This is a genomic window from Blautia wexlerae, assembly GCF_013300825.1.
Classification (GTDB): Bacteria; Bacillota; Clostridia; order Lachnospirales; family Lachnospiraceae; genus Blautia_A; species Blautia_A wexlerae_B.
Map to the genome: position 1 here is coordinate 1 of NZ_JAAIMY010000020.1, position 57,671 is coordinate 57,671.

Annotated in this window: 52 protein-coding genes and 1 tRNA gene (1 of these 53 running past the window's edge); 4 read left to right on the plus strand and 49 right to left on the minus strand. The window is 42.2% G+C overall.

From position 1 onward, the window contains the following. Positions 1-150: 150 nt before the first annotated feature. The 9 genes from G4417_RS10880 to fba form a co-directional block, all read right to left on the minus strand. Positions 151-687 (minus strand): nitroreductase family protein, encoded by a 537-nt coding sequence (locus G4417_RS10880; RefSeq protein ID WP_173683490.1) that lies wholly within the window; start codon positions 685-687, stop codon positions 151-153. Positions 688-726: 39 nt separating this feature from the next. Next, positions 727-2,079, minus strand: a complete 1,353-nt coding sequence (locus G4417_RS10885; RefSeq protein WP_243872126.1) for a L,D-transpeptidase family protein — start codon at positions 2,077-2,079, stop codon at positions 727-729. Positions 2,080-2,310: 231 nt separating this feature from the next. Beyond that, the gene (locus tag G4417_RS10890; protein ID WP_055200842.1) at positions 2,311-4,020 is read right to left on the minus strand and encodes an extracellular solute-binding protein; all 1,710 of its coding nucleotides are present in this window, start codon (positions 4,018-4,020) and stop codon (positions 2,311-2,313) included. Next, entirely contained in the window at positions 4,017-5,789 is a 1,773-nt protein-coding gene (locus G4417_RS10895) for a cache domain-containing sensor histidine kinase (RefSeq protein WP_242859410.1), read from the minus strand. The genes G4417_RS10890 and G4417_RS10895 overlap by 4 nt, the downstream gene beginning before the upstream one ends. Further along, a complete protein-coding gene (locus G4417_RS10900) occupies positions 5,686-7,224 on the minus strand; it encodes a response regulator transcription factor (RefSeq protein WP_022379942.1) in 1,539 nt (512 codons plus the stop codon). The genes G4417_RS10895 and G4417_RS10900 overlap by 104 nt, the downstream gene beginning before the upstream one ends. Before the next feature lie 117 nt (positions 7,225-7,341). Continuing rightward, positions 7,342-8,181 (minus strand): carbohydrate ABC transporter permease, encoded by an 840-nt coding sequence (locus tag G4417_RS10905; protein ID WP_118511254.1) that lies wholly within the window; start codon positions 8,179-8,181, stop codon positions 7,342-7,344. After that, entirely contained in the window at positions 8,181-9,035 is an 855-nt protein-coding gene (locus tag G4417_RS10910) for a carbohydrate ABC transporter permease (RefSeq protein WP_019160913.1), read from the minus strand. Before G4417_RS10910 ends, G4417_RS10905 begins: the two co-directional genes overlap by 1 nt. Before the next feature lie 86 nt (positions 9,036-9,121). Continuing rightward, on the minus strand, positions 9,122-10,396 hold the full coding sequence (locus tag G4417_RS10915) for an ABC transporter substrate-binding protein (RefSeq protein WP_019160912.1): 1,275 nt from the start codon (positions 10,394-10,396) through the stop codon (positions 9,122-9,124). 244 nt (positions 10,397-10,640) lie between these two features. Continuing rightward, positions 10,641-11,504: a class II fructose-1,6-bisphosphate aldolase gene (gene fba / locus G4417_RS10920; protein WP_055054072.1), complete on the minus strand. Its 864-nt coding sequence runs from the start codon at positions 11,502-11,504 to the stop codon at positions 10,641-10,643. 267 nt (positions 11,505-11,771) lie between these two features. On the opposite strand from fba, the gene G4417_RS10925 reads away from it, so the two are divergent. Further along, positions 11,772-11,853, plus strand: a tRNA-Tyr gene (locus G4417_RS10925). A 133-nt stretch (positions 11,854-11,986) separates the two neighbouring features. Here the strand turns inward: G4417_RS10925 and G4417_RS10930 are convergent. The 21 genes from G4417_RS10930 to G4417_RS11030 form a co-directional block, all read right to left on the minus strand. After that, positions 11,987-14,122 (minus strand): glycoside hydrolase family 13 protein, encoded by a 2,136-nt coding sequence (locus G4417_RS10930; RefSeq protein WP_243872127.1) that lies wholly within the window; start codon positions 14,120-14,122, stop codon positions 11,987-11,989. A gap of 351 nt (positions 14,123-14,473) precedes the next feature. Continuing rightward, complete coding sequence (gene ftsH, locus G4417_RS10935; RefSeq protein ID WP_173683456.1) at positions 14,474-16,327, minus strand: ATP-dependent zinc metalloprotease FtsH; 1,854 nt, start codon at positions 16,325-16,327, stop codon at positions 14,474-14,476. 16 nt (positions 16,328-16,343) lie between these two features. Next, on the minus strand, positions 16,344-16,874 hold the full coding sequence (gene hpt / locus G4417_RS10940; protein ID WP_173683457.1) for a hypoxanthine phosphoribosyltransferase: 531 nt from the start codon (positions 16,872-16,874) through the stop codon (positions 16,344-16,346). Next, positions 16,867-18,315, minus strand: coding sequence for a tRNA lysidine(34) synthetase TilS (tilS, locus tag G4417_RS10945; RefSeq protein ID WP_173683458.1), 1,449 nt, complete (start codon positions 18,313-18,315; stop codon positions 16,867-16,869). Before tilS ends, hpt begins: the two co-directional genes overlap by 8 nt. 42 nt (positions 18,316-18,357) lie before the next feature. Continuing rightward, positions 18,358-19,851, minus strand: coding sequence for a SpoIIE family protein phosphatase (locus G4417_RS10950; RefSeq protein WP_173683459.1), 1,494 nt, complete (start codon positions 19,849-19,851; stop codon positions 18,358-18,360). 185 nt (positions 19,852-20,036) lie between these two features. After that, positions 20,037-20,351 (minus strand): FtsB family cell division protein, encoded by a 315-nt coding sequence (locus G4417_RS10955; RefSeq protein WP_022380528.1) that lies wholly within the window; start codon positions 20,349-20,351, stop codon positions 20,037-20,039. After that, the gene (gene yabQ, locus G4417_RS17555) at positions 20,312-20,770 is read right to left on the minus strand and encodes a spore cortex biosynthesis protein YabQ (RefSeq protein ID WP_173683460.1); all 459 of its coding nucleotides are present in this window, start codon (positions 20,768-20,770) and stop codon (positions 20,312-20,314) included. Before yabQ ends, G4417_RS10955 begins: the two co-directional genes overlap by 40 nt. 3 nt (positions 20,771-20,773) lie before the next feature. Next, positions 20,774-21,055: a sporulation protein YabP gene (gene yabP, locus G4417_RS10965; RefSeq protein WP_173683461.1), complete on the minus strand. Its 282-nt coding sequence runs from the start codon at positions 21,053-21,055 to the stop codon at positions 20,774-20,776. A 158-nt stretch (positions 21,056-21,213) separates the two neighbouring features. Continuing rightward, a complete protein-coding gene (locus tag G4417_RS10970) occupies positions 21,214-21,453 on the minus strand; it encodes an RNA-binding S4 domain-containing protein (RefSeq protein ID WP_008707948.1) in 240 nt (79 codons plus the stop codon). A 98-nt stretch (positions 21,454-21,551) separates the two neighbouring features. After that, on the minus strand, positions 21,552-21,830 hold the full coding sequence (locus G4417_RS10975; RefSeq protein WP_008707945.1) for an HU family DNA-binding protein: 279 nt from the start codon (positions 21,828-21,830) through the stop codon (positions 21,552-21,554). Positions 21,831-21,969: 139 nt separating this feature from the next. Continuing rightward, a complete protein-coding gene (locus tag G4417_RS10980; protein WP_173683462.1) occupies positions 21,970-22,968 on the minus strand; it encodes a phosphotransferase in 999 nt (332 codons plus the stop codon). A gap of 128 nt (positions 22,969-23,096) precedes the next feature. Continuing rightward, positions 23,097-24,422 carry a CCA tRNA nucleotidyltransferase gene (locus tag G4417_RS10985; RefSeq protein ID WP_173683463.1) on the minus strand — a complete coding sequence of 442 codons (1,326 nt, stop codon included), beginning with the start codon at positions 24,420-24,422 and terminating at the stop codon, positions 23,097-23,099. Between the two features lie 91 nt (positions 24,423-24,513). Continuing rightward, complete coding sequence (proS, locus tag G4417_RS10990; protein WP_022380532.1) at positions 24,514-25,953, minus strand: proline--tRNA ligase; 1,440 nt, start codon at positions 25,951-25,953, stop codon at positions 24,514-24,516. A gap of 583 nt (positions 25,954-26,536) precedes the next feature. Next, the gene (locus G4417_RS10995) at positions 26,537-27,028 is read right to left on the minus strand and encodes a deoxycytidylate deaminase (RefSeq protein ID WP_008707937.1); all 492 of its coding nucleotides are present in this window, start codon (positions 27,026-27,028) and stop codon (positions 26,537-26,539) included. 224 nt (positions 27,029-27,252) lie between these two features. Then, positions 27,253-27,684, minus strand: a complete 432-nt coding sequence (gene rpiB, locus G4417_RS11000) for a ribose 5-phosphate isomerase B (protein ID WP_173683464.1) — start codon at positions 27,682-27,684, stop codon at positions 27,253-27,255. A gap of 137 nt (positions 27,685-27,821) precedes the next feature. Then, positions 27,822-28,874: an L-threonylcarbamoyladenylate synthase gene (locus G4417_RS11005; protein ID WP_118759354.1), complete on the minus strand. Its 1,053-nt coding sequence runs from the start codon at positions 28,872-28,874 to the stop codon at positions 27,822-27,824. Between the two features lie 391 nt (positions 28,875-29,265). After that, entirely contained in the window at positions 29,266-31,503 is a 2,238-nt protein-coding gene (locus G4417_RS11010) for a DUF2298 domain-containing protein (RefSeq protein WP_243872128.1), read from the minus strand. A gap of 139 nt (positions 31,504-31,642) precedes the next feature. Next, positions 31,643-33,655 carry a hypothetical protein gene (locus G4417_RS11015; protein ID WP_173683466.1) on the minus strand — a complete coding sequence of 671 codons (2,013 nt, stop codon included), beginning with the start codon at positions 33,653-33,655 and terminating at the stop codon, positions 31,643-31,645. Positions 33,656-33,779: 124 nt separating this feature from the next. Beyond that, positions 33,780-34,475, minus strand: a complete 696-nt coding sequence (locus G4417_RS11020) for an N-acetylmuramoyl-L-alanine amidase (protein ID WP_274603789.1) — start codon at positions 34,473-34,475, stop codon at positions 33,780-33,782. Between the two features lie 164 nt (positions 34,476-34,639). After that, on the minus strand, positions 34,640-36,289 hold the full coding sequence (locus G4417_RS11025; protein ID WP_173683467.1) for a glycosyl hydrolase family 18 protein: 1,650 nt from the start codon (positions 36,287-36,289) through the stop codon (positions 34,640-34,642). A 314-nt stretch (positions 36,290-36,603) separates the two neighbouring features. Beyond that, a complete protein-coding gene (locus G4417_RS11030) occupies positions 36,604-36,804 on the minus strand; it encodes a hypothetical protein (protein WP_173683468.1) in 201 nt (66 codons plus the stop codon). Between the two features lie 567 nt (positions 36,805-37,371). Here G4417_RS11030 and G4417_RS11035 point away from each other — a divergent pair. Continuing rightward, the gene (locus G4417_RS11035; RefSeq protein WP_173683469.1) at positions 37,372-38,118 is read left to right on the plus strand and encodes an adaptor protein MecA; all 747 of its coding nucleotides are present in this window, start codon (positions 37,372-37,374) and stop codon (positions 38,116-38,118) included. 126 nt (positions 38,119-38,244) lie between these two features. On the opposite strand, the gene G4417_RS11040 is transcribed toward G4417_RS11035, so the two are convergent. From G4417_RS11040 to G4417_RS11060, 5 genes are all read right to left on the minus strand, one after another. Next, entirely contained in the window at positions 38,245-38,445 is a 201-nt protein-coding gene (locus G4417_RS11040; RefSeq protein ID WP_008707923.1) for a DUF1858 domain-containing protein, read from the minus strand. Between the two features lie 100 nt (positions 38,446-38,545). Then, on the minus strand, positions 38,546-39,526 hold the full coding sequence (locus G4417_RS11045; RefSeq protein ID WP_008707922.1) for an ABC transporter permease: 981 nt from the start codon (positions 39,524-39,526) through the stop codon (positions 38,546-38,548). 12 nt (positions 39,527-39,538) lie between these two features. Continuing rightward, the gene (locus tag G4417_RS11050; RefSeq protein ID WP_055054058.1) at positions 39,539-40,618 is read right to left on the minus strand and encodes an ABC transporter permease; all 1,080 of its coding nucleotides are present in this window, start codon (positions 40,616-40,618) and stop codon (positions 39,539-39,541) included. Further along, on the minus strand, positions 40,615-42,150 hold the full coding sequence (locus G4417_RS11055) for an ABC transporter ATP-binding protein (protein ID WP_173683470.1): 1,536 nt from the start codon (positions 42,148-42,150) through the stop codon (positions 40,615-40,617). The genes G4417_RS11050 and G4417_RS11055 overlap by 4 nt, the downstream gene beginning before the upstream one ends. 255 nt (positions 42,151-42,405) lie before the next feature. Beyond that, on the minus strand, positions 42,406-43,536 hold the full coding sequence (locus tag G4417_RS11060) for a BMP family ABC transporter substrate-binding protein (protein WP_420314195.1): 1,131 nt from the start codon (positions 43,534-43,536) through the stop codon (positions 42,406-42,408). 663 nt (positions 43,537-44,199) lie between these two features. On the opposite strand from G4417_RS11060, the gene G4417_RS11065 reads away from it, so the two are divergent. Further along, the gene (locus G4417_RS11065; protein ID WP_008707918.1) at positions 44,200-44,373 is read left to right on the plus strand and encodes a DUF362 domain-containing protein; all 174 of its coding nucleotides are present in this window, start codon (positions 44,200-44,202) and stop codon (positions 44,371-44,373) included. A gap of 70 nt (positions 44,374-44,443) precedes the next feature. On the opposite strand, the gene G4417_RS11070 is transcribed toward G4417_RS11065, so the two are convergent. The 13 genes from G4417_RS11070 to G4417_RS11130 all read right to left on the minus strand — a co-directional run bounded on the left by G4417_RS11070 (position 44,444) and on the right by G4417_RS11130 (position 55,627). Further along, on the minus strand, positions 44,444-44,914 hold the full coding sequence (locus G4417_RS11070) for a MerR family transcriptional regulator (RefSeq protein WP_173683472.1): 471 nt from the start codon (positions 44,912-44,914) through the stop codon (positions 44,444-44,446). Between the two features lie 287 nt (positions 44,915-45,201). Further along, positions 45,202-46,530 (minus strand): replicative DNA helicase, encoded by a 1,329-nt coding sequence (dnaB, locus tag G4417_RS11075; RefSeq protein ID WP_173683473.1) that lies wholly within the window; start codon positions 46,528-46,530, stop codon positions 45,202-45,204. Between the two features lie 20 nt (positions 46,531-46,550). Beyond that, entirely contained in the window at positions 46,551-46,997 is a 447-nt protein-coding gene (gene rplI / locus G4417_RS11080) for a 50S ribosomal protein L9 (protein ID WP_008707912.1), read from the minus strand. Further along, positions 46,994-49,045, minus strand: a complete 2,052-nt coding sequence (locus G4417_RS11085; protein ID WP_173683493.1) for a DHH family phosphoesterase — start codon at positions 49,043-49,045, stop codon at positions 46,994-46,996. Before G4417_RS11085 ends, rplI begins: the two co-directional genes overlap by 4 nt. 234 nt (positions 49,046-49,279) lie before the next feature. Beyond that, positions 49,280-49,543 (minus strand): 30S ribosomal protein S18, encoded by a 264-nt coding sequence (gene rpsR / locus G4417_RS11090; RefSeq protein WP_008707906.1) that lies wholly within the window; start codon positions 49,541-49,543, stop codon positions 49,280-49,282. 43 nt (positions 49,544-49,586) lie between these two features. Next, positions 49,587-50,048 (minus strand): single-stranded DNA-binding protein, encoded by a 462-nt coding sequence (locus G4417_RS11095; protein WP_173683474.1) that lies wholly within the window; start codon positions 50,046-50,048, stop codon positions 49,587-49,589. A gap of 83 nt (positions 50,049-50,131) precedes the next feature. Further along, the gene (gene rpsF / locus G4417_RS11100; protein ID WP_020993443.1) at positions 50,132-50,419 is read right to left on the minus strand and encodes a 30S ribosomal protein S6; all 288 of its coding nucleotides are present in this window, start codon (positions 50,417-50,419) and stop codon (positions 50,132-50,134) included. 110 nt (positions 50,420-50,529) lie between these two features. Continuing rightward, a complete protein-coding gene (locus G4417_RS11105; protein WP_173683475.1) occupies positions 50,530-50,721 on the minus strand; it encodes a DUF951 domain-containing protein in 192 nt (63 codons plus the stop codon). Between the two features lie 96 nt (positions 50,722-50,817). Next, entirely contained in the window at positions 50,818-51,540 is a 723-nt protein-coding gene (locus G4417_RS11110) for an NAD-dependent protein deacylase (RefSeq protein ID WP_119243342.1), read from the minus strand. Between the two features lie 59 nt (positions 51,541-51,599). Beyond that, complete coding sequence (gene srtB / locus G4417_RS11115; protein ID WP_173683476.1) at positions 51,600-52,412, minus strand: class B sortase; 813 nt, start codon at positions 52,410-52,412, stop codon at positions 51,600-51,602. 107 nt (positions 52,413-52,519) lie between these two features. Then, positions 52,520-54,085: an AAA family ATPase gene (locus tag G4417_RS11120; protein WP_173683477.1), complete on the minus strand. Its 1,566-nt coding sequence runs from the start codon at positions 54,083-54,085 to the stop codon at positions 52,520-52,522. 47 nt (positions 54,086-54,132) lie between these two features. Beyond that, a complete protein-coding gene (locus G4417_RS11125) occupies positions 54,133-55,350 on the minus strand; it encodes a VWA-like domain-containing protein (protein ID WP_173683478.1) in 1,218 nt (405 codons plus the stop codon). Beyond that, on the minus strand, positions 55,319-55,627 hold the full coding sequence (locus tag G4417_RS11130) for a hypothetical protein (protein WP_022380547.1): 309 nt from the start codon (positions 55,625-55,627) through the stop codon (positions 55,319-55,321). Before G4417_RS11130 ends, G4417_RS11125 begins: the two co-directional genes overlap by 32 nt. A 123-nt stretch (positions 55,628-55,750) precedes the next feature. Between G4417_RS11130 and G4417_RS11135 the strand changes: the two genes are divergently transcribed. Next, positions 55,751-57,472, plus strand: coding sequence for an ABC transporter ATP-binding protein (locus tag G4417_RS11135; RefSeq protein WP_173683479.1), 1,722 nt, complete (start codon positions 55,751-55,753; stop codon positions 57,470-57,472). 53 nt (positions 57,473-57,525) lie between these two features. On the opposite strand, the gene G4417_RS11140 is transcribed toward G4417_RS11135, so the two are convergent. After that, positions 57,526-57,671 carry the final stretch of a 6-phosphofructokinase gene (locus G4417_RS11140; protein ID WP_173683480.1) on the minus strand. 1,087 nt of this gene lie beyond the right edge of the window, so 146 of the gene's 1,233 nt are visible here — the last part of the coding sequence; its start codon lies off the right edge, out of view; the stop codon is at positions 57,526-57,528.

Consider the following 57,671-nt stretch of genomic DNA (forward strand, 5'->3'; position numbering starts at 1 on the left):
TATAAAACTCAACATATACTTATATGATTTTATAATTTATATTTAACTGTTAATTTCCTCCATCCATAAAAACATATCATTAATAATGTAATCCAAAGAAATCAGAGGAAAATAACTTCACCTCTGATTCCGTTCTGTCAATCCTATATATTAATACACCTTCACAATCTCATCCAATTCTTTACGTCTAGGCCTCTTTGGCTCCTCTGCTGCCACACCCACAGCAATCACTGCCACTACCGTTTCCTCTTCCGGAATATCCAGCACCTTCCGAAGCTTCTCTCCATCCCTCAGCCCCATGATCAAAGTTCCATACCCCAGTTCTGCTGCCTTCAAAACAAAATTTTCATTCTGCAATCCCAGGTCATAGCATCCCCAGCCATTGCCCAATTCATTATCCGCAGTTTTGTCATTCTGGAAACCAGCTTTATCTTTTACAAAAGTAGTTACAACCAGTACTGCATTTTCAGCCTTACGGGCATTTCCCTCAGGCAGACATTCCCTGCGTACTCTCTCTGTCATCTCCTCAGACAATACACAATAATATCTCCCTGTCTCAGTATTCTTCCAGGAAGGAGCCTCCTGTGCAGCGCCAATCATCTCCATCAGTTCTTCTTTTGTGACCTTTTTGTCTGTTGCATATTTTCGAACACTTCTTCTTACTTCTATCAATTTCTGAAATTCCATCATCCAGTTCCTCCTGTTGTATTTTGGATTAAGCTGTTTTTAATATATAATAATGGGATATCCACCGTCAATATTTTCATAAATAATTGCAGCCTCTTCTTCCGGCAGATTGATACATCCATGACTTCCGTTTCCTATCTTATAACGATTTCCTCCAAAAGCCGACTGCCAGGGCGCATCATGCAGCCCCTGCCCGTAGACAAAGGGCATCCAGTATTTTACCTTGGTATCATATCCGTATGCATCGCTGGTAAGCGTAAAAGGACTTGCTTTATAGGCAATGGGCCAGGCTCCCGTATAGGTATGTCTTTCCTCTGTAGGTGCTCCGCTGACAATATCCGTTTCCGTCACCAGCCCTCCATCTTTGTACAGCCAAAGGTGCTGTGCATCCAGGCTTACTTCTATATAACTGCCCGCCAGATCATCCGTTCCGTTTCTCTGCATCCCCTTGCTGCTGTATACCGGTTCACGGACCACATCCTTGCCGCTTTTCAGATCAGAAAGCAGCTGGCTTAGCTCTCCGCTCTGATCAATCCTGTAACCATATTCATTATCCTCCACAGTCACATCCGTACCCATAGAGGTATGAAAGGTTCTGGGAACATAAATGGTATTGTATTTATTGGCAAGCTGTGAAATAAAGGTACCTGCCTGCTCCTGATCAATTATGATCTTTGTTCCCTGAATACTGATCCAGGAATTTACAGTTTTGGAATCCAGAGTCTCTGTCGTATTTCCAAAGGTATAGGTTATGGTAGCCTTGCGGTATTTTTTCAATTGTCCGTTTAGGCTTTTCAATTCCTTTTTCAATTCTTTTGAAGCCTTTACAGAAGGCTGCTTATATGCCTGCTGGTTCAGATCTATCTTGACTTCACCGGTGAGCAGCTTATCCTGAAACTCTGCTTCCAGCGTCTTGTCCACGTAATTTCGAAGACGTTCTTCATCAATCTGTGTCCCTGCCACCTGCTTTACTATAACAAATTTCTTGTTCTTCTTGCTGTATCTGATCTCAGCATTTTGGGCTTCCGTTCTTTCTTTCTCTCCAAAATGATCTTCTGTCAAAGCAGCTTGTTCTGCTGTCTCATCTTTGTTTACCTGATATTCTATTTTGTAATTTTTCCAGGAGGCCAGAAACGTCCTTGTCTGGTCACGCTGCTGTTTCAAAGCTGTAAGTGCAGACTGAAGTGTTCCCTCATCCAGAGAATATCCCAGTTCCCCTACAGTTGTCTGATATACCTGACTGCCATCCTCCCGGAAAACAACCTTTTTATCCTGAAATGCTTTCCGGATGGTCTGTCCGGCCTTCTCCACATTCTGACCTGATACATCCAGACCATATATGGTAATTTTTCTCCCCAGTGTGTCCGTATCCACTTTATGTATATAAGCCAACAATCCTCCTCCCAGAAATAAAAATACTGAAATACATATCCCCAGGATAACTTTTATCTTTTTCTTTCTGTTTTTTTCTTTATTATCCATTTCCCGCCCCTGTTCTTTTGTACTCTTTTTAAGCCTAATAAGTTTCAGGCAGGCTATAAAAAATGTTTTACAGTCTGCCTGAAAAATTATACCAGAAAAATATATGATTTTGTAATTTTTATTTATACCAAAATATTTGCATTACCTGGAATCCTCCCGGATTGCTTTTACCAGTTGATCCCCTCCCTGTTCATACCATTTGCTTACGAATTCATCAAAATAGGATATGGGGCGCTTCCCCATGATAATCTGGATAAAAGTATTCTTCTCCAGAGTACCAAGAGTCTGAGGAATTTCCAGATTTGAAGTTTGCAGATAGATTTTCTCAGGAGTCCTGTAATCCGATTTCACCAGAAGACCTACTGCAGAAATGCGGGACTTGTAAGCTGCCCAGTCCTCCACTGTCACATTCTGCCCCTCCATATAATTTCTGCAGGCCTGATAGTAGGATTTCTCAATAGCACTGAGTTTCTCTTCTTCCATATCTCCTGCAATTACCTTCTGAATATGCTCTGTCACACGATAAGTGGCTTCATTGTAATCCACATTGATCACCAACGGCCTTGCTGTAGGATCCACATTCAGGGCAAAATAGCTGTTCATTTCATCTGCATCCTTTGCTTCATACCTGGTATAATCAAAAAGTACACTCAAAATCTTCATTACAATTTCAGGATGCTCATAACCTTTTCGCACCACTACATATTTGTTGTCTCTGAATGTAGAATAGGTTTCTGCCGTTTTCTGTATTTCTGCCGGAAAATAATATGGCTCCCAGTCAGAGTCCGGATCTTCTTCATACTCATCCATAAGAGGATTATTAGGCGTCCACCACAATCCGAAAAACGCCCCGCACTTTCCGCTGACTACCAGATCCCTTAGATTATTCTGGGCCCGCAGTGCAAAATTCTCATCCAGAATTCCCCTTTCATAAAGCTGGTTCAAATATTCCAGTGCATTCTTCGTCTCTTCTGTAAGAGAACCATATACCACTTCTCCATTCTCACCCTTTTGCCATCTCTGGGGATTGGCTCCGAATTTCTGAAAAATAGGGTCAACAGAATAACTACTACTCGTAGTTCCCACCAGTGAAGTATCACATACCAGTCCGATAGAATCTTCTCCAGGTGCTGCACCCATTCTGTTTTTCTGAAAAGCTTCAATAACATCAAAAGCTTCTTCCAGAGTCTGCGGTTCTTCTAATCCCAGCTTATCCATCCAGTCCTTACGAAGCCAGAGCAGGCAGGGACCATGATCAATAACAGTCTCAGGCATTGCCATCAGCTTCCCGTCATATTTCACAGAATCCAGAAGCTCGGTTCCATAACTGGAATACATAGCTTTGATTCTGTCTGTAGTACAGGATTCATACACCTCTGTCAAATCTTCTATCAGATCGTTTTCCACCATTTCATCCAGCATTTTCTTGTCCGAGATCACCATGACATCAGGGAGCATCCGATCTTTCACAATCACATTGACAAATTCATCATATCTGTCTTCACTTTCCATGTATGTGTTCTCATTCTGGATATTCAGCATCTTTTTCAGATAACGGGTATATTCATTATTTTCATAAGTCTGTCCCTGGGGCAGATTAGAATTATTGGCACCATTCATCTGGGCAAGAGTATAGGTCACAGTTTCAGGATACTTTCCATAGGGAGTTGTCCGGGCTTCTTCCCAGTCCCCGGATTCAGTTTTTTTCTTTTCCTCAACCCCATCCGCTTTTTCTGCTTTCTGCTGTGTCTCCTTTGTTGCTTTATTACATCCGCTTTGAAGCAAAGTTATTCCCAGAATCAGAATTACAAAAAGCTTTTTTCCTGCCTTTGTCACACTCTGTATCATCATGATGTTTCTCCCTTTGGAATCCGCATTTCTACTACTGTTCCCTTACCTACACTGCTGGTGATACGAATTTTATATTCCTCTCCGTAAAGCAGACAGATTCGATCGTTCACATTTTTCAGCCCATACCCTTCTGCCTGGTAAGTAACCAACGATTCTGCCACTGACTGTTCCATTCCCATTCCATTATCTTCTACCCGGAGAAGTACTGCATCCCCGGCATCCAGAAAGGACAGCTGCAGGATTTTATCTCCTTCTTCTTTTACATCCAGTCCATGCTCTAATGCATTTTCTACCACTGGCTGCAGGATCAGTTTAGGGACTTTTTCTGCTTTTACCTGCGGATCAATCTTCCACTCTACTGTAAAATCATTGTCATGCATCACCAACTGAATAGACAGATAAGCTTCAATATTACGGATACAATTCTCCACAGTTACCATATCCTCTCCCTTGCTCAGAGCTGTACGATAAAAAGTAGATAAATCCAGAGTCACCTTACTGATTTCTTTCTGACCGCTCTTAATAGCCATCCAGTTAATAATGGAAAGAGAATTATACAGAAAATGGGGATTGATCTGTGCAGTAAGCGCTTTCAGCTCAAATTCCTTAAGAGCTATTTTGTTTTCGTAAACTTCACTGATCAGACGGTCAATCTCCCCCATCATCCTGCGGAAGCTTCTGATCAGAACCCCCACCTCATCCTCTGCATCGCTGGTAACCGTAACCTCTCTGCTTCCATGATTTACCTGATCCATATTTTCCGTAAGCATTTCGATCTTGCGGGTAAATAATCTGGAGAAAGCCATACCCAGAATAAAAATGATCAGTACACAACCTGCGATCAGCGGAATCTCAGCAAACAACATCTGATAAACTGATTTTTCTACAGATTTTTTAGTTTTATACAGATAAAACTTCCAGCCCGTATTCTGACTGGTACTATTTACTGCTACATATTCTTTGCTGATCTGCTCTAAAATTTTATCCGATTCCCCTAAATCTGCCAGGTCATTATCCTGAATGTTCTCATCGCGGTACACAATATTCTGGCTCTGATCCAGCACCATAGTTCCAGATTCTTCTGAGATAATATTTTTCAACGGTTTGAATATTTTATTGTAATCCAGAGTAATACACAGAACCGCCGTGCGGTTTCTTCCGTCGTAAATATTTCTCACTGCCGCAATCTCCGGTTTTTCCGTATTTACCAGCCACTGTACCTGCACTTCATCATTCAGCTGGCTGCTCCACCATTCCTGTCCTATCTCATCCATAGGTACAAGAGTATATTCATGTCTCACTTTAATACTGTCTGCAAAAATCTGTATCTGATTGATAGCATCATGATAGGATTTAGGCACTGTGAGAAGAGGATCCACAATCTGGGTATATTTGGCATATGCCACATAATTATCCATGTTTTTCTCATTGATCATTTCTTCAATATCCGGAGAATAGGTAAGATAATTGATCAGTCCTGTATATACTTCGATCTGGCTGTCAATACTTTCTCTGGTCTGTTCCAGGATGGATGAGGTATCCTCCACTTCATTATGGCGCACCAGCCTGCTCATACTGTTATGGCTGTACAGAGCAAGCATCGTCATAGGCACCAGACTGGATGTCACCAGCAGGATTGTAAGCTTATGACGGTATTTCATATCTCTAAATTTCTTTCGGATTCTCTTCATCGTCACCTGTTCCTTTCCTGTAGGACTCAGGGCTGCTTCCGTAATATTCCCGGAAGCTTCGACAAAAATAGGATACATTGGAGAATCCTACTTTTTCACTTACCTGTGCCACCTTCATATTTGTGCTGCACAGAAGCTCCTTTGCCTTCTCCATACGGAATACCCGGATAAAACGGTTCAGGTTCATTCCTGTTTCCTTTTTGAAAATAAAACTCAGATATCCTGAGGACAAATATACCTTTTCTGCCAGCATCTCCAGGCTCAGATCCTCTCCGTAGTGCTGATAGATGTAATTTTTCACTGCAGCCACCTCATTTCTGGATTCACTCATAGAACGTTCCAGAAAATTTTCATACTCCCGGATATTCTCCTCAGTAACCTGAAGAATCTGTGAAATATCACTGCAGTTGTACAGTCTGTCAATCTCCTTATCCAGGCGGCGTTCCTCTGAAAACTGTGTTTCCTCAAACAATGCCTGGATCACATTGGAAAATACAAATTTAATATACATAGCCGAAAACTGGGTACTGCTTTTGTATTTGTCCGTAAGGCACTGAAAATGGACTTTCAGCTGCTGAATGTCCTTTCTGCTGATGTCCTCAGAAATTCTCTGCATCAGCTGGGAATCCTGGACAGCCTTGTCCACATGACTGTACTCTTCCTCCTCATTGGAGAATACATGATTCTCCGGATGATAAAATCGCTCCTCCATCTGCTGTTCCAGCTCTGTCATGATCTCAGGCAATGCTTCACAGCCCTCAAACTTCCTGCTTACTGCCAGATGAAAGCTTCCCGGATACTGGCGCTTCATCACAGTATACAGCTGATTGGCTACCAACAGATAATCGCAATATACATCGTTAAACAAAAACAGAGACTGTCTGGCATTCAGATTCAGATAGAAAAATATTCTCCGCAGTTCCTTGCGCATATCCTCTGCCAGATTCTCATCTGCAGTATCAAAAAAATTCTGGGAGGATTCCACCAGAATGGCACAGTGCCACTGATTCCAGGTATCCAGGTTGATCATTTCTCCGGCTTTTTCCAGAATTTCTTTTTTTCCTGTGTAAATATAATTCTGGAGAAAATACTGCTGGAGAAAATCCTGTTCCTTCTGATCTCTGATCTTGCGGTTTTTATTTTTGTCAATTTCACTGCGTACCTTTTCCAGTGTTTCACTGAAAATATCAGGATCCACCGGTTTTAAAACATACTCCTTCACTCCATAACGGATTGCCTCCTGGGCAAAGGAAAAATCGTTATAGCCACTAAAGATTACGATCTGCAGCTCCTCTTTTTTCTCTTTTGCCTTCTTTGCCAGTTCCAGGCCATCCATATGAGGCATTTTAATATCTGTCAGTAGTATATCTATCTCCTCATTTCTCAGGATTTCCAATGCCTGGCGCCCGTTGGAAGCCTCAGAAATCTCAAATTCTCCCTCTTCCCTGGAAAGCAGAAATTTAATTCCCTCTCTCTCTATTTTTTCATCATCAACCACTAATACACGATACATAGCTTCTAACCTCCTACCCCCTTATATATACAAATAAAGATAGTTCCTGCAATTATGGAACTATCTTTATTTTCAGTCACTTATTATCCATATCAGCCTGCGTCTGATACTATTTTATCATCCTTTTACTGCACCTGCAACAACACCTTCAATAATATATTTCTGGCATACCAGGTAAACAATAACGATCGGGATAATATCGATCATAATACTTGCCATCATCGGTCCCATCTGTACATGACCGAAGCTTCCGCGGAAGTACTGTACTGCCATAGGAATTGTACGATATTTCTTAATATCCAGTACCAGGGTCGGCAGAAGATAGTCATTCCATACCCACATCAGCTGAAGGATTGCAGTGGAGATAATGGTAGGCTTCAGAATCGGGATCAGGATCTTGAAAAATACCTGTAACGGATTACATCCATCGATCAGGGCAGCCTCTTCAATTTCCAGCGGGATTCCCTTTACAAAACCGGTGAACATAAATACTGCCAGTCCTGCACCAAATCCCAGATAAATAATACAGATATTATAAGGAGTGTTCAGTTTCAGTGTATCTGCTGTCTTTGCCAGAGTGAACATAACCATCTGGAAAGGAACTACCATACTAAATATGAACAGATAGTATAAAATCTTGGAAAGCACTCCATTTACACGGACAATATACCATGCACACATAGAGCAGCACAGCAGGATCAGTACTACTGACATAACTGAGATTACAAGGCTGTACCAGAAAGATTTCAGGAAATCCATCTGTGTTACGCTGGCTACATAGTTTGTAAATCCATTCCATATTTCACCCAGAGGAAGTTCAAATACTCCTGTAGTTGTAATGGCTGATTCCTTTTTTAAAGAGTTTAAAAGGATCAGTATAATAGGATAAATCCAGAGAAGGGACAGTATGGTTAATATAATTGTAGGAATAATACTTTTCTTTTTATTGTTTTCCATTACTGCTGCACCTCCTTAGATGATGTTGCTTTAAGCTGAATAAGAGCAATGGCTACAACCAGAATAAAGAATACAACTGCTTTTGCCTGACCGATTCCCTTCCACTGTGGTCCGCTTCGTGCATAGAATGTATCATAGATATTCAAGGCAAGGAGCTGAGACTGCTTGGCAGGATCTCCGCCTGTAAGAGAAAGGTTCTGGTCGAACATTTTAAATCCATTTGTCAGTGTAAGGAAAGTACAGATTGTAACAGACGGCATGATCATCGGTAATTTAATCTTGAACAGAATCTGTCTGGATGTAGCTCCGTCAATCTGTGCCGCTTCGATAAGGTCAGGTGAAACATTATTCAGACCTGCCACATAAATGATCATCATATATCCGATCTGCTGCCAGCACAGAAGGATCAGCATACCGATAAATCCGTTCTTTGCAGACAAAGCCAGCAGCGGCTGTCCCCATTTGGATAACAGACCATTTAATAAGGTCTGCCAGATGTATCCAAGAACAATACCGCCGATCAGGTTTGGCATAAAGAATACTGTTCTGAATGCATTGGTTCCCTTGAATCCTTTTGTCAGCGCCAGTGCAATGGCAAATGCCAGAACATTGATCAGAATACTGGATATAAAGGCAAATGCCACAGTCAGCCAGAACGCATGGCTGAAAGTATTGTCAAGCAATATTTTCTGATAGTTTGAAAATCCTACGAAAGTAACATCCTGCACTGTGGTAAATTTACAAAATGAAAGGTAAATTCCCCAAATAAACGGCCACAAAAATCCGATTATAAATGCAGCCAGTGTAGGCACAACGAAAATCGGCCACCACTTTTTGATTGTTTTTCCTACCATGGTAAATCTCTCCTCTTCTTCCCACTCTCTGCTTAGAATCTATAAAAGGGAGACAGGAATCTCTGCCTCCCTTATTTTTTTATTCATTATTCGGAAAGTGCCTTCTCTGTTGCCCAGTTGTCAACAAACGCACTCTTAACATCATCCCAGGAGCCAGATCCTGCTGCATATGCTGTAAGAGCAGATCCAAGAGTATTTTTCCACTCTTCAGATGGCATTGTTGTAAAGTTCCATGATACAGGTGTCAGACCAGCTTCTGTGTACTCTGCATCCTGTTTTACAAATACATTGCTTGGTGCCTCTGCTGTTTTGAAAGGAATTGTGAATCCCATATCTTCAGCCATGGATTTTGTTCCTGCCTCAGAGGTTACACACCAGTTCATGAAATCAAGTGTTGCTTTTACATCAGCTTCAGATGCATTCTTATTTACACACCAGTAATTCTCTGTACCGGTTGCAAGACCTTCGTTTGCATCATCTACACCAAAGTAGATCGGGATCATAGCCAGCTCGTCATCTTTGAATGTTTTAGAAAGTTCACTATATTCCCAGGAACCATTCTGATAGAATACTGCTTCACCATTTACAAATTCATTTCTGGAGTCATCTGCTGTTTTTGCAGAAAGCTCAGAACCGTCACAAGTAGAATCTGTAATGTAAAGGTCAAATACATTCTTGTAGTTATCAAGGTATGTACCTTTGATCGCATCTGTATCATCGATTCCGTCTTCTTTGTACTCATAGTAGATTGGAAGGTTTGCAAGATGTGTTTTAAATCTCCAGTCAGAGGATCCGTCCATACCTGCAGAAGTAAATGCTCCCTTAATTCCCAGATCATCTTTTTTGCTCTGGATATCATCAGCAACTTTCTTTAAATCATCAAAAGATTTAATATCGTCCAGAGTATATCCTGCTTTTTCAAGTAAGGTCTTATTTACGATCAGGCCATAGGATTCGATTACATATGCGATTCCGTCCACTGCATCTCCATCCTTTAAGCTGTAGGAATCAGATGTCAGCTGTGAGTAAATATCGGAATCTTTCAGATCATAGCAGTAATCTTTCCAGTTTTTCAGTCCAACCGGTCCGTTTACCTGGAATAAAGTAGGTGCATCACTCTTTGCCATTTCTGACTGAAGTGTTGTCTCATACTGTCCGGAAGCTGCTGTAACAACAGTTACCTCTGTACCAGTTTCCTCTGTGTATTCTTTTGCCAAGTTCTGCCAGTCTTCATCCTGCTCCGGTTTGAAGTTTAAGTAATAAACCTTTCCGGCATCATCAGCCATTGCCGGTACTGCCGGAATCATAGTTGCTGCCATAAGTACTGCCATTCCCATTGCTGTTACTTTCTTCATCTTCATAATCCTTTTCTCTCCTTTTCCTATGATGTTTTCTGTTTCTTAACTTAAGTATATTGTAAATTTTTCATCAGGATTTCGCCATGATAAAAAATCAAGAAACATGATAAATTTTTCAGATATTGATTTTTTTATATATACATTTTTTTATATCATAAAAAAGAAGAAAAAAAAACAGACCCCGTCAGGTCAATCCTGTCAGAGTCTGTTCTCTCTTTATGCCTTTATGTCTTTACGTCTTTATGTCTCAGGCTTTGTTAACTGATCCGAATAATTCCATTTTTTCCTTAACAGTAGCTTTGATTGCTTCGAAGCCAGGTGCAAGAAGTTTACGCGGATCGTATCCTTTACCCTGCTGATCTTTTCCTTCTTCGATGTATTTACGTGTAGCTGCTGCGAAAGAAAGCTGGCATTCTGTGTTTACATTGATCTTGGATACGCCAAGGTCGATAGCTTTCTTGATCATATCTGCCGGGATACCTGTGCCACCGTGAAGTACCAGAGGCATCTCTCCTGTCAGTTTCTGGATTGCATCCAGAGTTTCAAAGCTTAAGCCTTTCCAGTTAGCCGGATATTTTCCATGGATGTTACCGATACCTGCTGCAAGGAAATCAATGCCAAGGTCTGCGATCATCTTGCATTCCTGAGGATCTGCGCATTCGCCCATTCCTACAACACCGTCTTCTTCACCACCGATGGAGCCAACTTCTGCTTCCAGAGACATTCCGTGTTCAGCAACGATCTTAACCAGTTCTTTAGTTTTTGCAACGTTTTCTTCGATCGGGTAATGAGATCCGTCGAACATGATGGATGAGAATCCTGCTTCAACGCATTTTAAACATCCTTCATAGCTGCCGTGGTCAAGATGAAGAGCTACAGGAACAGTGATGTTCAGTTCTTCCATCATTCCATTAACCATACCAACAACTGTTTTATAACCGGTCATATATTTACCAGCACCTTCGGATACACCAAGGATTACAGGAGAGTTCAGTTCCTGAGCTGTTAAAAGGATAGCCTTTGTCCACTCAAGGTTGTTGATGTTGAACTGTCCAACTGCATAATGACCAGCTTTTGCTTTTTTCAGCATTTCTGTTGCGCTTACTAACATGATAAATTCCTCCTAATCTGTAGTAACTGTGTTCAGTCTCAGTTACTCTACTCAATCTCCGATATGGAATTACATCTATATCCAGACATGGTTATATTACCAGATTTCTGCTTTTTCGTCTACTCTTTTGCTAAAAAAATGACAAACAAAATTACATCTGATGTATACAAAAGAGCCTGTAATACACAATATACAATATTTTTTTATAATTTACCAAAAAGTGCTTGCATTATTTAAACATTTCATATATAATAAGTTTCGGTTCAAGGATGGATTCCCGAGTGGCCAAAGGGGGCAGACTGTAAATCTGTTAGCAACGCTTTCGAAGGTTCGAATCCTTCTCCATCCATCAAAAGGTTCAGACAAATGTCTGAACCTTTTTTTCATAAACTTTCTTCTATAAAACAGCAGCCTCTTCTTCCAGAAAAGACTGCTGCCCAAGTAAGACTCATATTCACAATTTGCTCCGGTACTTACTATAGTTAATTTTTGTGATGCAAAACCACCCCACCAAATGCCGGCATTGTAATTTTCAGGATTCCTGCAGAGGCTGTGTATTCTTCACGTTCTTCTGTGAATCCTTCTGCTGAGGTCATAACAATCCTCTCCAGTCTCGTATCTTCCAGACGGCTGATCCCAGCCTGACATAACCGAATCTCTACTTCCCGGCTTTCTTCCCGGTTATTTACGATCACAATCATCTGCTCATCATGAGAGAATCTCGCATAACAGAGTCCCTGATAATCATTCCACAGAAATCCCAGTGATCCTGTCTTTAGCACTTCATAGCTCTTATGGATACGGATCATCACCCTATGGAAATCAATCATCTGGTAATCCTCACGCCCCCACGGGTAAGTGCGTCTGTTATCCGGATCTGTAAATCCGCAGAGTCCTGCCTCATCTCCGTAATATACAGTCGGTGCGCCCGGCCAGGTCATCTGGATGGTAACCGCCTCACGCATAACTGCCGGATTTACTCCCTCAGATGCTGCCTCCGGACCTGCATAGGAAATTCGTCCTACCCTGTGATTGGTTCTGGTCAGGAATCTGGAATGGTCATGATTTGACAATTCATTCATGGCTGTCTGAAGTGCAGACATATGAAGCGCTCTCATGTGCGTTTTCATAGCTCCGATAAAAGCCTCACTGTTTCCTAACAAGTCTTCACGATACTCGTCGCTGTGCTTCTCCATACCTGTCAGGAACCAGGTCAGCGGCTCCATAAATGCGTCATAGTTCATGACTGTATCCCATTCATCACCTTTCAGCCAGCCTTCCGGATTACCGTAATGCTCTGCCAGGATAATAGCATTGGGATTGGCAGTTTTCACTGCCTTCCGGAAATCTTTCCAGAACTGATGATTAAATTCATTGCTGTGTCCCAGATCCGCCGCCACATCCAGTCTCCAACCGTCTACATTATAAGGAGCAGATACCCATTTCTGTCCAACACGAAGAATATAATCATAAAGTTCTCTGGAACCCTCATAATTTAATTTAGGCAGTGTATCATGTGCCCACCAGCCATCATAGGAGGTATTATATGGCCACCCATTAGGATCATTAAAAGAGAAGAAGTTCCGATAAGGACTGTCTGCGGAAACATAAGCTCCTTTGGGATATCCTTCCTGATTCTCATAAATACGTTCTCTGTCCATCCACTTATTAAAAGAACCGCAGTGATTGAACACACCATCCAGAATGATCTTCATTCCTCTTCTGTGAATCTCTGCTGTCAGTTTCGCAAAAAGCTCATTACTTGCTTCCAGATTCTTCTTATCTGACACACGCTTGATATATTTCCATGCATGGGAATTATCATCGTCGTCTCCAAGAAGGATTCCCTCATTACAATCTTCTACAATCCTGCCGTAATGTGGATCCACATAATCATAATCCTGACAGTCATACTTATGATTACTTGGAGAAACAAAAATCGGATTTAAATAAATAACCTCGACTCCCAGATCCTGCAGATAATCCAGTTTGTTCATAATTCCCTGCAGGTCACCGCCGTAAAATTCACGCACACCCATCACTGCCGGAATCTTATTCCACTGTTCTACCTGTACACTCTTATCTCCAATATAATGATATTCTCCGGTCACAACATCATTGGTAGGATCTCCGTTAAGAAAACGGTCTACATAAATCTGGTACATTACCGCACCTTTGGCCCACCTTGGAGTATCAAAGCCCGGATAAATCTCAAAATCCATCCTGCCCTCATGTTTCATACAGACTCCCTGATTATTGTAATAACAGGTTACCCATCCATACTGTATCTCAAAATAATAACGAAAGATATCCGCTCCAATCGTCACCTGGGCAGAATAATAATCAAATCCGTTCTCTGTCCCGCAAATCTCCATCTGCACACGCTGCTCCTGGCTTACCAGATATACAGAATCTACATTATTTCTCTGGGTACGGAATTTGATCGTTACTGTATCTCCTGCCTTTGGTTCTGCAGGTGTTCTGTAATATTCTGTTCCGTCACTGAAAAGCGCCTCTTTATTAAACACAGGACGCATATTCAGGATGTACTGCATTCTTTTTTTTATGTCTGCTTTTTCATGTTCCATTTCCGTCCAGTCCTCTCTGTCATTTATCATTTTATTATTTTATCCTAAAATAAACCATCTGACAACCATCTGTTTTTCCCAAAAATACTTATATATTCAGTGATTCTGCACAACCATTCATTCTGTCACAGTATTTTGGACTGCCGGATTCCGGCGAAGCAGATATTTCATTGCTGAAAATAACGTAAACAGTAATGATATTTTAAGACAGTAAAAAAGCCAGCGGGATAAGCTGGCTTTTTTGGAGAAGGTATTTCTTCTTATGGGGTGTAGCAAAAACTATATAATGTATTGGGGGGTTTTTACGGTTTATATAATACCATGAGGCAAGAGAAAAGTGTGCACAAACTTCACAAAATTTGGCACACTTTTTTGTTTATCTTATATATCGTTGTTTTCTGTTTCCAAATTTTGTGTTGTGAAAAGTGCTTCAAATTCGTCTCTGTGCACTTTTTCCTTCTCGAGAAGAAGGCTTGCACACTTGTGCAGAACGTCCTCATGTTCCAGAATAATCTTCTTTGCCTGGTCATGACACTCACTGATAATACGGCGGATTTCTTCATCAATGGCCTTGGCAACATCCTCGCTGTAACTTCTGGTATGAGCCAGGTCTCTGCCGATAAATACCTCGTCATCGTCATCACCATAACAGATAAGACCAAGTTTATCAGACATTCCGTATTTCATAACCATACTTCTGGCTGTCGCAGTTGCACGTTTGATGTCATTGGATGCACCAGTCGTAATATCCCCGAAGATAATTTCCTCTGCTATACGCCCGCCTAACAGTGTCATAATATCCTGAAGCATTTTTCCTTTGGTATTAAACATCTCATCATTATCCGGAAGAGGCATGGTGTAACCTGCTGCCCCCATTCCTGTCGGGATAATGGAAATCGTGTAGACAGGATCCATATCCGGAAGTACATGAAACAGGATCGCATGTCCGGATTCATGATACGCGGTGATCTTTTTCTCTTTCTCAGAGATCACCTTACTCTTCTTCTCTGCACCGATGCCTACTTTGATAAAAGCACCTTTGATATCAGACTGAAGGATAAATCCTCTTCCCTTTCTCGCTGCTTCAATGGCAGCTTCATTCAGAAGATTCTCCAGATCTGCACCTGTAAATCCTGCTGTTGTTCTGGCAATCTGAGCCAGATCTACATCCTCTCCAAGAGGTTTGTCCTTGGCATGAACGCGGAGGATTTCTTCTCTTCCCTTCACATCCGGACGTCCCACTGCAACCTTACGGTCAAAACGTCCCGGACGCAAAATTGCAGGATCCAGGATATCCACGCGGTTAGTCGCTGCCATCACAATGATTCCCTCATTCACACCAAAGCCATCCATCTCTACCAGAAGCTGGTTCAGTGTCTGCTCTCTCTCATCATGTCCGCCGCCCATACCGGTTCCACGCTGTCTTGCAACTGCATCAATCTCATCAATGAAAATAATACATGGTGCATGGCGTTTGCCTTCTTCAAAAAGATCACGCACACGTGATGCACCTACACCGACAAACATTTCCACAAAATCAGAACCGGAAATGGAGAAAAACGGAACTCCCGCTTCTCCTGCCACTGCCTTTGCCAGAAGTGTCTTACCTGTTCCGGGAGGACCCACAAGCAGCACGCCCTTGGGAATCCTTGCACCTACTTTTGTATATTTCTGCGGAGATTTCAGGAAATCCACTACTTCTACCAGATCTTCCTTCTCCTCCTGCAGACCTGCAACTTTGTCAAAGGTAACTTTCTTATTATCATCCGGAGATGACATTCTTGCGCGGCTCTTGCCGAAATTCATCATCTTGGCATTTCCGCCACCACCGCCGCCAGCCATCTGACGGTTCATCATCATGATCAGAAAGATCACAAGGGCACCTGTGAGAATAACTGGAAGTAAGGTTGTCAGAAATACATTGTCTCCAGGTACATCCTGGGTTGTAACATCAATATCATATTTGTTCAGCAGTTCGATTGCCTGATTTACATCTGTCACATAGACTTTCTTCTGACCGGAGTCAGTGGTATCTACGATCACAGAGCCCGTAGGCACTTCTCTGTTCTGCTGAATTGTTGCATCAACCACCTTGTTGTCTTCAAGAGCCTGCTCCAACTGCTTCTGCGTGTAATTGCTCTGGGAAACCACCTGGTTATTCAGATAAAAATAACCGGCTACCAGCGCAATGACCAGCACCAGATACAGACCAATTCTGCTTGGCTGTTTATTCACTTACTTAAATCTCCTTTCAGTCTTCCCCCAGTTCCACTACTCCGATGAATGGAAGATTCCTGTATTTCTGTGCATAGTCCAGACCATAGCCTACTACAAATTCATCCGGGATGTTAAAGCAGCAGTAATCAACTTTTACATCTCTGACTCTTCGCTCCGGTTTGTCCAGCAATGTACACAGACGGATACTGTTTGGATTTCTCTGCTTCAGGATCTCGATAAGATAGCTTAAGGTTCTTCCTGAGTCAATGATATCCTCTACGATCAGAACATCTTTACCCTCCAGTGGCTGGTCAAGGTCTTTGACGATCTTTACAACACCGCTGGATTTGGTGTCATCACCATAGCTGGATACAGACATAAAGTCAAGAGAAACCGGCACTGTGATTCTCTTTGCAAGTTCACAGGTAAAGAATACACCACCTTTTAATACACAGATTAAATGGATTTCCTTGCCTGCATAATCCTTACTGACCTTTGCTGCAATCTGCTTAATACGGGAATCTACTTCCTCTTCGCTGAGTAAAACTTTGATTTTCTCACTCATTTTCGTTTCCTCCTTGGTAATTTAATACTAACACCTTCCTGGTTTGGGGGTTAATTTTATACCTCTCATTCATCCTGCTTCCCACCATCCAGAGGATTTCATTTCCGCATGCGATCAGCGGAATGCTGTCTCTGTATTCCGACGGGATTTTCTCATCGATCATACAGCGGTTCAGCTTCTTGGTATTCCCCTGCGCGTTAATGACCATATAATCTCCTGTACGTCTGGTGCGGATATGCGGATTCTTTTTTATTTTATCATAATCCAGCCATTTCGTATACTTTTTTTCTTCAATCTTCTGACCTTCATACGAAAATATTTCTGCCGTAAAAATTCCCAGCGGACTAGTGACGGTTCCCGGAATCCTGATTTGCCATTCCAGGCCTGCACTCTCTTTTTCGCAGACTGTTTTTCCGGTCCGGATATCTGAACTTTCATGTGCCTGATTGGTCACCCCGGCTGACTTCTCCTCTCCGTACCGGAAAAGCCTTACTCCCTCATAATCTCTTCTGGCTTCCATACGATAGGGAAGGCTGATCCGCCTTCCAGTCTGCATTTCATAGAGTTCCAGAACCTTGTCATAATGGACGGCTGTCAGATCCTTCCGCCTGCCTGCCAGTTGTTCCATTGCCTGCTGTAATGCATAAATCCGGATGATCTGAGGCTCCATGAAAAATTTTTCTGTAAAATAATAGCCATTATTTTTCTGAAATTCTCTCAGCACCTGACAACTCTGCTGTGTGAGATATTCCTCTGCCTGGGAAATCCTTGCCGCTGTCTCTGCCATATGTGCCGCTGCCTTTCCATTGACCTGTTGTTCCAACATAGGAAGAATATGATGCCGGATCCGGTTTCTGGTATATTCATCCGACAGATTAGTGCTGTCCTGAATATGCGGAATCTTCTTTTCTTTCAGATATCCTGTGATTTTTTCCCTGCTCAGACACAGGATTGGGCGGATAATCTCTCCATCCGCAGGACGCATGGTACACAGCCCACGTAATCCCGTTCCTCTGCAAAGATTATGAAGCATAGTTTCTGCAAGATCCTCCTGATTATGCGCTAATGCAATTTTTATCTTCATTCCACAGACGGCAGCTTCCCTCTGAAAAGCTTCTTTTCTTACAATCCTTCCCGTCTCCTCCTCGCCCAGTTTCCACTCCCGGCTCAGTCCCGGAACATCATAACAATAAACAGTACATGGAATCTGCCACTTCCGGCATATGTTTTCCACAAAGCTTCGGTCTCTGTCCGCTTCCTTTCCACGTATTCCATGATGTACATGAACCACTCTCAGTGTAAAATCCAGTTTTTCCTGAAGTTCCTTTAAAATGTGAAGCATTGCCATAGAATCACTTCCACCGGATACTCCCGCCAGAACCATATCTTTTTTCCCGATCATCCTGTTTTGCTTTATGTAAGCAAGAACTTTTCTTTCCATCTTTTATCCTGATTTCCTTTTCTTTCTTACTGTCTGGCGGCATTATTTTTTCCACACACCTGCCACCAGCACTGTCATATCATCCCGCGCATGGTAATCACTGTATCCCAGCACCCGTTCCAGAATTCCCCTGCCGAAATCTTTCGGTGATTCCTCATGAACATCCATAATAATCTCTTTCATGGTTTCTTCCTCTTTCTGATTCGGCAATGCATCCAGGACACCGTCTGTCATCATGATCAGATAATCCCCATGGTACAGCTTTCTGGATGCTGTCTCAAAATCGATCTGCTGCACAAGCCCTGCTGCCAGACTCTCAGAAGTAATAGATTCCACCCAGTGATCTCTTTTAATAAAAGTAGATGCTGCCCCTGCTTTCAGAAAATTGCAGATCCCTGTATACAGATCCACTGCGCAGATATCCACTGTGGAAAACATTCCATCTTCTCCTTTGAGTACCAGAGCCGAATTTACCATCTTTGCCGCAGTTTCCTGTGAAAATCCTGATTCCATAAACTGCTCCAGAAGTTCCACAACTGTCTCACTCTCTCTGCATGCTTCCATGCCTGAACCCATACCATCCGAAAGGCACATGACAAATCTGCCACCGTCCTCCTGCCTGCATATATAATTATCTCCGGAAACCTTCTCTTCCTCTCTGGTCAGCCTGGCAGTTCCGTAAAGGATCTGGTAGCTTACATCCTCAATAAAGTGTACTGTATGGTATTCTCCGTTTACAATGCATCTGCTTCCATTTACCGGTACCATGGAAGTTCCACAAGACTTAGAAAGAAGCTGTGCGATCTCTGTCATGGAAATACACTGACCACTTCTTGCACGCATGGTGAGAAAAATCTGTTTATGCCCCTTCACCTTGTCCATCACCCAGGCCTGACGCAGAATTACATGACTTTTTCTCAGCCCCTTACGAAGTTCCTCTTCAAACTGCTGTGTTCCTCTCTCCAGATCGTACAGATCACTGGCTACATTTTCCATTATACGGGAAACCTCCATCAACTGCTGTGCTACTGCCAGCCGATTCTCGATCATACGGTTATCCCACATCAGGTTCTGTCGCTCTTTCTGAAAATTCTCTGTAACTGTCTCATAATACTGTACAGAACGGGGACATATGCCTGTCCAGTCAGCACGGATTCCTCTGATATTTTCTTCATCCCCGCTCTCCATGGAACGCACCAGTGCCTCTACTCCTTTTGCCAATTCCTGGCTGTGCTCTCCCCAGCAGATTTCTCTCTGATAGCATCTGCTGCATACCTTTGCATTTGTGTCCCCGATGATCCTCTCAATCTGCCTGCTGCTCAGATAATCTCTCCGATATGGCATCCCGTAGAAAGTATCTGCCAGTTTCTGAAAAGATGCCGCATACTTCTCCACTCTCTCTTTCTGAGGATGGCCCTCCTGCAGAGACAGAAACTCTTCTGTATCCGGCAGATTTTCTGCTAAAATAGTTTTTGCCATGTCCCGTATGATCAGCATAATACTGATAACGAGCATGGCAATCATCCATTCCTGCATATTCTCCCCTCCCCTTATTCCTTCTCTTCACATTGCAGACTGCTGCATTTTATCAGAGAATCTCAATAACCGTCCAGCAGTCCACTGTTTCATAAGGTACTAAACAGTTACAGATATTATATGGAAAGGTTTCTGAAATATCTGTCAAACACAGACGAATCCTCCACAAAAGTTTTCGACATTTATTACTGCTGTTTCTTAAAAACAGTCTCATTGTCCTTCACAAGTCCCAGTTTCTCTCTGGCAACCTCTTCTGCATATTCGTCTGTCTCCATATATTTCTTTAATTTATCAATTTCTTCTGTACGGGTCTGCTCATCTTCAATCTGCTGCTGAAGAGTGGCGGCCTTAGCATCATATCCTGTGAGGCGTTCCTTGAGGTCATTACTTTCTAGCATAAGTCCTCCCAGAAGGACTAAAACAACCAGTGCAATCGCAATCATTCCAAGAGAGTTATACCCTACTTTCTTTTTTTTCTTCCTTTTCTTAGAATTGCCCAATTTGCCAGCCTTCCTTTTTTAGCACATTTATACGCTTTATACCACAGAAGTTTACATCTTTTGACCGGAAATAGCAACCATTTTATCAAAAATTTAATAATTATTACAGGAATCTCCATAAGTTTCGTACAGCATTTTACAAAAATACCGCTAATGCTCCTGTGGCAGATATACGCTCCGGACAAAAATCCCAAAATCATAAAAAAACGCAGGATTCCTTCATTGCTCCTGTAAATCTCCTCAAAAACAAAAAAGGCACAGCAAAGCCAGTACAGAATATCTTCCACTCCAACAGCTTTATCCGAATGTGCAAAAATACTCCGTAATGCAGCCAGCAGATCATAACACAAAAGGAGAACCGCTCCCACAGCTATCGTCCAAAGCAGCAGAAGTAATTCATGATGAATAAATGTACTCATTTCTTACCTGAACATCCTTTTAAATAAAGACTCATCCCTGTTATCTGTGTTCTTCGACAGATAGGTAAGACTGTCCACTCTTCCTTCCAGATCTACTTCTCCCTTTTTCAGATCAAGCTGCTTCACATGAAGCTGTTCTCCCTTTATCACAAGTTTCCCTGCCTGTGTAAAAAGCAGGATTTCTTTTTCATCAAAGGATTTAATATCCTTTACCCCGGTAATTCTCCCGTTCTGACGGTTTTCCAGCATCAGGCTGTGAGTTGAAAGTATCTTCTTCTCTTCCACAGACGCCTCCCGATCACAGCCTCCGGAAACTATGACCTGCAAATCTGTTACTTATCAGTAGTTTATGTGCCGGAAAATAGAAATAGACAATAAAATGTTAAAAATTTATATGCACCCACTGTATAAATGCCAAAAAAGCAGCAAATTATCATCAGGAATCAAAGATATTTGTACATACTCTCTACATCTTCTTTTTTGACAGTTTCTTTTACATCCAGTACTTCTACTTTGACATTCTTACTTCCAAACTGGATTTCAATGGTATCTCCCGTCTTTACCTGTACAGATGCCTTGGCAGGCTTATCGTTGACAAGAACTCTTCCTGCATCACAGGCTTCGTTTGCCACTGTACGTCGCTTGATCAGACGTGACACCTTTAAGTATTTATCTAATCTCATATTCTGCTCCTGTAAATGTTCTCTAAATGAATACTCACGAATTGCCTCACCGGAGTATCAAAAAAGGGGAACTTTCGTTCCCCCGGTTATCGCCTTTATTATTTACCGTTAACCATATCTTTTAATGCTTTTCCAGCTTTGAATTTCGGTGATTTAGAAGCTTCGATTTTCATAGTTTCACCAGTCTGAGGATTTCTTCCCTCGCGAGCAGCTCTTTCACTTACTTCGAATGTACCAAATCCTACTAACTGGATTTTTCCGCCATTTTTCAGTTCTTTAGAAACGACATCAACGAAAGATTTCAGAACGTCTTCTACGTCCTTCTTGGATAAGTTTGTCTCTTTCGCCATAGCTGCTACTAATTCTGTTTTATTCATGGTGTTTCCTCCTCTAATGATCTCTTTCTTGTTTGGTGGCATCTGCCCAAAGCGACAGAGCTCTATCCTCTATATATATACCTTTTTCCCCATATTGTCAAGGTTTTTCGTAACTGTTCCGCACAACTGTTCCGCACTGTTACTGAGGATAATCCCTGAAACATTCCTCTGCAAAATTCTCCCAGATTTCTCTCTGTCTGATAAGATTCAGAAGCTTTTCCACATTTTTCTCTGAAATCCACACCTTTTTGTGTGAATAATAATAATTTGCCAGTTTCCAGTATTTTTCAGGATAAGTGAAACGCACACGCAGATTTTTCCATTCTTCTGCCGAGATCGGACGGATTTTATGATATTCCCTGAGCATTTCCCCTGCCAGGTCCAGATTCCAGTTATATTTTTCCAGTATTTTTCTCATGAAACGATACAAATCTGCTATCTGAATATCAAAACTCCAGTGACCAAAATTTGTGACTGCCGTCCCAAAATGATCATTTTTCAGCATCAGAACATTATGCTGATTATATTCTCCATGACATACCTGTCCTTCCCGCCATGCCCTTTCCCTGAGATCATCATAATCCGTCTCGTCCAGAAGCTTTACTGCATACTGTGCCCTTTCAAGAAACTGCTCCACACTTGCCAGATAATTTTTCTCAAATACATTGGATGCTCCTTTGTTCCGTATAAATTTGCGTATCTTACGAAGCTCCTGATTGTGCCGGAGATATTCCTCCCTGAGAGATCTTTCCCTGTATTCCTCCACAGGTTCCATTTTCATTAAAATATGTAACCTTGCCAGTGTCCGGACACTTTTTAAAATATCTTCCCGGGATTTTGTGTCACACTCTTTTCCTTCATACCAGTGCTGAAGTGTAAACCTTTGTTCAGTCTTATCTTTACTGACCAGACTTTCCTGATTATTCCGCAGAAAATAATCGGTATTTATACCATTTTCCTGAAGTATCATCAAAAGCTCCTGCTGTTTTTCCAGCTTTTTTTCAGAACCGTGAAATTCCCTCAGGATCAGAAGTCCCTGAGCTGTATAGCAGAGTAAAGCTCCTCTTGTCCTTGCAGAACGGTCTGCTGTCAGCTCATACTGAGCCAAAGTGCCAAGTCCGTAATCATACAATGACATATCCCCCTCTTAATCATCTTAATTCTTTCTATACATATGAAGAAAATCCGGTGGATATACCCCCGGATTTTCATAGAGCCACTGTTATTTACTATATTCTGATATACTGACAATTCCATAAAACTGCACTATTTCTCATCAAGCAGACCCAATAATATCTCTTTCTGATTCTTCTGTGGATCGACAAGTACTACTTCCAGCAGACGGTTCAGCGTTTCTCCTATCTCACGACCCGGCTTATAACCGGCTTCAATCAGATCTTTCCCTGTCACTGCCAGAGTTTTTAAAGATACACACTGATGTTCATTAATGATCGTCTCATAAGCCTCTTTCACCTTATCCAGACGTTCCTGCTTCTCTGTGCGTCTGTAATCACTCTGTGCCAGCATATCTGCCTGCTGCACTTCCAGATAATATGGGAAGAGATCCTCACCGATACGGTTCACTGCCCTGCGCACTGCCTTTGTCGTTCCCTCCGGTCTGTCATCATGCCATTTTACCAGACGGGTTACCTTGCGGATCGTATCATTATCGAATTTCAGCCTGCGCAGAATCTGTGCAGCCATCTTTTCTCCCGCATTCCCATGCATCTTGAAATGATCTCTTCCATTCTCATCTGTTTTCCGGACAACCGGCTTTCCAATGTCATGAAGCAGCATGGTAATCCTGAGAACTTTATCTGCACGTACACAACAGAGACTGTGCAGGATATGCTCCCCTACTGTATAACAGTGGTGCGGCGTATTCTGAGGTGTCGTCATACATGCATCAAACTCCGGAAGAAATTCAGCTGTGATCCCGGCTTCATAAGCCACCCTGAGATAATCCGGATGAGGAGACATCAGAAGCTTCACAAGCTCTACCTGAATCCGCTCTGCACTGACATGCTTCAGATTCGGTGCCAGAACCTTCAGTGCCTTACGAGTCTCTTCTTCAATAGTAAAGCCCAACTGCGCACTGAAACGGACCGCACGCATGATCCGCAGTGCATCCTCTGTAAAACGCTCCAGCGGATCTCCCACACAGCGGATGATTTTTCTCTCAATATCCTCCAGTCCGCCGAAAAGGTCCACCAGTCCTGAAGAAGGATTGTATGCCATTGCATTGATGGTAAAATCCCGGCGTTTCAAATCTTCCTCAAGGCTTGCTGTAAAGGTGACTTCTTTGGGATGTCTGCCGTCCTCGTACTCACCATCTACACGATAAGTCGTGACCTCATATCCTTCTTTTTCCATAAGAACAGTCACTGTTCCATGCTGCAGACCTGTATCCACTGTTCTGTGAAACAAAGCCTTGACCTGCTCCGGCTTTGCGGATGTGGTGATGTCCCAGTCATCCGGGCTCCTTCCCAGAATGGAATCACGCACACAGCCGCCTACCACATAGGCTTCATAGCCTGCTTTTTCCAGTATATGCAAAATTATTTCCGCGTTTTTCGGTATTTCCAGAATCATATGACCATCCTTATCTTCTTCTATTTATTCTTAACCCCGAAAACCGGCACTCAGATATCTCTGCTGCCGGTTTTCTCTATTTCTTACTGAATTAGTATGCTCTTCCCCAGTAAACCATCTTCTTGGCAGGTTTTCCACAGCATACGCAGACATCACTTAAATGCTCCTGCTCAAACGGCATACATCTGGATGTAGCCTGAACATCTTCTTTAATCTTGTCCTCACATGCGCGGTCACCGCACCACATAGCTTTTACGAAGCCTGGTTTGTTAACAATAGTATCTTTGAATTCTTCATAGTTTGTAGCAACATAAGTATGGGAATCTCTGTGCTTACGTGCACGCTCCAGCATATCTTTCTGGATTGTTTCCAGGATTTCCTGTACTTTTTCCACAAGCTCATCAAATGTGACAGTATATTTCTCTCTTGTATCACGACGGCAGATCACAGCCTGACCATTCTCGATATCCTTCGGACCGCACTCGATACGGATTGGGATACCACGCATTTCCTGCTCTGCGAATTTGAATCCCGGGCTCTTGTCTGTGTCGTCTACTTTTACGCGGACTCCTGCTGCTTTTAATGCTGCAAACATCTCATCTGCTTTCTCAAGAACGCCTTCTTTTCTCTGCTGGATCGGAATGATCACTGCCTGTACAGGAGCGATTCTCGGAGGCAGCACCAGACCACTGTTATCACCATGTACCATGATAATAGCACCGATCATACGTGTTGTCATTCCCCAGGATGTCTGATGTACATACTGAAGTTTATTTTCTTTATCTGTATACTGGATGCCGAATGCTCTTGCAAATCCGTCGCCAAAGTTATGGCTTGTACCGGACTGAAGAGCTTTTCCATCATGCATCAGGGATTCAATTGTATAAGTAGCTTCTGCACCGGAGAATTTCTCCTTGTCTGTTTTCTGTCCCTTGATAACCGGGATTGCAAGTACTTCCTCACAGAAATCTGCATACAGATTCAGCATCTGGATAGTACGCTCTTCTGCTTCCTCGGCTGTAGCATGAGCTGTATGGCCTTCCTGCCATAAGAACTCACGTGAACGAAGGAACGGACGTGTTGTCTTTTCCCAGCGCACTACAGAGCACCACTGATTGTATACCTTCGGCAGATCTCTGTGAGACTGGATTTCTTTTGCATAGAAATCACAGAATAATGTCTCTGATGTAGGACGTACACACAGACGCTCCTGAAGCGGATCCAGACCACCGTGAGTTACCCATGCAACCTCAGGTGCAAATCCTTCTACATGATCTTTCTCTTTCTGAAGAAGAGATTCCGGAATAAAGATTGGCATATACACGTTCTGTACGCCTGTCTCTTTAAATCTTCTGTCCAGTTCGTGCTGGATATTTTCCCAGATCGCATATCCTGCAGGTTTAATTGCCATGCAGCCTTTAACGCTGGTATAACCGCAGAGTTCAGCTTTCTTTACAACGTCGGTATACCACTGGGCGAAATCGTCTTCCATGGATGTGATGGCTTCTACCAGTTTCTTGTTGTTTGCCATGATTACTTCTCCTTTTTATGTGATTGTGTTGATCCTGACAGCGCATCAGGATATAGTCGCGACGGAATGCATATTCTTCTTATTTTTCTTCTATAAATAAATTTCCTTATCTGCTTCACAGTACAAAAATCTGCTTTTTTATAATCCGGCAAAATCTGTCATATTATAAAAAACGAAAAAAAGAAGCCCAGCATCCCTCACAAGGGACCGAAAGGCTTCGGCGGTACCACCCTAATTAGCACTGTGCCCAAATGCCTGCACATTGCTCGCTCTTCTTCCGATAACGCAGGAAAAACGCCGTACTTCAATTGTACGGAGCTCCGAGGCCGGTTCCATAATTCACGCACAGAATCCTTCCACCACTGTTTCACAGCCAACCGGCTGTTCCTCCGGGACTCTTCTCTGGGATTGCTCCTTATGTACTATTCTCTTCATCGCTATATATATTTCGCATTTGGTTATATTCTATTTGAAATAAATTGATGTGTCAAGAGTAAAATCTGTTTACTCTTCACTCTGTTCTCAGTAATGGTTACTGTTCACACACTATCCTGCGAGGTGTTTTGGCATGAATATGCCAAAATCACACTTCTATTGTAATCTTACGTCCTGTTCGGTTATATTTATAATAACGGACCCCGGCTGCATCCAGCATTCTCTTGGAAGCGATCACTGCAGGTGTGTCTGCATATTTATCGCAGTCATAGACAATTGTCTTAATACCTGCCTGAATAATTGCCTTAGCACATTCATTACATGGAAAAAGAGATACATAAAGCTTTGCACCTTCCAGACTTCCTCCCCTGTAATTAAGGATTGCATTCAGCTCACTGTGGGTCACATAAAAATATTTCGTATGAAGACTGTCACCCTCTCGCGCCCATGGAAACTCATCATCTGAACAGCCCTTTGGAAAACCATTATAGCCCATAGACAGAATTTTATTATCCTCACTCACAATACAGGCACCTACCTGAGAATTCGGATCCTTGGAACGCATCCCTGACATCATGGCAACTCCCATAAAATATTCATCCCATGATAAATAATCTGTGCGTTTATGATTTACATCCATTTCCCAAACCTCCCCTTCACATACTTCACCATTCATCTGCTTCATAAAAGCAACACATTGTCTGTTACTGTGAACGGAGCAAACAGTAACCATTATCTGCTTATAACTGACACAGCCAGAACTTAACACTTTACTCTACAGCAATCCCCGTTCATCATACATGTGAGAGAATTGCTATAATCATGCAGGCTCTGGCTGTTTTATCAGTTTTCTTATTTTATGACTTATTCAGTCTCTATCTGGTTAATTCTTCTGATATGTCTCTCATCGTTGGAAAACGGTGTATTCAAAAATGTATCCACTATCTTCAATGCCAGCCCAGGTCCTACAACTCTTCCACCCAGTGCAAGAATATTGGCATCATTGTGAAGTCTTGTAGCCTCTGCTGTAAAACAATCTGTGCAGACTGCAGCTCTGATTCCTTTAAACTTGTTTGCTGTAATGGAAATTCCGATACCTGTTCCGCAGATCAGGATTCCCTTCTCACATTCGCCGTCAAGAATTGCATGTGCAACCTTCTTTGCATATACCGGATAATCTACAGAATCCAGACTGTCACATCCATAATCTTTATACTTGATTCCCTTTTCATCCAGATACTTCTTGATCTCCTGTTTCAGTTCATATCCACCATGATCACATCCTAAAGCTAACATTAATCTTCCTCCTGAAATTAATTTATTTTCTTTACCTCTTCAGCAGACTATTTAAATGAATCTTCATTATCCATCTGGCCATTACTGCTGATAAGATTATATAGTCAGGCATATATCTGCTTCACTACCTGATTATATCATACCACCTGTATGATCTTATGTCCCGCTGCTTTCAGCAGACGGTTCATAATGGCCTGTCCCATTCTTGGTGTATAAAACGCTTCTGAATAAATAGACCTGACTGCACTCTGGTCAAAGTCCCGCAACACTTCATACAGATGATGCGCTATCGTCTCTTCTTCCTTCCGGCTTCCAATGCTGACTACCAGACCTTCCGGATATCTGTCCTTTGTCTCGTCCGTTGCAATAATTCCAACCTGCTCGCCGTGTGCTTTCGCCTCCGCAGCCAGCTCATTGATCTTCTTCACAACAGCTTCCTCCGGTCCCTCAACAATTGCCAGATCTGCCTTCGGTGCATAATGGCGATATTTCATACCCGGTGCTTTCGGACGCACTTTGCTGTCAGCCGCAATCAGCCCCTTGTCCATCCTTACATCCCCCAGAGTCTCCTGAAGCATCTCCAGAGAAATATAACCCGGACGTAAAACCACCGGCACATCCTCAGTAAAATCAACGATCGTAGACTCAAGACCGATTCCCACCTGGCCTCCGTCAATAATCATCTCAATCGCCTCGCCAAGATCCTCTTCTACATGCTGTGCAGTAGTCGGACTGGGTCTGCCTGAAGTGTTGGCACTGGGTGCTGCCACATAGCCGCCGGCAGCCTTGATCAGCTCCTGTGCAATCCTGTCGCTCGGAAACCGAACCGCCACACTGTCCAGACCACCCGTAGTTTCCTGTGGCACAAGATCCGACTTCGGAAGAATCATAGTCAGCGGACCCGGCCAGTACTTCTCTGCCAGGATCTTCGCCTTCTCCGGAACCTCAGCTACAATCGGAGCCAGCTTATCAAACTCTGCAATATGCACGATCAGCGGATTATCCGAAGGTCTTCCCTTCGCCGCATAAATTTTCATAGAAGCCTGCGGATTCAACGCATCCCCTCCAAGACCATACACAGTCTCCGTAGGAAACGCAACCAAACCACCCTGCTTCAAAATATCTCCACCACGCCGGATAGCCTCCATATCAAGATTATCCGCTGTCATGGATACAACTTCTGCTCTCATTAAATTCCTGCCTTCTTTTCACTTCGTTAATTTCTTTTATTTATTGCATTTTTATTATTCCACAATTGCTATTGTACACGATTTTTCAGGTTTTGTCTCTATATTTATTCATCTTTTACAAAGCTTGCAAATGAATCATAAAAGATTATGGATTTCTGTATCTGTAAATTTTACTTTTCTTCTCTTTACTGCCTAATAATTATTCTCCCAACCAATAACCAGCGTAAAAAAATATTTCATTTCCTGTGCATTTGCAGGGTACTTAGATATTTTTAGCGGCTTAGAATATCTTAGTGCCCGAAACCGCACAGGAAATGAAATATTTTTTTACGCGTCCCTTTTTGACCCAAACAAAAAATGGCGACACAAACTGCCGCCATTTTTCACTCTCTTACTTATTAATCTTAAGAATATAAGTACTATACACCTCATCCTGGAACACCACTTCTCCAAGTGACTTCAGCACATCCTCATTCAATGCCTCCCCATATTTCTCCCTCTCTTTCGATCCGACAAAAATATAAGAAACATCATACTCTTCCAGCAGCTCCTTCACATACTCCTCATCCAAAGAAGTATAAATACTCTCAATATCCGCGCTCTTCTCATTCAAATCCGCAGTATCATCTCTCCACAGCCACTCATGCACATACCATCCCAGCACAGTCGGAAGCCCTGTCATAGCAGAAACACGCTCATAACCACTATAGCTGTCCCCGTTCGCCTCAAGCACAACCGGTGACCCTTTCACATTCTTCTTCAGCCATTTAATACCAGACACATCCTCTGTGAAATCATTTGACAAGAAAGATGTCGCATTCAATCCTTTATATTCAAAAGGCTCCCATACCTTTCCAAACCACGCATACACACTGTTTCCAAAATAACCAAAGGTCCAGCAAAGCAGTACCAGACCGATCACTGACACAACCTTAAACACTTTCTTGCGTGCAGCCACCAGCATACGGAAAATACCATATCCCATGGTCATACCAAACAGCATATACGCCTGATAAGTCAGCTTAAACATAGTATTTGCCCTGGCGTTCCCATTTTCGTAAATATCTCTTACATAAACCAACTCCGGAATCACGATCAGCCCGATTGCACAGAGTCCCATGACAATCGCAAACAGATCCGGCACAGAGATTGCTTTCATCAGTCTATACAGACTTCTGTTCGCACCACCACGAAGCTTCTCCCAGATAATATAAATGATCAGCAGAACTGTCAGAACCACCGGCAGCCCCCACAAAATCAGCAGCTGATGGATCATAGAATGATTCTGTGCAATTCCCACACCTTTAAACATGCTGTCAAACTGCAAAGTAAACGGCAGAGAAACAACGTATGAGATTACAATGATCTCCACTGCCTGAACCGCAGTCACAGACAGAATCCTCTTCACTCTGCCATCAAACTGTACAATATTGGTAAACAGCACCACTCCACCGGTCACCACGAAATAAATAATAAAATCCCAGAAATTCGTAAACCGAAACATACCGATCATCACTGCTGCCAGCAGGATATGCGGAATGAGAAGCTGCTTCTTCCAGAACTCTTTTCGTCCAGGTTTCATGATCACTGCTTCTCTCATCCGCACACTTCGCATCCAGGTATAAAGAAGTCCCACCAGAAACAGCACAAACATTACATTTACCACATGGGCATGGAGATCTCCCAGTACAAAAGAATAGCATGGAAATTCATGGATTGTCTTGTCCGGCACATCCGGATTGTATCCAATATAACGGGTCGCATCCGGAAACCAGTAACTATCCGCTTCTTTTCCCTGAAGCTTCTGGATCCATGGAATAATCTTGCTGTAAACCACATAATGCATATTTCCTGCAATTGATACAGAAAGTCCTGCTATGATCCCGGACACTGCCGGCACACAGCGTTTCTTTCCTGTCAGGCTTCCCTTAAGCCTGTCCACAGACATCTGGTAAACCAGTGAAAACGGAAGCACAAACGCAAATGCAGCCACAAAGGTACGCATCAGATTGTAAGTGAGTTCTACTTTACTGCCAGTCAGCTTCGTTAGAAATACTGCAAAATACTGTCCGCCATAATAATAGTTGATCGTACCTTCTGAATACCACAGATCTCTTGCAGGAAGTGTCGTACTTCTCATCATTGCTTCCATGAAACCATAATCCATAAATTTCTCAGTTCCGTATGCCTGCGGGCGGAATCCTGCGAAATAAGTCCACATCAGGAAAAATACAAAGAACAGAATTTCCTCCCCGTAAATCAGTTTTCCCTTTCCAGACGGAAAGCAGTCAATTCCATTCTTTCCCTGAAAATGATATAAAACCCCACAGCCCACTGCACATACAACAGACACACCGATACATGTCGCTGCAGTAAATGGCAGTATCTTCACAGTTACCAGAAGCCATGTAAGAAAACCCGTCACAGTAATCGCCAGCACTTTTGAAAACATCCAGCCTTTATCCTCAAATCCGACAAACATTCTCCCTGTCACAGGCATGGCAACCATTCCCATCAGAAATACCAACAGCCACCAGGTCCAGAATGTCCATACATCTCCTTTTAACAGAAATGCAGACAGCCCTGCAAGAGCTGCTGCAAGAAGCACTCTCGGTGCCCATTTCTTCATCTGTACGTCCTCCTTAATCATTTATAAAATTATTGTGGTTACTATAATCTTACATATTCTCTCTTATCTATGTAAATCCGTGATTACCCGGATCATAATCATAAGCCCGGAATAATCCTCATAATAATACATTTGAGGATTATTCTGTTGTCTTATAAATCCTTATCCGTCCATCCTGAGTCTCATAAACCTTTTCATATGCTGCAGCAATTGTCTCTTCATGACATTCCTGCTGTTCAAATTCCGACCCTTCTTCAAACAGAATATAGGTTATTTTTTCCTGTTGTACTGTTTTTTTCAAGGTTTCGCTGTCAGATGTGGTGTATATCGTCACAGCCTGTGCAGCCCTGTAATTCGTATCATAACCTGCAGACCATGCATAATATGGCCATCCACAGTAAAGCATAGCTCCGGACATCGTCACTTCATTCATGCTGTACTCAGGAGTAAGTAAAAGATCGTTTTTCTCCAGATTCTCCTCCAGCCACTGGGTCAACTCGCTATTCATATTTACAGTCACACGTCTGCCCGGGCCATTTCCTTTTACGATTACAATAAAGTCATAGATTCCGGTGGCACTCAGAGATATCACTAATACTATTGCCAGTATCTTTCCCATAGTTTTCTGTATCCCGGACCGCCCATTTCTCCATTTCCAAAGGCTGCATACTGCCCATGCCCAAAAAGTCGTCAGAAACGCATATGATATCATGATATATTTATGATTTACATTAATGTCCGGTGTCATCAGAAGCACAAATGCAAAAATCGCCGGAAACAGGAAACTCACAAGGATTGCTCTCTCCCGTCTTCTCATAAACCATACCATCAATACCAGTCCAAGAAAAAAAACTCCACTCATCCAGAACAGATATTTCACAACTCCCGGGACAGTCTTATCCTCTGCCAGAAATCCCAGATAAATCTGAGGACTCATAGCACTTCCAACAATAAAAATCTTTGACTGAAGCCAGGAAAAGAAGATGGATACCCCCGCCATGACAGCATAATCCACTTTTCCATCCGAGAAAATCGCAAAACCACACAAAATCAGCAGACCACCGATCACTGCTGCCCCATTCCAGAACGCACACAGACCCAGAAACATTCCCATAAGCAGTGCCTGATCCAGATTTCTGCTTTTCCATCCTTCCTTCGAAAAGATTCTGTTTTTTATCCAGAGTATTCCCTTCTCTTCATGTGCCGTCCCGGCTTCCAGCCAGTCCATAAACAGATATAGTGCCAAAGTCACCATCAGAAGTCCAAATGCCAGATGCCTCTGATTAAGATAAACATTAAAGTTCCACAATCCCCAGTTCTCATTGACAGTATATCCGATAAAGGAAGTATTTTCTTCCAGGGTTTCCACAAGATTCCCTACCTGGATATGTTCCCATGCAAATCTGAAAAAAGCCATTCCGCTCCTGAAAAAGAACAGAAACAATGCCAGTACACCACAGTACATTTTGCCTGTAATCCTAAGTGCAAGCTGATATAACAGCATAAGAAATCCCACAAGCGACAAGGTACTTACAATATTATAGGCAAAGTCCATACGCATTCCAAGATATTCCAGATTTCCTGTGAGAAACTGAAACATAAAATGATACTTTACATCTGCACCTCCATAATGAGGATACTGTGTGGGAAAATTATTTCCTGCAGAAAAAGAACGCATCATTGCCGTATGTGGTGCATAATCTCCATACACAGTCAGACCTGAATACAGGATTCCGTCTTTTATATAGAAAACATAGAACATCATATATGTAATAAATACAGTCAGCAGACCAAAGAGTAATATTTCCTTTTTTAATCTGCGCCTATCCTGTGTTTTATCAATATTCCATATCCTGTAACTCCCCTGTTTTCTGTATTTCTGTACGCTGATCAGTATCATAATAACTGCAGCACCTGTCATCCCGATAATATTTCCATACAAAAGTGGTTTTTCAGCTCTTCCCACAACACTGAAAAACCAGGAAATAATATATACCGCCCAGGTCAGTAAAAGTGTTCCGATTCCAAAAGAAGCCGGAAGTATGAGCCAGATACGATTAATCCCTGACACACCCCTTCCCTCTCCTGTCAGTATTTTCGATGCTTCACAGCCCAGCATTCCGGCCAGAAGCAGATAAATAATTCCAAGCATAATTTCTCCCTGTACATTTCCCCTCCATGCAGATACATATATCCTCCCGGGGATTTTCTCAAACACGTATCAGTATAACAAAAATCCCTACTTATTAAAAGCAAGTTCACATAAATTAAACATTTTAAATTTGGGGCTGCTTGAGATACTGTTCAATCCCTTTCACTATGGCTTCCGCTATTTTATTCTGATATTCTTCTTTGCAGAGAAGTCCGGCCTCTTCCGGATTAGTCAGAAAACCACACTCTACAATATTCAAAACACTTTCACTTCTTTTTAGCAGATAATATGTTTTATTACCTTTTGCCACACGGGGGCGTTTTACTTTCAGCTCCAAATTCAGTTCTTCCTGGATAAACTCTGCCAGATTTTTTCCCTGAACAGAATCTTCATAATAAAACACCTGGGGACCGCATACAGCCGGATCCTGATAGCTGTTCTGATGAACACTTATGCACAGCACAGGTCTGTATTTCTTAATCATAGCAATCCTGCACTGCATATCCTGTGCCTTCTGATTTCTGCTGTCCTCCTCATAAAGACCCTTATCTTTTTCCCTTGTCATAATTACAGAAAATCCTTGTTTCTCCAGAGAATTCTTTAATTTTACAGCAATCTGAAGATTGATTCCCTTTTCTTCCAGTCCATTCACTCCAATCATTCCCGGATCTGCCCCACCATGTCCTGCATCCACCAGAATGATTTGGGAATTTTCTGTCGAGCTCATAGTCTCTGAAACTTCAGCAGCCTGCTTTGACAGAATGAGAAAACTGACGAGAAGCAGGCACCCTAACATTAATTCCAGGCCATATTTTTTCAAACTAAAAACACCTCCTGAGACATCTTTTACAGTCTACGGGAAAATTCACTATTCCTGTAGATTGGCTATAGCAATTCCATAAAATAATGCAATCAGTATTTCATAAAATTCTATATTAATATATGTCTCAGAAGATGTTTTTATAGCCTGCTGATGCAGAACTTTTAATTATTCAGATTGTCCGAAATTACCTGCCAGATTCCGCTGTTTTCAAATCCAAGCTTCCATGCGGAAACTCCTGCAAGGTCATATTTGGATACCAGCTTTACTTTCTCAGCAACCGACTGAGCATCCTCAAGCCATATCTGATAGGTAGAATTATCTATATCATATTTTCCATAATTCTGGGAGGTTGTCTTATCCCAGTAGGTTTCCACATTACTCTCGGCAATTGTCTGCTGTGCCTGGTCCATGCCGATTGCTTCACTGGTTACATTTCCCCCTGTGGTTCTCCACAGTCTGGTGTAAAACGGAATGGCATTGATCACACGTTCAGCCGGAACCTCCTCCAGTGTATCCTGGATTCCCTGTTCCACCCATGGAAGAGATGCCACAGAACCGGCTTCAGATCCTACATAATGCTCGTCATATCCCATGATGATCACATAATCTACAACCCTTCCCTGCTCAGCCCGATCATAATGGCTGGTAAAATCCTCAGGGACCGGATTATCCACAGAGAGAACCAGATTATTCTTATGGCACTCTATGGAAAGTTCTCTCAGAAATTCCAGAAAATGAATTCCCACATCCTCGCTGAGTGATTCAAAATCCACATTAATGCCATCCATTCCCACGTCTTGGGCTGCCTGGATCAACTGACTGATAATATTCTGTCTCGCCGCAGTGCTGGAAAGTGTTTCCGTTGTACTTACTTCCTGTGTAAAGTTGTCGATCAGTCCCCATACCTGAAGCCCCTTTTCATGAGCCTGTGATACATAATCTGCACTTGCTATATTTGCAATATTTCCTGATGTATCTGTCAGATAGAACCAGGTAGGTGAGATTACATTCACACCTGTCATATTTGCTGTCGCATCCGCAAAATAGGCATTGGCATCTGTAGAAGTCACCTGATGCCATACCATATTGACCTTACTGTCCATAGTCAGATAAGAATAATTTTCCTTTTTGAAGTTTCGTTCAATTTTTGTCTTCTCTGCTTCTCCAACCATCTTCTTATCTATATATCCGATATATCCGTCATCTGTAGCTACCTGATCCCAGTTTTCCATTTCTTCAATAAGCCGAAGTTGCTCACCTTTCTTCGCAGAAGTAAGAATGGCAGATTTAATTCCACCGCGATAGCGTATGCTGGTATTTTTCTTAACCGTGACTGTTTTTATATTTTTAAATTTATACTGTATGGCAATCCTGTATGGATCTTTTGTAATATATGCGTCAAGATCTGTATATTCCTGCACATACGTAAGATTCAGATACACTTTTCCATCTTTCACCCATACCTTGTCTCCTGCCTCAGACGATGCACTCACAGAAGTCAGCTCTGAAGGTGTGGCATAAAGTATCTGCTGATTGTCAGAATCCCAGTAATATCTCTGATTCAGATAAGTATTCACCACATCCAGCGGTAAATAAACTCTGTCTCCGTCCACCAGTCCACGCTCCTCCAGTTTCTCAGTTCCAAGAACCAGTGCAATTTCCCCTTCTGCCATTTCTCCATAATATTCATTCATATCCATTTTCTTAGAAGATGGTATGTATTTCATTACTACATGAGTGACAAGTCCAAGAATCGCAACAAGGATCACCATAGCCACAACTGCGATAATTGGTTTATACTTTTTATCCATAATATTTTTTCCTTTCAGTAAATATTGTGTTACCGAAAACACAGCAGACAGTAACACGATTGTTATTGATACATCAGCTCACAGAAAGGTATGTCATGTAGTTATTTTGAGTATGATGTACCAGTATTATCCATGCCCCAGATAACTATATCGGCAAATTGATGATACTGGCTTAAGTATACCATAAAATATTACAATTGTATTGCAAAATCGTATTTTTCACAAATTTTTAAGATATGCATAACTGCTGCCCGAAGGCATTATGAACATCGGGGGACTGATTCAGAATCTGTTCGGGCAGCTTTTTTCTTTTGTTATTTTTCCCTGACGAAATCAAAATCCACACGAGCGATCCGTCCTTTTTCATCTTCAACGTAATCACGCATATAGCCACCACCTTCTGCAATCTGACAGGCTTTTGCAATTGTTTTCGGATTACTGAGCGTACCGTCAAGATATAAGGAAATACCCTGCTCACGATAACTCTTCAATTCTTTTTCCAGTGGTTTACGCATGCTCTTTTTTGTTGCCCGTGATATATTTTCCGTAAGCTTACCTCCCTTCTTTCCTGAGATTTTTTAGAAAGCACCTTATCGGCTGATGAAAAAACAATATCCCTGCATACCTGTTTTATCTTCTTATCATCATGGAAATTTTACCTGTACATTGCCACAGCAGGAACGCTGTATGAAAAACGGCAATGAAGTTTAGAAATAAAAGATCACTTTGGTTAATGTTTCAGACCTTCGCTTATGTGAACCGCAGGTTTACTGCTTTTTCTGATTTCATTATATCCATCTGATAGACAGATGCAAGAGTTTTTCTTCATTTATGTAATTTTTTCTGTTTTGTTTCTAAAAATTTAATATTTTGGTTGATTACTTATCTTTACATTTTGCAGTTCTGTGTTATATAATATAGTGTATAAAATTCTATAAATTTACAATCAGACAATAGAATTTTTGAAGTTACTTACAGCAATTTCCCAAAGGCAGTGCATATATAGCAATTTTAATGGATTTTTACAGTCACTTATAAGGCTGCCAGATAATTCAATGTTATTCAGAATAGGATGTGACAACATGAAAATAGAAAAGATCAACGACAACCAGATACGCTGCACACTGACAAGAGAAGACCTGGAGAACCATCAGATCCGTATCAGTGAACTGGCTTACGGCACTGAGAAAGCCAAGAAACTTTTCCGCGATATGATGCAGCAGGCACAGATACAGTTTGGTTTTGAGGCAGATAATATTCCATTAATGATCGAGGCCATCCCGGTGAGTACCGAGAGCATCATCCTGATCATCACCAAAGTGGAGGATCCAGAAGAACTGGATACCCGCTTCTCCAAATTTGCTCCATTCAAAGGAAATGATAAATCGGATACTCTTCAGCTTGACGGTGCAGATAATATTATCGATATCTTCCAGAAGCTTTACGAAGCAAAAATGAAGAGTACTCAGACAAAAGATGGCAAATCTGCTCAAAATACCGAAACAAAGGAAATTGACAATGCTCAGGTTCCTGATGTAAATCTTATCCGCCTCTATGAGTTCGATACGCTAGATGATGTAATTGCTGCCGCCCATGGGCTGAACGGCTATTTTACAGGTACAAATACTCTGTACAAAGATCCGGCTGATGAACTTTACAAGCTGGTTCTCCACCAGTCATCACTTTCCCCGGAAGATTTTAACAGAGTATGTAATATTCTTACGGAATATGGACACGGAAAGGCATTCTCCCTTTCAGGGGAGGCTTATCTGACAGAACATGGGGAACTGATTTCTAATTCTGCCCTTCAGCAGCTGATCCAGTTGTAATAAGTCAAAAAGGATGTCCTGAACTTATTCAGAACATCCTTTTTACGTGTCAGTCTATAACAATTCCACAATTGTTACTGTTCACACAATTGCCATAGTCCGTCATATGATTACCTTTCAGGAAAATTATTCTCCAAGAAAATCATTAATCTGGTTAACCAGTACATCAACATCCAGTCCATGAACCATAGCTGCTTCTTCGAGAGATTCCATCTGGGAAGATGGGCATCCAAGGCAATGCATTCCTGCTCTCATAAGAATCGGTGCGATATTTGCATCAATCTGAAGAAGCTGACCGATCAGCATGTCTTTTGATACTTTAGCCATTGTATATTTCCTCCTTAATTTTTCTTCATACTACTCAGCTTTTATAGCTTCTGATATTATAATACTATTTTACTCTGGAATCAACTGCAAACTTTTAATTTTATCGTTCCTCCCTGAAATACGGAAGTCCCAGCGCAGCAGGCGGCTGGTGTTCCTTTTTCTTTCGGAAGCTTGTGAATACCAGTACGATAATCGTTACCACATAGGGCAGTGCTTTAAATACTTCCTGCATGCTTCGTCCAAGTCCCGGGATATAAAGATACAGGATATAAAGAGCTCCGAACAGGAATGCTCCCCAGATTGCATTCAGTGGTTTCCATAATGCAAAGATTACCAGTGCAACAGCAAGCCAGCCACGATCTCCAAAACCATTGTCTGTCCAGGTTCCTCCTGAATATTCCATTACGAAATAGAGTCCGCCCAGACCTGCCAGACCTGCACCGATACAGGTTGACAGATACTTATATTTGATAACATTGATACCTGCTGCATCTGCAGTTCCCGGATTTTCACCGATTGCCCTGAGATTCAATCCCGCTCTTGTCTTGAACAGAAAAAACGATAACAGGACTGCTATAATAATACAGAGATATGTAAGGAAACCATAATTAAATAAAATACCTCCGATAACCGGAATCTTAGACAATCCCGGGATTTTTGCCGTATAGGCACTTCCTGTTACTTTTACGGAAATCTGTCCTACACCACCTGCAAGCTTGGAAATAGAACCGCCGAAGAAGTTACCAAAACCAGTACCAAAAATGGTAAGTGCAAGACCTGTTACATTCTGATTTACACGAAGTGTGATAGTCAGGATACTGTAGATCAGACCTCCGATTGCAGCACATGCAAATGCACACAAAAACGATATCAGTACACCCACAAGTGCATTGGGATCAGGATTATCCTTCTCATAGAGGAAAGCTCCCATCAGACCTGAAATACCGCCCATATACATAATTCCCGGAATACCAAGATTCAGGTTACCGGATTTCTCTGTCATAATCTCACCAAGCGCCCCATACAGAATACAAATGCCCTGGACAATTGCTTTTTGAATAAAAACTATCAGTACACTCATTGCCGCTACCTCCTATTTCTTTGCACGCTTTACTCTGTAGTTGATAAAGAATTCTGCACCGATCAGGAAAAACAGAATGATTCCCAGAAGAACATTGGAAGCATTCTCATTCAGTCCATACTGTGTTGCGATCTGTACGGCACCCTGGTTCATAAATACGATGCCAAAGGAAACTGCAACCATAATAAATGTATTAAACTTAGAAAGCCATGCGACAATGATCGCGGTAAATCCACGACCGCCTGCTGTTGCAGTGGAAATCGTATGGCTGGCTCCGCTGACAATAACAAAACCTGCGATACCACAGATTGCACCGGAGATTGCCATTGTACGGATAATAACCTTTTTCACCTGGATACCGGCATATCTGGCAGTATTCTCGCTCTCACCTACTACTGCGATCTCATAGCCCTGCTTACAGTATTTCAGATAAATAAACATTCCCACTGTCAGAATCAGGACAATGACTACATTCCAACCATATTTCTGTCCGAACAATTCCGGAAGCCATCCGCCTTTTGTAGCCTGATTGATGATACCGACTGTATTGGAACCTTTCGGATTTTCCCAGAATACAATACAATAAGTTACTACCTGCATGGCAACATAATTCAACATCAGAGTAAACAGTGTCTCATTTGTATTCCAGTTTGCTTTAAATACCGCCGGGATCATTCCCCAGATCATTCCGCCAAGTGCACTTGCCACAAACATTACGATCAGGAGTAACCCTGTAGGCATCTTATCTCCTGCATAGATCATGACGGCAGCAGAGCAGGCACCACCGATCAGGATTTGACCTTCTGCACCGATGTTCCAGAATTTCATTTTAAATGCAGGTGCCAGACCAATGGAAATACACAGCAATACCATTGTATCTCGTATGGTCTGCCACAGACGGCGTTCCGAACCCATTGCTCCATCCCAGATTGCCTTATAGACATCCACCGGATTCATCTTTACCAGGGCAACGATTACCGCTCCGCACACGATCAGTGCAAGGATCAATGCAATGAAACGGATCAGAAGACGTTCCTGCCATCTGGCTTTGTTTCTTCTTTTACTTACCTGTAAGAAAGGTTCTTTCTTCATGCCTGTGTCCCTCCTTTTTCATGCTTCGTCATAAGAAGCCCGATTTCTTCTTTCGTTGCAGTTCTTCCATCCTCAATTCCGCTGATTTTACCTCCGCAGAATACTGCAATCCTGTCACACAGTTCAAGAACTACATCAAGATCCTCAATAACACAGACTACTGCAACCCCTTTTTTCTTCTGTTCATTCAGAAGGCGGTAGATCACATGGGAAGTATTGACATCCACACCTCGAGTTGGGAAAGCTACCAGAAGTACTTTCGGATTCTGGGCGATTTCTCTTCCTACCAGAACCTTCTGTACATTTCCTCCTGACATCTGACGGACAGGTGCAGAAATACTTGGGGTCATAACTTCAAGCTGTTCTTTGATTTTTAACGCCAGTGCCCTTGGACCTTTTCGATCCAGGAATGGACTTTTGCCATTGCGATAGCTTCTGAGCATCATATTATCGGTCATATCCATATCGCCCACAAGCCCCATACCAATACGGTCTTCCGGAACAAAAGCAAGGCTGATCCCTGCTTTATTAATGGAGATAGAATCCATTCCTGCAAGTTCTGTTCCTTTTCCCTTGTCATCAAGCAGGGTAATCGAACCGTTCTCTATCGCCTGGAGTCCTGCAATTGCCTCCAGAAATTCTTTCTGACCGCTTCCGGAAATGCCGGCAATACCCAGAATCTCTCCTGTATTTACTGTCAGATCAACATCATCCAGAGTTTTTACCCCTTCTTTATTTCTACAGTTCAGCCCTTTGACTACTAATCGTTTCTTTACATTCTCCGGTTCAGGACGGTCTATATTTAGATCTACTCTGCCGCCTACCATCATTTCTGACAGACTCTGTGCATTTGCCTGAACCGTTTCTACTGTATCAATATACTTTCCTTTTCTGAGGATTGCCACACGGTCTGATAATGCCAGAACTTCCTGGAGTTTGTGCGTGATGATCATAATAGAACATCCATCTTTTCTCATATTTCTTAAAATATCGAATAACCTGTCAGACTCCTGTGGTGTCAGAACTGCAGTCGGCTCATCCAGGATCAGAATCCTTGCACCACGGTAGAGCATCTTTATGATCTCAACTGTCTGCTTCTGGGAAACGGACATTTCATAGATCTTCTGTGACAGATCCAGTTCGAAGCCATATTTATCTACCAGCTTCTGAATATCCTCTGTGATCTTCTTCATGTCCAGCTTTCCCTTTCCCGGAAGTCCCAGAACAATGTTCTCTGCTGCTGTCAGTACATCTACCAGTTTGAAATGCTGATGTACCATACCGATTCCCAGTTCATAGGAATCTTTCGGTGAACGGATCGTTACTTCTTTTCCATTTACAAAAATATGTCCCTCATCCGGATAATAAATTCCATAGATCATATTCATCAGAGTTGTCTTTCCGCTTCCGTTTTCCCCCAGAATTGCAAGAATCTCCGATTTTCTCAGTGTGAGATCTACATGATCATTCGCCTGGACCGAACCAAAACGCTTGGAAATATCTCTAAGTTCAAGTGCATAGTTTTCTCCCACTATCGTTTCCTCCTTTTATCCAATGATATCCAATCCACAGTAAAAGTCTTGTCTCTTTGACTGCTGATATCATTTAATCCTACTTCTGAATTATGGAATCGCTCTCCTGTATACTCCATAATACAGCAAAAGAAACCTTCTGTCAGAGGACTTCAAGACTTCCTTTGCACGTACGATATGAAAACAGCAGAGCTGCCGCCCGGGCAGCCCTGCTGTCGTAAATTGCTCCGTGCTTTGCAGCTCCCGCAATTTTTTTTATTCTGTAATAGATGTAATTCCATCAATCGCAATATCAAATGCAGGTGCGGAACCATATTCAGATTCATGGAAGTATCCGTCAGAAATATACTCTGTATCATCCTTCTTATAAGTATCAAGTTCTTTGCCGTCTACTGTAAATGCAGATGTATCAAATACATGAAGGGATCCATCAATGAGCGCATCTTCCACTTCTTTGACCTTTTCTTCTGTACCCTCTGCTACAGTTTTGTCGTTGAGAACTGTGATCTTATCTGCACCTTCTGCAAATCCTTTACACCAGTCAGTATCAATTGCTGTGCCGTCAAGCATACACTGTACTGCGTATGTATAATATACGCCCCAGTCCATAGATGCAGAAGTAAGTGCTGTGTTAGGAGCAACAGATGTCATATCAATATTATAACCTACACATGGAACGCCTGCTGCTTCGCATGCTGTAGGAGCACCTGTTGTATCTGCATGCTGGCTGATCAGTACACAGCCGTCAGAAATCAGAGCATCTGCACACTCTTTCTCAAGGTCAAAGCTTGCCCAGCTGTTTGTATATTTTACTTCCATTGTTACAGATGGGCATACACTCTTTGCACCAAGATAGAAAGCTGTATAACCGGAGATAACCTCTGCGTATGGGAATGCACCTACATAGCCCATCTTGCATGCGTCTTCTTTTACTGTTCCGTCCTCGATCATTTCATTCAGTTTCAGACCTGCAACTACACCTGACACGTAACGTGCTTCATAAATATTTGTAAAATAGTTATGCATGTTGGAAAGTCCACTGGATGCAGCCTGTGTTCCTGTTGCATGACAGAACTGAACCTCCGGATATTCCCCTGCCGCTTCCAGTATATAAGTCTCATGTCCAAAGCTGTTTGCAAAGATGATCTGACATCCCTGATCTGCAAGGTCTGCTGCCGCATCATAGCATCCTTCATCTTCACCGATGAGAGTTTTCTCAATAATCTGAGAATCGTCAAGACCAAGCTTCTCTTCCATCTCATCAATTCCTTTCATATGAGCTGCTGTGTAACCTTCATTCTCATCACCGATATAGATTGCTCCTACTTTCAGGTCCTCTTTTGCAATCCCTTTGCCTTCATCTTCTGCAAATACCGGTGCACTCATGGAAACCGCCATTACTGCTGCAAGTCCAATTGCCAATGCTTTCTTCATTCTTCATTCCTCCATTCTTTCTATTTGTTTTCTGATTCCTGCTACGGAACAAAAGAGGCACAACTTTCTGTGTTATGCCTCCTTGCAAGTATCTTTACTATAACTGTTTATGTCTGAATTGTCAATAAATTCAGCAAAAACGCACTTTCTTTTTGATAGTCTTATTTTTTTTGTATATTAACAGACTATTTTTTATCATACAACTCTCTTGTTTTTGCAGAACACCTTACCCTCTCTGGCAGATATCCGTAATTTCAGCAGAATATACGTTACTGTTCACTCTGTTCACAGTAACGTAGCCAAAATTCATTCCAGATTGCCTGCGGCAATGGAATTTTGGCTTGTATGTCTCGGGATTTTGGCATATTCATGCCAAAACACCTCGCGGGATAGTGATGTGTGAACAGTAACGAATATATCGGTTCTGTGTCAGACGAATATTCGTAATTGAACCAGGAGACTTACTTGATTCAATCAAAGTAAGTAAATACTAACTTAATATTATTTTATAATGTATATGATTTTATACTTGTAATTCAGACAAAGATATATTAAAATGTATGCAGAACCCCGAAAGGGGCCTAAAACGTTATTACAATAAGGAGGATTCTAATTATGGCATATGTAATTTCAGACGAATGTGTAAGCTGTGGAACATGCGAAAGCGAATGTCCTGCAGAAGCTATCTCTCAGGGAGATGAGCATTATGTAATCGACGCTGATGCATGCTTAGACTGCGGAACATGTGCAGATGCATGTCCAACAGAAGCTATTCATCCAGCAGAATAATTCATGATTTCAAAACAGCTTCATCTCTGTTTACCGCAGAGACGAGGCTGTTTTTCTTTATGGATAACTTTTACAAATGTTTTCTTCTGATTCTCCTGTTTCTTTTTTCAAGTGCAGCAGCAGCCTCTTTTCTCGCAAGCTGTCTGTTTCGGATTGTTTCATCCAGATCCCGGCACTGATCTTCTCCTTCTTTTTTCATATGTAACTCCTGAGTAATCAGACGTTCCAGGATTTTCTGAAATTCAAGCATTTTTTCTCTCTCTGGCTGTTCATCTTCAAGCAGTTTCACTTTACTCTCAGTAGTTCCGGGTGCAGTCCTTGAAATCCTTGGAACCAGTTCTTTAATTGCTCTTAAGGCAAGTCCTCTTTTCTTAAGTTCCTTTATATTAGCCAGAAGCGTAATATCATTTCCTGTATAGTAACGATGTCCCTGCTCATTCCTGCATATCCTCAGTTCCAGTTCTTCCTCCCAGTATCTGAGGACCGATGCCCTCACACCAAGGATTTCTGCGGTCTGAGTCACAGTATACCGCTGCTCCATGCTGCCCCTCCTCCTTTTGAGTCCATTTTTCCATCAGAAAACACTGATGCATATCAGTAATCCTGATATCATGTACATTCATTATAAAACTCCATACTGAGATTGCAAGAAGTTTCGGTTGACAAACTCCACTATAAACCTGCATTTTGATACAAAAAAACAGGGAAACAGTACCATATTCTTCCCTGATACTGTTTCCCTGTGAAATTTTTCTGATGTTATTCAAACCAAACACATCCCGGCAAAGCGTTTATCTCCGTCAGAAATCGGACTCCTGCCAGGATAAGTTATTTCTTCATATTCACAAACTGTGTATATCTCGGCAGCCATACCAGTTCTACCGTTCCGATAGGGCCGTTTCTCTGTTTGGCAATAATGATCTCCGCGATATCCTTCTTTTCTGTGTCCTTATGATAATAGTCATCTCTGTAGATAAACATTACCACATCGGCATCCTGCTCTATGGCTCCGGATTCTCGAAGATCCGAAAGCATTGGTCTGTGATCCGGACGCTGTTCTACCGCACGGCTAAGCTGAGACAATGCGATCACCGGCACATTCAGCTCTCTGGCAAGAGCTTTCAGAGAACGGGAAATATCTGAAATTTCCTGCTGTCTGGAATCACTTTTTCCACTTCCGCTCATGAGCTGCAGATAGTCGATCATGATAATCCCGAGATTATGTTCCAGCTTATATTTCCTGCATTTGGAGCGCATTTCCGCAATAGAAATACCCGGCGTATCATCAATGATCAAATTGGATTTACCGATGATATCTGCTCCCTCTACCAGTTTGGTCCAGTCCTCGTCTTTCAGATTACCCGTTCTCATATTCTGGGAATCTACATGAGATTCCATTGCCAGAAGTCGGTTCACCAACTGCTCCTTTGACATTTCCAGACTGAATATGGCAACTGTGACATCTTTGCGAAATGCCATATACTGCGCAATATTCAGGACAAAGGCTGTCTTTCCCATAGAAGGACGGGCCGCAATCAGCACCAGATCAGAAGGATGCATACCTGATGTTTTATAATCCAGATCCACAAATCCTGTAGGAATACCTGTTACAGAACCTTTGAGCTTAGACGCTTTTTCTATGTTATTAATAGCATTCAGAACCACCTGCTGAATCGGAACATACTCTTCATTGTTGCGTCTCTGAAGAATATTGAACAATTTTTTTTCTGCTTCTTCCAGAATAATCTCTGTATTCTCCTTCTCCAGGTAGCAGGTGTTGGCAATCTCTTCATTTGCCTTGATCAGTCTGCGAAGGACTGCTTTCTCACTGACGATCTTTGCATAATACTTTACATTTGCAGAAGTAGGAACTGCTGAGATCAAATCTCTTACATATTCCATGCTGCTGATATCCGGCGGGAGTTCTTTCTCCTTTAAACGATTCTGAAGGATCACCAGATCTACCGGTTTCCCTTCATTACACAATTCCACCATTGCATCAAAGATGATGCCATATTGTTTTTGATAAAAATCGTCGCTGGTAAGTATCTCAGATGCCACAAGGATTGCATCTCTGTCCAGGATCATTGAGCCGATTACAGACTGCTCTGCCTCTATGCTATGGGGGAGTATCCTTTTAATCAGCGCTTCTTCCATTCTTTATCCCTCCGGAAGACTTATGCTTCTTTTACCCATACTTTAAGAGTTCCTGTTACCTTCGGATGTAATCTGACAGGCACCTGGGTAACACCAAGTGTACGGATTGGCTCAGGAAGCTGCAGTTTCTTTTTATCAATGTCAAGATTTAACTGTTTCTTTGCTGCTTCGGAGATTTCTTTGGAAGAAACGGAACCAAAAGTTCTTCCGCCTTCTCCTGTTTTCAATGTAAGGATGATTTCTTTTGTCTCGAGATCCTTTGCAAATGCCTGTGCCGCTTCATATACTTCTTTTGCAACCTTCTCTTCGTTTGCTTTCTGAAGTTTCAGGTCATTTAAATTCTTTGGGGTTGCCTCCAGCCCCAGTTTCTTAGGAAGGATCATGTTTCTTGCATATCCGTCACTTACATTTACAATCTGTCCCTTTTTTCCAAGTGCTTTTACATCTTCAAGTAAGATTACTTTCATTTTGTATTTTCCTCCTGATATTCCTGATCTATGATGTCTTTGAGAATTCTCTCCACTTCATCCGGAGAAGCCTTAACCTGAGCACCGGCAATATTCATATGGCCGCCTCCGCCCATCTTTTCCATCATTACCTGCACATTAATTTCATCAATAGCTCTGGCACTGATATAAACTTCATTATTGTACTGAGTCAGTACAAAGGATGCCTTAACCCCTGCAATATTCAGAAGTTCATTGGCTGCCTGTGCTCCTATGACCGTAGGACTGTCCAGATTTTCGCTTGGACATCTGGCAATGGCATAGCATTCTCTGTAAATCTGCGCAGTTCTCACTGCTTCTGCACGTGCCTGATAAGATTTCAGGTCATCTCTCAATAATTTACGTACTCTAGTCACATCTGCTCCACTTCTTCTTAAGAATGCAGCAGCCTCAAAGGTGCGCACACCTGCACGCGTGGTAAAGTTATTTGTATCAATCATAATTCCTGCATAGAGACAATCTGCCTCTATATTGCGGATACGCAGATCATCTGAAAAATACTGCAGGATCTCCGATACCATCTCACAGGCTGAGGATGCATAGGGTTCCACATAGGAAAGCACCGCATTCTCTATCACTTCGCTTCCCCGCCTGTGATGATCCAGCACAACAATTGTTTTGGTCATGTGCAGAAGTTCCTCACATTCCGTATAGCTTGGCCTGTTAGTATCAACTACAACCACTACTGTATTGTTATCTACCATATCTTTAGCCTGCTCGCTGTCCACAAACATTGAGGGCTCATAATCAGGGTTATTCACATATCCCGCAATCAGTGGTCTGATAGACTTTGTCGGATCATTCACTACAATACTGACAGATTTTCCAAGTGTTTTACCTGCACGGTAAATACCGATGGCAGCTCCAAGCGCATCCACATCCGTGATTTTATGTCCCATGACAACGACTCTGTCTTTCGTACTCATGAACTCTTTCAGTGCCTGAGCTTTTACTCTGGCTTTTACGCGGGTATTCTTCTCCATTTGCTGAGTCTTTCCGCCGTAATAGGTAATATTATTTCCATTCTTAATAACAACCTGATCGCCGCCACGTCCAAGTGCCATCTCTATGGCAATACGTGAATACTCATAATTTTGAAGATAAGTGGACGCATTCAGTCCCACACCAATACTCAAAGTGATTGCCATCTCATTTCCGATATTAACTGTTTTAACCTCGTCCAGAATATGAAATCTCTGTTCTTTCAGAGCTTCAAGGGAACTCTGACGCATGATCAGGAAATATTTGTCCTTCTCAAGTTTCTTTACAAGACCATCAAAATTGGAAAAATATTTCGTAATCTTCCGGTCAATCAGAGCAATCAGAAGTGAACGCCTCACATCCTCCACACTCTCAAGTGCTTCCTCATAGTTATCCAGATAAGCCAGTGCCACAACCAGTTTATTGTCTTCATTCTTCTTCATGTACGCTTTCAGTTCTGTATTATCATACAGATACATGGCGATCAGGCTGACATTTCTGTCTGTATTCTCCAGAAGTTCACTGTCTGCAACAATCTGGCCAAGAGATACTCTCTGCATGGAAATACGATAAGTCTTCTCTCCAAACTGAGTGCTGATCTCGCTGATTTCCTTCTTATCTGCAACCGGCAATTTGTCAGATGTTATATCAGGAAAAACAGTGTTGACATTTTTCTTATAAAACTGATCTTTACCTGTAAGTTCCGCAAATACTTTATTGGACCAGATCATTCTGCCATTCATATCCATGATGGCATAGGGCAGTGCCAGGTCTTCGAGGATTCTCTTCTCAAGTGAATCGTACTGATTAGCAAAGGCTATCAGTTCATTTACAAGGAAAGGTCTGTGACATCGGAGTATCATTACCGCACATCCAACATAAATAAGGATTCCGCCTGATACAATGAGACCTGCTTTCACACTGACAAAATACACCCAGATATTAAGTACGATCAGCAAAGCTGAAAGAATCAACGGCCAACGCATGAATACTTTCATATGCCCTTTTAATTTCAGTTTATCACTCATATCTTTCTTTCCGTTCTTCATCATTCTATTGTTTCGCCTGTGTACAGCAGATGAGCTGTGCATTGGCAGGTACTGCAAAAAACGCCCTGTGAATTATATTATAACAGATTCAAACAGAATTTACCATAGTAACAGAAGAACGTGCAAAAATAATTGCGTTACTGTTCACTCCGTTCACAGTAACGCAAAAATGCTGCCCCGCCAAATGCGAAGCAGCATTTATCATCTTCAGAATTAGTCCTGGATGTATGGCATCATAGACATATGACGTGCTCTCTTGATAGCAACTGTCAATGCTCTCTGATGTTTTGCACAGTTTCCTGTGATTCTTCTTGGGAGGATTTTTCCTCTTTCAGAAACATATTTTCTTAATTTTGCTACATCCTTGTAGTCGATCTCGTTATTCTCTTTACCACAGAATACGCAAACTTTTTTTCTTCTGCGGCCGCCTCTTCTCTTCATTGGAGAGTCTGGTCTTTCGCCTCTATTGTAAGCCATGATTGCTTTCCTCCTATTTTATTCTATCAGTTTGTAATAAGCTCTAATTAAACGGCAGTTCTTCATCAATTCCATCCGGAATGTTCATGAAGCCGTCTGCACTGGCTGCTCCCGGAGCCGGCATGGATGGTGCAGGTGTCGGTACTGATGTCTGCGGATGGGAAGCTGCGTAATTATCGCTGGCTGCCTTGCTCTCAGCAAACTCCTGTTCCTCAACTACTACCTCTGTTGTGTAGACCTTCTGGCCATCACGATTAGTGTAGCTGCCTGTCTGAATGCGTCCTGAAACAATGATCTTAAGTCCCTGACGAAAATACTTCTCTGCAAACTCGGCTGTACGTCCAAAGGATACACAGCTGATAAAGTCTGCTGTTGCTTCACCGTCACGGCGGAATCTTCTGTCTACTGCCAGTGTATATCTGGCAATTGCCAATGCATTCTCTCCTGCGGAATATCTCACCTCAGGATCTCTTGTTAAGCGTCCCATTAAAATTACTTTGTTCATATAAATACCTCTTCGTTTCTGCTTTGAATGAATGGTTGAACGGATCAATTAATGGTGCCTTCTAAAATCCACTCTGTATAAGATTATGCGTCTTTTCTTACGACTAAGTATCTTAATACATTGTCCATGATACGAACGTGTCTTTCAACTTCCGCTGGGCACTGTGCGTCTGCTTCAAACTGAATGAAATAGTAGAAGCCTTCATGCATTTTCTGAATTTCGTAAGCTAATTTTTTCTTACCCCATTCTTCTACTTCTGTGATAGTGCCGTTGTAACGTGTGATGTATCCTTTTGCTTTCTCAACAACTGCATCACGTACTTCGTCTTCAACTTTTGCACTAACAACTAATGCTAACTCGTACTTGTTCATGTCTTGCTTTACCTCCTTATGGTCTGTTGGCCCTTTGCCTGTCAAAGAGCAAGGATATAAAATATATCACGAGTGTTGATTCTAACATAGTTTTTCGTGTCTGTAAAGTACTATTTTTCTTTTTTTATCAAATTTTTAGTATTTTTCTCAACCATCTTGCGCGGTACCATGATCTGATGTCCGCATCCTGTACATTTCAGGCGGAAATCAGCACCTACCCTTAAGATTTCCCAGTCTCTGCTTCCGCATGGATGGACTTTCTTTAATGTAACGGTATCACCAACTTCATAGGGAAGTCCCATAATCTCTTACTCCTCTTATATAACTTTGACAGTAACTGTCCGGTATTTCGCCAAATAGCGAACCGCTGAACAATTACCCTTGATTTTTCAGACACGCTAGCAATGAATCTGTGAAAATACCTGTCCGATCGGCTCCTGGATCAAAAGGTCTGCATATCTGTCTCTCGGAGTCGGGGATTTATTGATCACTACCAGATGCTCACCGCGGAAATAGTCGATCAGTCCTGCTGCCGGATAAACAGCCAGGGAAGTTCCACCGATGATCAGAACCTGCGCTTCTGAGATTGCTTTCACTGCCTCATTGATTGTCTGGTTGTCCAGACCTTCTTCATACAATACCACATCCGGCTTGATAATTCCACCACATTCACATCTCGGAACACCTGTGGATGCTTTCATGTGGGCAAAATCATAGAATCTGTGGCATTTCATGCAGTAATTACGGTATACGCTTCCATGAAGTTCCAGAACCTTCTTGCTGCCCGCCATCTGATGCAGATTGTCTATATTCTGGGTGATAACAGCTTTCAGCTTGCCTGCCTGCTCCAGTTCTGCCAACTTCAAATGTGCTGCATTTGGTTTTGCAGTGTCGCAAAGCATCTTGTCTCTGTAGAATTTGAAAAATTCTTCCGGCTTTCTCATAAAGAATGTATGGCTTAAGATCGTTTCCGGAGGATAGTCATATTTCTGATGATAAAGTCCGTCCTGACTTCTGAAATCCGGGATTCCGCTCTCTGTGGAAACACCTGCGCCGCCGAAGAAGACAATATTGTCATATTTGTCTACAAATTCCTGTAATCTCTCAACTTCTCCTGCCATTTAGAATTCCTCCTTTATTTTTTCCAAACACTGTTACTGAAGTTTTATCATCTTAACTTCTACTTTTCAATATCAAGTGTATCCACACGTTTTCCCTGGACAACATAACGGGTTGCCTCGTTTCCCGTACAGGTAGACAGTGTAATGATCTTGTCCTTTATGTTCATTCCTTCTACATCTGTCCGGATCTCGGAATATCCTCGGATCTTCTCCAGATATTTTTCAAATTCCTCACCAGGTCCCTTGAACAGGGTATAGGTATCACTGTTCACACCTGTAGTGTACGCGGAGATAATCTCATACCTGTAGTTTTTCTCAGGTGTAAAGATCCAGAAATATTTGCTCTTCTTATAAGTCTCTTCATCCTGTGTAAATTTCTTAAGCTGAGCAAACATGGAACCATTTTTCATATTATGACCATACACGATCGTGTTGCAGTCACTGAAATCTCCTTTATTTTCATAGTCCACGAAGATAGTTCCTGCAAAGTTATAATTCTTCTCATAGGTTCTGTGAAGATAAGTTTCATTGTCTTTGCCATGCACGATGGGGTAATTAATATCTGGCACTGCTTCCACATAAATCCATCCCACTACATCATTATTTACACTTTTAAGAGATGCAAAGTCAATATCCATAGGTGCTTTCAGCTCACTGCCGGCTTCCGGTCCTGCCGCTTCTCCATACGGATCTCGTTCTGTTACCGCCATCTGTGTGATCGAATTGTACTCATCCGTACCTTTCTTATATTCTGTATAAATATGAAACAGATTATATCCTGCATAACAGAATACACAGATTGCTGCGATCAGAACAACCGTCAACACAACATCCCCTGCTGTCTTCTTTTTTTTAGGCTGTTTTTCTGACATTCTTCCTCCATTTCCGCAGCACATTGCTGCTATGTATCAGCTGCTGTCTGATTGACTTCTATATAATATACAGACATCCGTTTCCAACCGCTGTCTGTGACAGACTATTATACCCGGTCACATCGTTCTTCCTGTAATCCATTATGCACTGCCTCCAGACACGCTTTTCGCAGTTCATTTTCTTCTTTATTATATAGAAGCATCTCACTGTATTCAAAATATACCGGACAGCCATTTCCGGAAATAAACGAAGTCATTGCCCTATCCGCTGTGATCCCTGTCACGAAAAGCAACATTTCCTGATTTTCGCCAAAGCTCTCTTTAATAAATGAAAAGGCATTCTGCAGCTCTCCCTGAAGTTTTTGTATCATATCTTCTCTGCATACTGCTTCTTTTTCAAAACATTTACTGATCCGCTTAAATCCATTTTCAGCTGACCGCACATGTTCTTTCTTTGCTGTCAGAATATATTCCCGCAGCCTGCGGATCGCCGTCTCCTGATATTTCTGTTCTCTTACTGAGATCAGTTCCATCTTTACTTTGATCTGCAGACTGTTTTCCTGTTCCTGCGCAAATTCTTCAAGCAATGAAATTCCCAGCTTCTCTTCCTCAGCATTCTTTCTCACCTGAGTTCTCAGATGCAGAAGCATCTCATGGAGTATCTCAAGCTGATGATCTGCCTGTCCGTATTCTTCCGCTTTTTCTCTCAATGCCCCCAGAATCAGATTTACAACTGCAAAACGCTCCTCAAAAGCTCCGTCTGCAGCCATCTTCTCCTTCAGCGCCAGATTCTCCGGGCTCATATTTCCGGACAGGATCGACGGGATTTCATAATCCTCCCCATACTTTGTATATAACTGATAAAATCCTGCAAAATCCCTGGCTGTTTCCTCTTTCTGGAGAAATTCCTCCACCAGTTCCTCACTGATCCCGATTCCCAGCTTTTCATAGCTTTGCAGAAGTCTTGAAAGATCCTCCCAACCTCTGGCAGTTACAAAGAATTTACCGTCTACTGTATTCTCCACTGCATAAAAATTGTTCTTCTTCACAGACAGATAAGAAATGATTGCCTGATGCACCTTCTGCTGTCCTGCATATTTCAGCCAGATATCGCAGTCAGGCTCAATTGTAAGCTTACGGACACGGTCAAGTGTGACAATATCAAATTCCCTGACAGATTTATTATACTCCGGCGGATTTCCCGCTGCTACCAGAATCCAGCCTTCCGGAATCTTATGACTTCCAAAGGTTTTATTCTGGAGAAGTGCCAGCATTGCCGGTGCCAGGGTTTCAGACACACAGTTGATCTCATCAATAAACAGGATTCCCTCTTTCCTACCTGTATTCTCCATACAATCATAGACAGATGCCACGATCTCACTCATTGTGTAATCTGTCACCATCATGCCTTTTCCACCGTAATTCCGTTTAACGATCTCCGGAAGACCGATAGCACTCTGACGGGTGTGATGGGTAATGGTGTAGGCTACAAGTCCTACACCGCACTCTGCTGCCGCCTGTTCCATAATGGCAGTTTTGCCGATTCCCGGCGGACCGATCAGTAAAAGCGGTCTCTGACGGATCAGCGGATAAGTATAATATCCATTCTCATCCTTCGCCAGATATGCACGAAGTGTATTACAGATTTCTGTTTTTGCTTCCTGTATGTTCATTTTATTATCATACTCCTGCTAGTTGTTTAATCAAACTGATCCGCAGTTTATCTTATTCCTGTGATCAGACATTTCGCCCATGGCGGCACCAGTTTCATCTTGTCCGTCCGTTTCAGAAATACAAATGCAGTCTCATAATCCGGCTTCTGTCCCGGATAAATTCCGTCACCATCTGTAAAATAGATCAGTGCCCTGAGATTCTTCAGTTCTTTTCTCTCTTTTTCCTGACGGATCAGTTCAAATACAGGGCGAAAATCTGTACCTCCCCTGCCCTGGATCTTAACGTTCCGACTGTATTCCTTCCACTCCTCCTCAGAATGAATCACATCCACTTTCTGGATAAAACAGTCGCACTGGACGACATATACCTTCATCCTGCTGAAAAAATTCTCTTTTTCACTTAAAATCCCATAAGTTTCCCCCAGAAATCTCTGTACAGTTTCTCCGGAACATGAACCGGATGTGTCAATGGCGATCACCAGCTCCTCCAGACGGTTTACTTCTTTATACTCCAACGGTTCTATCAATGGAATATTCCCATAATGTTCCATTCCAAAGCTATAAAAAATATAATCAAAGCTCTCCGTATCCAGTTCCACTTCCTCCCGAAGTCTGCAAAACTGCTTCAGAAATTTCCGGTAATCATATTTACTGCGGTAGATCTCATCCAGTTTTTCCTGCTGATTGTTTGTCTGAGTCCCTGCCCTGCTTTGCATACCTGTCTTATTCTGTGAGGTATAAGCAAGGATATGTTCCCATTTTTCCTTTATTCTCCTGTCTCCTGATGCCTGTCCGGCAATTCTCTGCCAGAATATGTGATCATCAAAAGCATTTGTATTCACCTGTGTATCATCTGATTTTCTTTTCTTCAGGCTAAGTTTGCCTTCTCCGACAGCCTTGTCGATCAGCTGCTCTACAAAATAGTCGCATTCCCTGTCCCATTCGCCAAAATCTCTGTCAGGTTCCATGAAAATATGAAGGTACAGACAGTGAAGCAGCATGTGCAGATATCCTCTTCTTACTGCTGCCGGATCTTCCAGATATTTTTTCATGAGAAATACCGGATTAAAATAAATCAGCTCCCCGTCTGTCCCAATTGTATCAATACTGCTGTCTGCTTTGTATTCCAGACTTGCAAATGCCCCATCCAGATAAGGAAAATCCAGATACAATTGATTTCTGCAGTTTTGCAGGATTTTTTTTCCGGTAAGTTCCTGCTCTGTTGTTGTTTTTTTATAGTGAAAAGTCTTTTTTTGGGTATCCATATTTTTTATCTTTCAGATGAAGCAGCCATACCAGAGAACGCAGCTTTGCTTTTTCCTGTGCACATCTTATAAAATTCTCCAGCTCATTTGCGGAAAACCATCCGCATTTCTCGATCTGCTCCATCCTTTCTGTATCCTCATTCTCTATCAGAAGCTCCATTACAGAACGTATTCTGAGCTTCAGGTATTTCTGTATCTCCTGATATTTATCGGACTCTCTGTCCGGATTTTCCTGAAAATAAATCTCCAGAGCCTGTTCAAGCTTTCTGTCCTGCATCAGATTCTCTTCCTCTCTTATAGTTCATAACCACAATATAGCACAAAAACGGTTTATTTTAAAGTCCCGTTATGTTATTATAAAATCATATATATTCTATCACAGATGAAAGGATTTTATCTTATGAATACTATCAAAAAATTCATCCACTACTATGGTCCGTATAAGGCGGTCTTTTTTATTGATCTGATATGTGCTGCTGTAATCAGCCTGATAGATCTGGCATATCCTCAGATTCTGCGGACCATGACAAAAACACTGTTCACTCAGGATCAGGCAATGATTCTTCAGGCACTGCCTGTGATCGCAGGAGGACTCTTTCTTATGTATATGATCCAGTGTCTCTGCAAATATTATGTAACCTGTCAGGGACACATGATGGGAGCAAATATGGAACGGGATATGCGGCAGGAATTATTTGATCATTACCAGCAGCTTTCATTTTCCTATTACAGTCAGAATAATTCCGGTCAGATGATGAGCAAGCTGGTCAGTGATCTTTTTGATATTTCCGAGTTTGCACACCATGGTCCTGAAAACCTTTTTATCTCTCTGGTAAAGATCATCGGTGCTTTTGTCTTTCTTTTCTTTATCAATAAGAAACTGGCATTTCCACTGATTATCCTTGTTATTGTTATGTTTTGGTTTTCCTTTAAGCAGAATGCCCGAATGCAGACAACTTTTATGGAAAACAGACGTAAGATCGGGGATGTCAATGCAAGTCTCCAGGACACACTTTCCGGTATCCGTGTGGTACAGTCCTTTGCAAATGAAGATATTGAACATGTTAAATTCAAAAAAAGCAATGAAGCTTTTCTGCTTTCAAAGCGTGATAATTATCGCTGTATGGGAAGCTTTATGAGTTCTAATCTGTTCTTTCAGGGAATGATGTATCTGGTTACTCTGGTGTATGGCGGTTATCTTATTGCCAACGGAGAAATGCAGACTGCAGATCTTGCCATGTATGCACTTTATATTGGAATCTTTATCAGTCCGATCCAGATTCTGGTCGAGCTGGTAGAAATGATGCAAAAAGGTCTTTCAGGCTTCCGCCGTTTCCTTGATGTTATGGAAACAGAGTCAGAGATCACAGACGCTCCGGATGCCAGGGAACTTACTGATGTGAAGGGACATGTAAGCTATGAGCATGTATCTTTTCATTACAGTGACGATAATACACCTGTTCTCAGTGATATCTCTATTGATATCCCTGCCGGAAAGTCTGTGGCACTTGTGGGTCCATCAGGTGGCGGAAAAACTACCATCTGTTCTCTTCTGCCACGCTTTTATGATGTAACAGAAGGACGGATCACTGTTGATGGAAAAGATATCCGTAGCCTGACTCTGAAGAGTCTCAGAAATAATATCGGAACTGTACAGCAGGATGTCTATCTGTTTGACGGTACGATCCGGGATAATATTGCATATGGAAAACCGGGAGCTTCTGATGAAGAGATTATTGCAGCTGCAAAGCGGGCAAGCATTCATGATTTTATTATGGAACTTCCACAGCAGTATGATACCTATGTCGGAGAACGCGGAACAAGACTTTCGGGCGGTCAGAAACAGAGGATTTCCATTGCACGTGTGTTCCTGAAGAATCCGCCGATTCTGATCCTTGATGAAGCTACGAGTGCTCTGGATAATGAGAGTGAACGATGGATCCAGAGAAGTCTTGAAGAGCTTTCACAGAACCGTACTACTATTACTATCGCGCACAGACTTTCTACGATCAGGGATGCGGATGAGATTATTGTGATTACTGAGGATGGGATTGCTGAGAGGGGGACACATGAAGAGCTGTTGGATATGAATGGGGTTTATGCGGCTTATTATAATATGTGATTTGTCTGACGGATGCGCAGGAAAATTAATTTTCCTGCGCTGTTATAATGATACTATTTGCGGTATACGAATGACGGGAGGCCGTCTTCGCCACAGGGGATCTGTACTGTTCCCTGGATCAGGGGGCGGGCATAGTTTATGAAAGCTTCGGTGACGTCAGATCCGTCTTCTGTGATCCACTCTGATGGAACTGTTTTTT

Excerpts from the sequence above, each read along its gene's own strand:
- G4417_RS10880 (WP_173683490.1), bottom strand. The coding sequence starts at position 687 with ATGGAATTTCAGAAATTGATAGAAGTAAGAAGAAGTGTTCGAAAATAT.
- G4417_RS10890 (WP_055200842.1), bottom strand. The coding sequence starts at position 4,020 with ATGATGATACAGAGTGTGACAAAGGCAGGAAAAAAGCTTTTTGTAATT.
- G4417_RS10895 (WP_242859410.1), bottom strand. The coding sequence starts at position 5,789 with ATGTATCCTATTTTTGTCGAAGCTTCCGGGAATATTACGGAAGCAGCC.
- G4417_RS10900 (WP_022379942.1), bottom strand. The coding sequence starts at position 7,224 with ATGTATCGTGTATTAGTGGTTGATGATGAAAAAATAGAGAGAGAGGGA.
- G4417_RS10905 (WP_118511254.1), bottom strand. The coding sequence starts at position 8,181 with ATGGAAAACAATAAAAAGAAAAGTATTATTCCTACAATTATATTAACC.
- G4417_RS10910 (WP_019160913.1), bottom strand. The coding sequence starts at position 9,035 with ATGGTAGGAAAAACAATCAAAAAGTGGTGGCCGATTTTCGTTGTGCCT.
- G4417_RS10915 (WP_019160912.1), bottom strand. The coding sequence starts at position 10,396 with ATGAAGATGAAGAAAGTAACAGCAATGGGAATGGCAGTACTTATGGCA.
- fba (WP_055054072.1), bottom strand. The coding sequence starts at position 11,504 with ATGTTAGTAAGCGCAACAGAAATGCTGAAAAAAGCAAAAGCTGGTCAT.
- G4417_RS10930 (WP_243872127.1), bottom strand. The coding sequence starts at position 14,122 with ATGATAAATGACAGAGAGGACTGGACGGAAATGGAACATGAAAAAGCA.
- hpt (WP_173683457.1), bottom strand. The coding sequence starts at position 16,874 with ATGAGTGAGAAAATCAAAGTTTTACTCAGCGAAGAGGAAGTAGATTCC.
- tilS (WP_173683458.1), bottom strand. The coding sequence starts at position 18,315 with ATGGAAAGAAAAGTTCTTGCTTACATAAAGCAAAACAGGATGATCGGG.
- G4417_RS10950 (WP_173683459.1), bottom strand. The coding sequence starts at position 19,851 with ATGCAGGAATGGATGATTGCCATGCTCGTTATCAGTATTATGCTGATC.
- yabQ (WP_173683460.1), bottom strand. The coding sequence starts at position 20,770 with ATGAGTACATTTATTCATCATGAATTACTTCTGCTGCTTTGGACGATA.
- G4417_RS10970 (WP_008707948.1), bottom strand. The coding sequence starts at position 21,453 with ATGAGATTAGATAAATACTTAAAGGTGTCACGTCTGATCAAGCGACGT.
- G4417_RS10975 (WP_008707945.1), bottom strand. The coding sequence starts at position 21,830 with ATGAATAAAACAGAATTAGTAGCAGCTATGGCGAAAGAGACAAACTTA.
- G4417_RS10980 (WP_173683462.1), bottom strand. The coding sequence starts at position 22,968 with ATGTCATTGTATGATTACGGACTTGGCACTTTGGCTCAGTATGAGCTG.
- G4417_RS10985 (WP_173683463.1), bottom strand. The coding sequence starts at position 24,422 with ATGATTCTGGAAATACCGAAAAACGCGGAAATAATTTTGCATATACTG.
- proS (WP_022380532.1), bottom strand. The coding sequence starts at position 25,953 with ATGGCAAACAACAAGAAACTGGTAGAAGCCATCACATCCATGGAAGAC.
- G4417_RS10995 (WP_008707937.1), bottom strand. The coding sequence starts at position 27,028 with ATGGATGTAAATCATAAACGCACAGATTATTTATCATGGGATGAATAT.
- rpiB (WP_173683464.1), bottom strand. The coding sequence starts at position 27,684 with ATGTTAGCTTTAGGATGTGATCATGGTGGATATGAACTGAAACAGGAG.
- G4417_RS11005 (WP_118759354.1), bottom strand. The coding sequence starts at position 28,874 with ATGAGAGCAGAAGTTGTATCCATGACAGCGGATAATCTTGATATGGAG.
- G4417_RS11010 (WP_243872128.1), bottom strand. The coding sequence starts at position 31,503 with ATGAAGAAATGGGCACCGAGAGTGCTTCTTGCAGCAGCTCTTGCAGGG.
- G4417_RS11015 (WP_173683466.1), bottom strand. The coding sequence starts at position 33,655 with ATGCTTGGAATTATTTATCTGCTTCTGGCCGGAATGCTGGGCTGTGAA.
- G4417_RS11025 (WP_173683467.1), bottom strand. The coding sequence starts at position 36,289 with ATGGATAAAAAGTATAAACCAATTATCGCAGTTGTGGCTATGGTGATC.
- G4417_RS11030 (WP_173683468.1), bottom strand. The coding sequence starts at position 36,804 with ATGCGTAAACCACTGGAAAAAGAATTGAAGAGTTATCGTGAGCAGGGT.
- G4417_RS11035 (WP_173683469.1), top strand. The coding sequence starts at position 37,372 with ATGAAAATAGAAAAGATCAACGACAACCAGATACGCTGCACACTGACA.
- G4417_RS11040 (WP_008707923.1), bottom strand. The coding sequence starts at position 38,445 with ATGGCTAAAGTATCAAAAGACATGCTGATCGGTCAGCTTCTTCAGATT.
- G4417_RS11045 (WP_008707922.1), bottom strand. The coding sequence starts at position 39,526 with ATGAGTGTACTGATAGTTTTTATTCAAAAAGCAATTGTCCAGGGCATT.
- G4417_RS11050 (WP_055054058.1), bottom strand. The coding sequence starts at position 40,618 with ATGAAGAAAGAACCTTTCTTACAGGTAAGTAAAAGAAGAAACAAAGCC.
- G4417_RS11060 (WP_420314195.1), bottom strand. The coding sequence starts at position 43,536 with ATGAGTGCACCGGTATTTGCAGAAGATGAAGGCAAAGGGATTGCAAAA.
- G4417_RS11065 (WP_008707918.1), top strand. The coding sequence starts at position 44,200 with ATGGCATATGTAATTTCAGACGAATGTGTAAGCTGTGGAACATGCGAA.
- G4417_RS11070 (WP_173683472.1), bottom strand. The coding sequence starts at position 44,914 with ATGGAGCAGCGGTATACTGTGACTCAGACCGCAGAAATCCTTGGTGTG.
- dnaB (WP_173683473.1), bottom strand. The coding sequence starts at position 46,530 with ATGGAAGAAGCGCTGATTAAAAGGATACTCCCCCATAGCATAGAGGCA.
- rplI (WP_008707912.1), bottom strand. The coding sequence starts at position 46,997 with ATGAAAGTAATCTTACTTGAAGATGTAAAAGCACTTGGAAAAAAGGGA.
- G4417_RS11085 (WP_173683493.1), bottom strand. The coding sequence starts at position 49,045 with ATGAGTGATAAACTGAAATTAAAAGGGCATATGAAAGTATTCATGCGT.
- rpsR (WP_008707906.1), bottom strand. The coding sequence starts at position 49,543 with ATGGCTTACAATAGAGGCGAAAGACCAGACTCTCCAATGAAGAGAAGA.
- G4417_RS11095 (WP_173683474.1), bottom strand. The coding sequence starts at position 50,048 with ATGAACAAAGTAATTTTAATGGGACGCTTAACAAGAGATCCTGAGGTG.
- rpsF (WP_020993443.1), bottom strand. The coding sequence starts at position 50,419 with ATGAACAAGTACGAGTTAGCATTAGTTGTTAGTGCAAAAGTTGAAGAC.
- G4417_RS11105 (WP_173683475.1), bottom strand. The coding sequence starts at position 50,721 with ATGGGACTTCCCTATGAAGTTGGTGATACCGTTACATTAAAGAAAGTC.
- G4417_RS11110 (WP_119243342.1), bottom strand. The coding sequence starts at position 51,540 with ATGGCAGGAGAAGTTGAGAGATTACAGGAATTTGTAGACAAATATGAC.
- srtB (WP_173683476.1), bottom strand. The coding sequence starts at position 52,412 with ATGTCAGAAAAACAGCCTAAAAAAAAGAAGACAGCAGGGGATGTTGTG.
- G4417_RS11120 (WP_173683477.1), bottom strand. The coding sequence starts at position 54,085 with ATGAACATACAGGAAGCAAAAACAGAAATCTGTAATACACTTCGTGCA.
- G4417_RS11125 (WP_173683478.1), bottom strand. The coding sequence starts at position 55,350 with ATGGATACCCAAAAAAAGACTTTTCACTATAAAAAAACAACAACAGAG.
- G4417_RS11130 (WP_022380547.1), bottom strand. The coding sequence starts at position 55,627 with ATGCAGGACAGAAAGCTTGAACAGGCTCTGGAGATTTATTTTCAGGAA.
- G4417_RS11135 (WP_173683479.1), top strand. The coding sequence starts at position 55,751 with ATGAATACTATCAAAAAATTCATCCACTACTATGGTCCGTATAAGGCG.